This is a genomic window from Pseudanabaena sp. PCC 9330 (assembly GCF_055795045.1).
In genome coordinates this window covers 1-57,671 of record NZ_JAYFES010000074.1, presented here as the reverse complement: position 1 = coordinate 57,671, position 57,671 = coordinate 1, and the positions used below count along the sequence as shown (strand labels likewise).

Below are 57,671 nucleotides of genomic sequence, written 5' to 3'. Positions count from 1 at the left end.
TTAGCGCCATTCAAGTGCAGGGGCAGCGGCTCTATGATCTGGCCCGGCGGGGTAAGCCAGTCACCGTGCCCTCTCGCACTGTGGTCATTCATCAGCTCACGGTGCAGCATTGGCAGCCGGGCGATCGCCCCGAGCTTACCCTCGACATAGACTGCGGCCCAGGTACCTACATTCGCTCGATCGCTAGGGATCTGGGCGATCGCCTTGGCCCAGGTGCCACCCTGGCCCACCTCACCCGCACAGGCAGCGGCGGCTTTAGCCTGGCAGACAGCCTCTCCTTAGAGGCGATGACAGTTCAGGTAGAACAACAATCCCTGACTCTAGTCGACCCTGAAACAGCGCTATATCACTTGCCTACCCTCACTCTGCCCGCCGATCTCGCCTACCGCTGGCGGATGGGGCAAAAGTTTCCGCCGCCGCTAGCGATACCCGCCGAGACACCGTACCGACTGCTGGCAGCACCCGAGGGCGATTTCTTAGGCATTGGCCAGCTCGAAGAACGGGAAGATGGCCCGATTTTGAAGGCTAAAGTAGTGCTCCGACCCGTGTGAGCAAAGCCCCCCGGCCTAGGCCGAGTTTGTCAGCCAGTCTACAATGCGGCGATTGAAGATCTCGTCAGTTTCGTCGTAGAGGCAGTGACCCACACCGGGGCACACTTCGAGGGTGAGGTGGGGGCTGAGATTGAGCAGACTCTGGGCCATGGCTAGCGGCACGACGCGATCGCGATCGCCCCACAGCAGCAGCGTGGGCACGGCCAGCTCAGCCACCATATCTTTGACTGAGGGGCTAAAGCTGGGGTCAGTGCGCGATCGCACCAGATAGCATAGGGCTCGAGCCGCACCGCGATCGCAGGGCGGCAGGGCAAACAGATTTACCAGGTCGTCATCGACGCGATCGGCCACGGTGTAGATGCCTGCTAGGGCGCGGCGCAGAAGGCTGGGGCGGCGGATGAGCGCAAACAGCGATCGCATCAGCAGGGGATTGGCCACTAGGCTCTCCACTTTGAGCGCCAGGGCTGCAACCCATCCCGCTACCAGGTCTTCGCGGTTGGCCTCCAGCGGTAGGGTGATCAACGCCAGCTGTTTTACCCGGTCAGGGTGATGGTGGGTAGCCGTCAGAGCCACTAAGGCCCCGAGAGAATGCCCCACCAGCGCCACCGGCTGGCCAATCACCTGCTGCATAAAATCTGCCACCTGGGCCGCCCATAGCTCGGCTCCGTAGAGAGTAGCGGCCTTCTCAGTATCGCCAAAGCCGAGCAGGTCGAGGGCGTACACCGGGGCGATTTGGCTGAGCGCTGGCAGATTGTGCCGCCACTGGTTGAGGTTGGCTCCAAACCCGTGAATCAGCAGTAGGGGAGGCCCGTCAGCATTCTCTGGACCCGCATGAAACCAGTAGCGCACCCGCCAGCCTCGCCAGTACCAAAAGCGCTGGTGCCCCGTGTGGCTGAGGACAGTCGGTAGGCTGCTGAGGAGGGTTGGGGCAGGAGGCATGGAAAAAGTGGCGCTAGGAGTGCTGGCGTGGCTACATTTTATTTAACTGACCTCAGGCGGGCTTTTGAAAAATCAGCAGGTGTTGCTCGGGGAGGCTGTCATCGGTTTTAACCCACTCCAGCCCTACGGCGGTCATTTCGCGGCGCACCTGGGCAACGCTCATCTTGTGCAGCCGCTTGATCATGATCATCGGGTTTTCTGCTTTGTACTCCAGTAGGGCCACCCGTCCACCGGGCTTGAGAGCCTTTACCACGCCCTCCATCACTTCGCGGGGGTAGGCAAACTCGTGATAGGCATCGACCATCAGCGCCAGGTCGATGGCGTTAGGGGGCAGGTTGGGATTGTCGATCTGGCCCAAGATCGGCTCTACATTTTCAATGCTCTGAGCGGCTAGCTCGGTTTGCAGCAGGGCTAGCATTTCAGGCTGAATGTCTACCGCCAGCACTTTGCCCTGGGGCAGCAGGGGAGCCATGCGGCGGGCAAAGTAGCCGGTACCGGTGCCCAGGTCGGCGACAATATCGGTGGATTTGAGGTCGAGGGCGGCGATCGCGGCCTGGGGGCGTTCTTGCAGTACTCGACTGGGGCGTTCGAGCCAACCAGCCCCTTGGTGGCCCATGGTCTGGGCGATTTCGCGACCCAGGTAGACTCGGCCAATGCCGTCGGGACTGGGGGCAACGGTTTGGTAGTCGGTGCTGACCTGAAGTGCTGCCGTATTGCAGGCGGTCAGACTCCAAACCAGGGCGACCAGGGCGAGGCAGCGGATCAGACCCGTCACCAGTCCAGGTGGCTGGCGTTCAGATGTAGAGGGGAAGGGCATAGGGGTTTAGGTGCGATCGCGATCAGCTTCTAGAAGAGCCATAAGTCTGTGGAGCCATCATAAGATTTCCTCCCATGGAGAACTTTCTCGAATCAGAGCCTGCATTCTGGTGAATCAGGCCTCTACGGCTGCTGCTGGGGCCGGTTCGAGGAGGGTAATCAGGGCCAGGCTCACCTGGTCTTCGCCGGGCTGACTGAGTTCGGCCCGTACGCCAGGGCCAAAGAAGGCTTCAATTTTGCTTTTCTTTTCTACCCATGTGGTGAAAGGCAGCGTAGAAGAATCGAACTCTAGCACCAGGGCATAGCTGCCGTCGATCTCGGTCTCGTGCAGGCCGCTGAGTTCGGGGCATTCTTGGCCGGAGGGGCTGAGGCCGAGTTTTTGCAGCGCGACATCCAGGTGAGCTTCTTGGCCGTAGCGGTAGCGGGTAACGTCTTGGCGCACCTGGTTTTGGGTAGGGGTGGCCTGCTCTTCGCGCAGCTTCACCACCTCGGGAGGAGTGGGCTGGGTGTAGGGGGCGGGCTCTAGCTCAGCGGCTCGCAGGGCCAGGCCCCCCAGCAATACCGGAATGCCGTAGAAAAAACCAACCAGATTGAGGGTGGAATTGTCTTGAAAATAAGCAATGAAGCCAATGATGGTGAGCACTCCGCCCACCGCCAGCAGCACCAGACTCAGGTTGATTCGCCCCAATTTGATTCGCCCTAGCATACGGCCCTCGGTGGAAAGATTATGTTCTCTACTCATCATGCCGTTTTGTGGGTGAGAAAGGTAGAGAAATATGAAGGAGTGACGGGTAGGGAGCCCTCACTCCCAGGCTGGGTGGGGCAGGTAAAGCCGCCATGAGAGCAAATGCATCTTCAGGTCCGTAGGGCAAATGCTCTCGGCAGAGTCTCGATAGAGGGACATCTGCCTCGTTGCCAATTGGGATGAATCAGTGATTTTACTAACAAATGATAAAATCTTTATTATAGGTAGCTTCTACATTCGCTAAATTTGATCTGACTGGCTAGAAAAAAGTCTTGAGACTTGAGCGGTAGGTCAGTCGCAGCGGTCGCATCACCATTTTCCAAGGCCTGAATATCGCTTCACAGCCTGTGCAGCTTTAGAGGAAAGTAGATTGACTCAGGGTACTTGTGCATTGAGTGTTGATTCGCTCAGTGAGCTTTTCTGCCAAAGTTTAAAGGTGAGTACCGGTGCCTCTGACTATGGGTGTCGGATGCTTGCCCAGCGCCTAGCAACGGAGGTGCATCGCATCTGCAATGAGAGCGATCGCATTCAGTCTTCGGGTGATGTTGAAGCCTGGGCCAAATCTCTGGGTAAGCACCGCCTCGATCAATGTCTCAAGTACTACAGTTTAGGGTCGCGCCAGGGGCGCATTGAGCTGCACAGCAGCCTCAGTGCTATTGTCTACCGCTACATCACCCCGCCCCAGGTGCAGACCAGCTACCAGGCGCGGCTGGGGCTGATCGAAGACTTCTTGCAGGGGTTCTATGTTGAGGCCCTGAATGCCTTTCGGCGCGAAAACCACTTGGGCGATCGCTATCAGCCGCGCACCCTGCTAGAGCTAGCCGAATTTATGGCCTTTGCGGAGCGCTACGGCAAGCGGCGCATTCCCCTGCCGGGGCGACGCAGCCAACAGCTCATTATTCTCAGGGCTCAGACCTTCTCTAGGCAGCAGCCCCCCGAGATCGCCATCGATATCGAGCAAGCTACCGACTACGGCGGCGAGGGTGATGACCTGCGCCCGATCGCCTCCCACCAGCGGGTGCGCGAAGAGATGATTGCCCAAGTTGACGACCTGCCCGAAAATTCGCTGCGCAGTCGAGTCATTGAGGCTCTGCTGGCCTATCTCAAAGAGCGCAACCAGGATGAGTGTGCCGATTACTTTACCCTGCGGCTGCTCGACCTGCCCACCCAAGAAATTGAAGTGCTGCTTGGCCTCACCCCCCGCCAGCGCGACTATCTCCAGCAGCGGTTTAAATATCATCTACTGCGCTTTGCCCTGTCTCACCACTGGGAACTGGTACACGAGTGGCTTGAAGCTAGCTTAGAGACTAATCTAGGGCTCACTACCCAGCAGTGGCAGCGGCTGCAAGACGACCTCAGCGCCAAGCAAGCCCAACTCTTGGCCCTCAAACAGCAGGGTATGACCGATGGTGAAGCCGCTAAAATTTTGGCTATGACCCCCACTCAGTTTCAAAAACAATGGACTAAGCTGCTGGAGCAGGCGTGGGTTATTCGTAACGTTTAGTCATCTCTCAAACATCCATCCGGACAGAACTCGCCAGACCATGAATAGAGACTCAGACATCACCGAAGACAGTCTGCTAAAGCTCCTTCTGGAGACGATTTTGGTGAACGACGAACCATCAGGAATCCGCCCTTCCCTGGCAGCTGACGCTGTTCTAGACCCTGCACCTGTTGACCCGATCTACCCAGAGTCTGGGCCATTGGCTCCAGTCAGGCCCGGTGACAGCGACCTAGATGCCAACCCTACCCCTGTTTTTGACGCTGGAGATCTATTCACTGTGCAATCTCATTTTGAAGCCTTGCTCAAGCGCCGTCTGCAGCAAGAAATATCCCATCGACCGCCTCTTTTTCCCTGGGAAAAGAATTTACAAGACTACCCTGACAATGTTGCCCCTGGCGTTGCTTCAATCTGGCTAGATCACCTGAGAAATCTGGCCATTCCGGGAACTGTGCCCGAAGACGTGTTGGTTGACCTGTTTAACGAGTGTCAGCGCATTGTCCACGATATCCAGCAACCGGGGCGTCGCCTGGTCGCCGCCGTGGCAGGCCTCTTCGCAGACCAACCTCAAACCCTCGAATATGTTGCTGGGTTAGTGGCCCGGCCCGCCTATCGATCGGCCCAGGCCCAAACCCTAGAGCAGGTCGACTATCTGACCGCATCGCCTCCCCAGCAGGTAGCCCTAGCCATGCTGGCGGCCCAGGGTATTTTTGAGGCTCTATCGCTGACGGTGTCTGCTGACGCTCCGACCCAAGAGCAAACCTGGCTGACCAGTGCCGGTTCCTTGATCCTACGGGCGACCTACGAGCCTGAGAATGCCCAGCTAGAGGTCAGGGCACTATTGCCTGCTGGCGGCAGCCTGGTATTGACCGCTTCTGATGAGACCCTTGGGTCTGAGCGATCTACCCTGGGTGAGCTGGTGCTGCGGTTAGCCACTCAGCCCGGTAAGCACCATCGGCTCGATGTCAGGCTGGATCAGAGTCAGGTAGCTCCGATGAGTTTTCAGGTCAAGATCGACAGCTAGGGATTGCGCCTAGAGGTTTGCGCCTAGGCAGAGGCTGACCCGCCGGTTAGCATGGAGTCAACCTTCATCGCCTCTTGTCACTATGGTTGCTTCGCGCTGGCTGGCCTCTACGCCCTTGGGCAAACCCGCTGCTCCCCAAGAGGTCGAAGACTCCGTATTGCTGAGGCTGCTGGTGCAGTTGCTGGTTACCCTGGGCATTTGCTCTATGGTGGTGGCCGCCACTGGGGTTACCGATGCTTCGCTGTGGAATCTGCTGGCTATTCCTGCCAGTGCTGTAGGGGCAGCCTTTAGCTGGTATCGGCGACGCAACCGCAACGTGGCGGTGAAGTTTTTTATCGCCATTGGCATGCTGATGGCCCTGGCTGCTTTTTTTTCTCGCTTGGTCGAGCAGCCGGGCGATACTCGTATTGTGCTGGCTGAGCTGTTGGTGCAGTTGCAAGTGCTCCACAGCTTCGACCTGCCCCGCCGCAAAGATCTGGGCTACTCCACGATGATTGGCCTAATTTTGCTGGGGGTAGCGGCTACGATTAGCCAAACTCTGGCCTTTGCCCCGCTGCTGCTGCTGTTTGTGTCGGTGGCTATTCCTGTCTTGGTGCTTGACTACCAGTCGCGGCTGGGGCTGAAAGCGCCCGTGTGGGGCCAGGTCAAGCTGCGCCCAGTTTTGGGCCGCTTCCTGGCGTTGCTGACCCTTGTTGTTGGCCTGGGATTGCTGATTTTCCTGTTCCTACCCCGTCTGCCTGGCTATCAAATTCAGAGCTTTCCGGTGAGTTCTGTGATCGAGTCGCCAGATGATTTTTCGGGTGAGTCGATTGTGAACCCAGCCTACCGTGGCGATGGCGATGAGCAGGGGTTTGGAGAAGGCGAAGGGCCAGGGGATATCCAGGGGCGGGGTAAGCTGAGTGGGCCAGGGGTGGTCGATACGACCTCTTACTACGGCTTTAACCGCCAGATGAACCAAAACCTGCGGGGGGATATGACGCCCCAGGTGGTGATGCGCGTGCGATCGCAGGCTCCTGGTTTCTGGCGAGTGCTGGCCTTTGACACCTACACCGGCCAGGGTTGGGATATCTCTCGCAACGACAACACCCAAAAGCTGAGGCGATCGCGGTTTTCGGCCCGGATGTTTTTGCCCATCGACCCGACCCTGGCCCGCACCCGTGACGTGGTACAGACTTATACCTTGGTCAGCGAACTGCCCAACCTGATCCCCGCGATGTACCAGCCCAAGGAGCTGTACTTTCCCACCCGCGAGATTGCGATCGATGCCGAGGGCAGCCTTAGAGCGCCAGTCATTCTCCAAGAGGGCATGACCTATACGGCCATATCGCGGGTGCCTTACCGCGATCGTACCCAGCTGAGAGAATCCGGCACCCAATACCCACCCGGCATCTTATCCAACTACCTGCAAGTGCCGGAGGAAATTCTAGAGCCGGTGCGAGCCAAAACCGAGGAGCTGTTGGCCACCTCCCCTATTCCCCTGACAGACCCCTACGAAAAAGCCCTCTACCTGGCCCAGACGCTCAAGCAGCGCTACACCATTCAACCTGAACTGCCCTTCTTCAACTCCGATCAAGATCTGGTCGAAACCTTTCTGTTTACCACCGAGGGGGGCTACCCCGACCACTTTTCCACTGTACTCACCATCATGCTGCGGTCGATCGATATTCCGGCCCGTCTGGTGGCTGGGTTTGGTGAAGGAGAGTTTAATCCGTTTACTGGGTTTTACATTGTTCGCAATACCGATGCCTATGCTCTCACCGAAGTGTATTTTCCCCGATACGGCTGGTTTGGCTTTGACCCAATTCCCGGCCACGAGTTAATTCCTCCCAGCCTCAAGGAGTCTGAAGCCTTTAGCCTGATCAGACGACTGTGGAGCTGGTTTGCGGGCTGGCTCCCCTCCCCCTTAGTCGGCCTCATAGATGGCCTGATTGCCCTGCTGAGCGATGGGCTAGCCTACGTGGTTCGGGCTCTCACCAGCCTTCTCAACCTGGGCTGGATCGGCATTATCGTCAGCATCGCCGTTGCCACAGGGCTGGGCTTTTTGAGCTGGCTTGGGTTCCTCGGGCTGCGGCGCGCCTGGTACTATCGTCAGCTGCGTCAGTTGGAGCCCACCGAGAGACTATATCAACAAATGCTGACCTGGTTTGATCGACAGGGCTCTGGTAAAGCCCCGGCTGAGACCCCGCTGGAATACAGCCAGCGCCTCTATCAGCTCACCAAGGCCCAGAGCGCCCAGGCGGCCAGCGAAATCGCCCATGCCTACGTGCGCTGGCGCTACGGCGGCGAACCCCAAAATCTTGCCTACTTGAGCGAAAAGCTAAAACTCATTCAGCGCAGCCCCCGCTCTCAGCACCGACAAATTCAGCAGTAATCTGTGCTGAAATATCCTTGATTTTCCTTGGGTTTTCGCTATGCTCGATGGAAGCTATTGAGGCTTAGCGGCTAGCAATCACGTTCGGCAGGGGTATTCCAGCTACCAAGGTATTTTTTCCGAGGACGCGAACTTGGCCCTATAGACGGTCGCGATGAGACTCTGACTAAGTCTTTAAGTGACTCCTGGCAGGACGTTTTCTCTGTGGTGGGCAGTGCCCACCCTGCGATTCGCAGTTCCACCTCGTCTCTCATTCCCCGCCCCTCTACTTTTCTTTTCCACTGTGAGCCTTACTGTGAGCCTTAAAACCCTCGTTCAAAATTCCCTCAAATCGTTTAGCGTCGTGGCCAATGGCGGTAGCGCCTTCTCTCCCGCTCAGTTTGACGCTGACGTCATGACTACCTACGGGCGGTTTCCCCTCGCTTTGGTCAAAGGCCGGGGTAGTTTTGTTTGGGATGATCAGGGTCGCCGCTATCTCGATTTTGTGGCGGGTATTGCCACCTGCACCCTAGGTCACGCTCACCCGGCCATGGTTGAAGCGGTGACGAAGCAAATTCAAACGCTGCACCATGTCTCTAACCTGTACTATGTGCCGGAGCAGGGGGCGTTAGCCCACTGGCTGGTTGAGCACTCTTGCGCCGATCGCGTCTTTTTTTGTAACTCCGGTGCCGAAGCCAACGAGGGGGCCATCAAGCTAGCTCGTAAGTATGCCCACACCCGACGGGGCATAGCCAACCCGCTCATTATCACCGCCCAGGCTAGCTTTCACGGGCGCACTCTGGCCACGGTCACTGCCACCGGCCAGCCCAAATACCAAAAGAATTTTGACCCCCTGATGCCGGGTTTTGCCTACGTACCCTACAACGATATTGCGGCGCTAGAGGCGCTGGTGGCCGAGCTAGATGCCGAGACGCCCCAGGTGGCCGCGATCATGCTAGAAGCTCTCCAGGGCGAAGGGGGTGTATGCCCAGGGGATGCCGCTTACTTTCAGCGGGTGCGCCAGCTCTGTGACGACAAGGGTATTCTGCTCATTCTCGACGAAGTGCAGGTGGGTATGGGCCGCACCGGCACCCTGTGGGGGTTTGAGAATCTGGGTATTGAGCCCGATATCTTCACTTCGGCTAAGGGACTAGGGGGCGGTATCCCCATTGGGGCACTGTTGTGTAAGGCCTCCTGCGCCGTGTTTGAGCCGGGTGACCATGCGAGTACCTTTGGCGGCAACCCCTTTGCCTGTCGGGTGGGCCTCACCGTGTGCGAAACCCTAGAGGCTGAGAACTTACTAGATAATGTCAAACTGCGCGGCGAACAGCTGCGGTTTGGCCTACAGCGGCTGGTGCAGCAGTACCCGGCGGTGCTGGAGCAGGTGCGGGGCTGGGGCCTGATCAATGGTCTCGTCATTCAACCCGAAGCCACTGTGAAATCGGTGGACATTGTCAAGGCGGCGATGGGTGAGGGGCTGCTGCTGGTGCCCGCTGGCCCTCAGGTGGTACGCTTTGTGCCGCCCCTGACCGTCAGTGCTGACGAGGTGCAGCAGGCGCTGATGGCCGTAGAAAAGGCGATCGCAATGGTAGTCAAGCGCACCAGCCCATAGGCCAGAGGATCCAATTTACAGCTAGCTTCTGTAACGACCTACGGGTCTAACCATCGACAAGGGGAAGGGCTATATTGATAGCCTAGTCAAAACTCCTAGCAATGTAGTCTCTGTGAGCCCTGCAAAACCTGCTAAGTACGACCTGGACGCCATTATTCGTGGTTATTCCCAGGGGTATTTTTTGATGGCCGATGGCGACGGTGATGACCTCGGCTGGTACTCCAGTCGGCAGCGGACGCTGATTCCGCTGGACGATCGCTTTCGTTACCCTCGGTCATTGCGGCGATCGCTCAATCAAAATCGTTTCCGTGTCGCCATCAACCAGGCCTTTGATGAGGTGGTAAATGGCTGCGCCGATCGAGACACCACCTGGATTTCAAGCGAGCTTAAACAGGTTTACAGTGAGCTCTATCGGGCGGGTTGGGCTTACAGCTTTGAAACCTGGCAGGGTGACGAGCTAGCGGGCGGTATTTTAGGCCTAGGAATTGGCGGGGCATTCATTGGCGAATCGATGTTTTTTTGCATCTCTGAGGGCTCTAAGGTGGCGATGGTCAAATTGGTAGAGCACCTGCGCCAGCGCCACTTCATTCTCTTTGACGCCCAGATGATGAACCCCCATCTGGAGCGGTTTGGGGCCTACGTGATCGGCGATCGCGAGTACAAAAGCCAGCTCAAAATCGCTCTCAAGCAAAACTGTAGCTTTAACTAAAACTGGCGGCGGGAAAAAATGGCGATCGCCACAGTGAGCAGCAGCGCTGTGTACAGCACCCCGTAGAGACCATGGCTCCATAGCTCCAGCGGGCTGGGCAACAGTTCCATGCCGTAGACGGCTTCGTTACGCAGGTTGAGGCGCTCGAGATCGGGCAGTAGCAGGTAGAGGCCGTTGGTCAGTCGCTGCACGGCGGGGTTGTCGCTGAGTTTGCCAAAAGCGACAATGTCTTGGCTGAGGTGTCCCATCAGATACACGGCAAAGGTGAGCAGCGTCGCCAATAGCGAACTGGTAAACACCCCAAACACCATGGCCGCCGCCACCAGCAGGGCCACCTCTAGCAGCATAAACAGCAGCGACAGCAGCACACTGACGAAGGGAAAGTCGACCCCGCTAGCCACCAACACCACCATAAAAATGACCCCTAGGGCGGCGATCAGTACCGCCAGCACGGCGGTGAGGCCCAGATGCTTGCCGACAATAAACTCGGCTCGGCTGACAGGCTTGGCGATCAGCACCAGCACTGTGCGTTTCTCGATCTCTTTGTTGATCAGCCCGGTGCCCACAAAGACAGCCACGATCACGCTGAGCAGGTGAATGCCCGCCAGCCCCAGGTCAAGCAAAATTTTATTCTCGGCCCCGGCAGCCACCTCCGGCAGCAGCACGGCGGCAATCACTAGCAGCAGGGCAAACAGGCCCACCAGGTACAAAATGCGATCGCGAATCACCTCTAAAAACACCGTGCGGGCAATCACGCCGACGCGAGAAAGCCCGATTGCCTGAGAAATTGCCATTGGTAGTCTCTCCCTAGATCGCATCATCATTGGTTTGCTGGCCTAACTTCGGCCCTGTCTCTGGCCCTGTCTCCGGTGCTAACTCTGGGACTGCATCGCCCTAGGATGCCCAGCCTGCCTAGGCGTGGCTAAATCGCAGGTGAGGCTGGCCCACTGGGTGGTACCGTATTCGGGCTGGCTGGTGTCACCCTGGGCGAGGGTGGCACGGTTGGAGGGCATCAGCAGGCAAGATTTTTCTAGATAGTAGCCGCTCTGGGTGGCGGCAGGCCCCGACCAGATCGCCCACAGCTTGAGCAGATAGCCTTCGCCACTGGAGAGAGGCTGAAAGTCAAGCCGCCACAGCGAATCCTCCAGGGAAGGATTACTTCCCATCTGGCTCTGTACCTGTCGTTGCAGGTTTTGGCGTTGACCGTCGAGGTTGAGTAGCCAGCGCTCCACCGAGGGCCAGGGCTTGTTGTCGACCTCCCGACGCAGCAGATCTTCGGCGATGGTTAGGTGGTTGACCCCGGCCGGAAGGGCGATCGCCTGCCCCGGTAGGCGATAGACAAAGGCGCTATTCTCGACGCTGTCGGCCACCAGACTGGGGTAGTCGCGCACCCAGCTCTGAATGCGGAAATAAAACTGAAACCAGCTGCTAAACAACAGGCTGAGGCAAAACAGTAGGGCTAGCTGCTGGCGTACTGCCGGCGGGGGATTTTTGATCTCAAAATTCCAGCTCACCAGGGCGGGCAGGGCCACTACCGCAAACGACACCAGCGGCCAGGATACCAGGGCCGGTTGCAGCCACCGCCCCCCCCACGAGCCAAACAGAAACATACACACAATCGCCCCCGACACCCAGGGGGCAATGGGAAGGCCGAAGGGCCGCACCTTGGCCGCCTCCAGTGCCCAGCCAATGCCGATCGCCAAAAAGACCCAGCTGCAGGTAGCCAGCAGGCCAATGGTAAAGGGCAGGGCCTCTACAGCGCGGGCCAGCAGTGACATCAGCCAGGAAAACAGGCTTAGGTAGATCACTGTCAGCCACGAAAAGTAGTGGGGCGGCAGCAGCAGTGTCTTGAGCTCGGCAAAGGTGCGCTTCAGCCAGTTAAAAATCAGGACGACTATCATGCTAGCCCTCGGGTGCGGTCGATCAGCAGCAGCACAATCAAAATGGCGGTAAAGCTGAGGGCATTGGCCTCCAGCACCGCTAGGGCGCGGGGAGATGTGCCGCTCTGGCCCGACGTCTGCTGACGGCGAGCGCGTTGGTAGCGCTGGCGGCGGTTGGCTTCTAAAATATCGGCGTCTTCTACCACCGGGGTCTGGCCCAGCAGCTGTAAAAGCCAGGTTAGCCCCTGGAGCTTGATCCAGTAGGTGCTAAAGAAGGCGGCGATCGCGACCAGTACTACAATCAAGGGCAGCACCTCACGCCAGGTGTTGACGTAGAACCGGTTAAACAGCACGTAGCTGATCACCTGGCTGCGCAGCGATAGGGGCAGCACCGCTTCGAGGGCCAAAAAGGCAATCCACCCCAGGCTGGTGGCCAGCAGGTTGAGGGTGGCGGCATACTGCATGCTGGTGCGGTAGCCTAGACGTAGCTGCTGGCGCAGCACCATGGCCTCAAGCACGATCGCCACCATTAGCAACATCGTCTGAAAGACGATAGCTCGCAGTGGCATCATGCCCAGTTCTGACAGCAGGTTAGCAATTGGCATGGAGGGCTGAAAATAGGTCGTGGACGCTGACCCGTGAGGCGAGTGACGAAAGCATTACTAAGGGTATAACCTCGGCTCGGCTTTCGCTAAGATCTTTGACCGGGTCGCCCTAGAAAAAACAGCCTTTGCTGGGGTGCTTTGGATCTCCCAGGGGCAGACCCTAACTGGCGCACTGCCCCTGGGGGCGAGGGCTAACCCATCTCTAACGCAACCTCTACAGTACTCAATTTTCATGGTCAGAACTGGCATTGGCATTCGCACCGCCCAGCAGGGCAACGAACGACTCACGGGACAGATCCACGTCTACGACGGCGAGGGCAAGGGCAAGTCTCAGGTGGCGCTGGGGGTGGTGCTGCGATCCATTGGGCTGGGCATTCACCACTTTCTAGAAAGCCGGGTGCTGCTGCTGCGGTTTCTCAAGGGGCCGGGCCGCACCTACGACGAAGATGCCGCCATTGAGGCGCTCCAGCGGGGCTTTCCCCACCTGATCGACCAGGTGCGTACCGGGCGGGCCGAGTTTTTTGGCCCCGGTGACATCACCAAATTTGACCAGCAGGAGGCTCAGCGAGGCTGGGATGTGGCCAAGGGGGCGATCGCCTCGGGCCTCTACTCGGTGGTGGTGCTCGATGAGATCAACCCGGTGCTCGACCTAGGCCTGCTGGATGTGGACGAAGTGGCCCGCACCCTGCGCCATAAGCCCGACCACCTGGAGATTATCGCCACCGGGCGCGGCGCTCCCCAGCCCCTGCTGGATGTGGCCGACCTGCACTCAGAGATGAAGCCCCAGCCCAAGGCCGAGGGTATCGAAGGCATCGAGGGCATTGAGATCTATACCGGCTCGGGTAAAGGCAAATCGACCAGCGCCCTGGGCAAGGCGCTCCAGGCCATTGGTCGGGGCATTAGCCAAGATCTCTCCCATCGGGTGCTGATTATTCAATGGCTGAAGGGGGGCAACGGCTATACCGAAGATGCGGCGATCGCCGCCCTGCGCAAGATCTACCCCAATTTGGTCGACCACCAGCGCTGCGGTCGCGACGCCATCGTCTGGCGCGGCCAGCAGCAAGAAATTGACTACGTCGAGGCCGAGCGCGGCTGGGAGATTGCCCGCACGGCGATCGCCTCGGGCCTCTACAAAACCATCATTCTCGACGAGCTCAACCCCACAGTAGACCTAGAGCTTTTGCCTGAGGAACCCATTGTCCAGGCGCTGCTGCGCAAGCCCAGGGGTACTGAGGTGATTATCACTGGCCGCTGCAAAAATCGCCCCGCCTACTTTGAGCTGGCCAGCACCCACTCTGAGGTGTTTAACCACAAGCACTACGCTGAGAAGGGCATTGATCTAAAGCGCGGCGTCGACTTTTAGGGCGATCGCATGGGGCAACCAGCGCCAGCCTTAAGTAAGGCATGGGGCATCCCGAATTGAGACATTGTGTTTATAGGCCTTAGAGCCTAGGATAGGAAACGTTACCTGGGGGGCAGCTGATTTGGGCGAGTACCCCTATTGCTGTTTAGATTTTTCTGGGTATGGCTGACGAAAAAACGGCAGACGAGCAGACGACTCCGGTAGAAGGTGCTTCGGAGACCTCTGTAGATACCAGCACCATGGCTTCTAAGGCCCCCAATGCGACTCCTAGTGCAGAGGCCGCCGTCCCTAAGGCTCCGCCTAAAAAGGAGAAGCCTCCGGCGGTAGAAGACAAACCCTTTGCCGAATTTATTCAGCAGCACTTTTTGCCTGCCCTAGAGACAGCACTGAAGAAAAACGGCCTCGAAGACATGCAGCTCAGCCTCGACCAGCGCCCCTTGGGGGTATTTGGCATCAGCGATGGGGAGCCCTACTGGCAGGTTAAGGGGCAGTGGCAAGGGGGCGATCGCCAGTTCAACATAGCCTTTACCAAAGACAGCATCACCAGCCCCAAAGTGTTTTACTTTGCGGATAAAGGATCTCAGCCCAGCACCATTGAGCAGTTTATGGGGGACGAGCGCAAGATCACCCTCGATCTGATGGTCTTGTATACCCTGCGGCGACTCAACGGCCAGAAGTGGCTGGCACGCAACTAAGGCGACCGCTGAGTTTGGGTTAGATAGACCTCGATCTAGACCCGCAAAAAAAGTCGTGCCAGATTTAGGATCTGGGCTAAGCTAATTGGCGATGTCAGCGTCTTCCACATCACAGTTTTACCCATGACTTGGCAACTAAAACTTCGTCGACTGCTTCGCCCCAGGGCTGTCGTTGGTCTAGGGCTGGTCATGGCGGTGGCCCTGGTGGTAGCCTTGCCCCACTGGGTACAGGGGGCGAGCGCTCAAGAGCTCACCGCCGCTCTGTGGACTCGGGCCTCGTTCCCGGTCGAAAACTTTCAAACCTACACCTCTCCCTTTGGCTACCGCAGTGATCCTTACAGCGGTAGCTCGCGTTTTCACTATGGGCTCGATCTGGCTGCTCCCAATGGCAGCTACATTCGCAACTGGTGGGCTGGAGAAGTACTCTGGGTGGAAGATGACGGCGCTTGCGGTACCTCCGTGGCGATTAAATCGGGTGACTGGACTCATATCTACTGTCATATGCAGGGGCATGTGGAGGGCAGTGGTCAAAATAAGGCTCTGGTCGACCGAACCGGAGGTATTCAGCTGCGGCCTGGGCAGGGACTCGCTGCTGGGGTGCGCATTGGCCGCGTCGGCATGACGGGGCGCACCACTGGCCCTCACCTGCACTGGGGGCTAAAATATCAAGACAACTGGGTTGATCCGGCTTTGGTGCTCAGAGAAATGTATGCCAACCAGCGGGCGGCCCTCTAGGGTTGTCGGCGCTCTGGGCGAGACGCGGCAGCTGCGGGATGCAGTGATAGGATGCCGCCGAGCCGAGCTAGGGCGACACTTGAGCCTGGTTGTTTGGCGCTGCTGGTTGGGGCTAGTTTTAGCTCTGGTTTTGGCGATCGCCTCTCCCACCCCTGCCCTGGCTGCTGACATTCACCCCATTCTCACCGTTGATCTGCTGCGGCAGCGATTGGCTAGTCCGGTACAGCGGGAGGGGCGGCCAGGCATTGACCTGCGCAATTACACAATTGATCTACGGCCAGATAGCCCGCTGACCGAGAGCTTTTACCGACTCTTGAGCAATGTGCTGCAAAAGCCAGCCACAGCACCTAGCCTCGACATCAGCTATGCCATCGTACAGGGCGACCTCGACTTGCAGCGGCTGGGCCAGCGGGAACCCCTTTACGGCGACAACCTTGCCCTCCTGCTGAGCAAGGGGGCACAGGCCCAGCTGAGGCGCGATCGCCAGCGCCTGCTTCAGCTCAATCGCCTCTCTCAGTCGCTGTTGATTCAGGGCCAGGGGGGCAGTCAACAAATCTATCTCTTCAAAGCTCCGCTAGTGGCGGTACAGACTCGGTTTACGGGCCAGGTGCTCGGGGGGGATACCTTTTTTCTGGGCCGGGTGCTGACCTCAGGGGCAATATTTGAACAGGGGCTATCGGTCGGTGGGGCGCGGTTTAACCGAGCGGTGAATGTCTCGGGGGCTGACTTTCGCCAGGGGGTGCAGGCCAAAAATAGTCTGTTCTTTGAGGCGACCCGCTTTGACCAGAGCCAGTTTCGCAGCGGGGCCAATTTCCAGGGGGCCGAGTTTAAAGCCGACGCCAACTTCAGTCGGGCGGTGCTGGCAGGAGATCTCAACTTTAGCCGGGTGCAGTGGCAGGGCACCGCCGACTTTGCCCGCACGGTGTGGCAGGGTAGCGCTTTTTTTGTACGCAGCTACTTTGCCAAGGCGCTGTTTTTCACCGAGGCCCGCTTTGATGCGCCCTTAGTGCTGCGCCAGGCTCGCTTTGGTGAACCGGTGAACCTGCGCAACGCGGTGTTGGGCAGCGAGGTCGATCTGGGGGATGCCCTGTTTCCGCCCCAGGCCTACCTGAATGTAGCGGGCCTGGAGTTTAGCCTGGAGCAAACCCAGATTTTGGGCACCCCTGGCAAAATTGGCCGGGTATTTTCGGTGCCCCAGCTGGCGGGTAACGAAACGCTGCTGCGCAATCTAGAGCGCAACTTTCGTCGTCTAGAGCAGATCAGCGATGCCAACTACATTGCCTACACCGCCGAACGGCTGCGGCTCAAGGTCTGGCAGCAGCGGCTACTGGGCATTAACATTAACACCGCCTCGGTGCCTGCCCTGGTGCGGGCAGGCTTTAATGAAGCCCAGGCGGCGGCAGTGGTGAAGCAGCGCCAGGAGCAGTTGTTTATTGGTACTGAGGGGGTGCTGAGCGTGCCAGGGATAGATCTGGCGACCTATCTAAAGGTGCGCGATCGCATCTTTGCCCTCAATGCTTTTTCTGTGACCAAGCGGCTCACTCTGGGGCTGCGCTGGCTGTGGCTGGGGGGGCTGGTGGTGCTGAGCCGCTACGGCACCAGCTTTGGTCTCACCTTTGGCCTGGGGTTGGTGGCGATTCCCACGTTTGCGCTGATGTTTTGGTTTATCGATCGCTACCGCCGCCGCCGAGCCACACCGATTCTGCCGCCCCTGGCGGAGGGGCTGTGGTTAGGGGGGGCCAGCAGTCTGCTGCTGGGGCTGGGGCTCAATAGCCTATGGCGATCTGCCGACTATCCGCTGCTGGCTGGGTTGTTTTTGTTTGTGCTGCTGGTGCCAGTGCCAGCGGTGTTGATCGGGTTGGTGGTCAAACAGGGGCGCTATCACGATCTGATGCAGGAGAGCTACTTTGTCGAAGATGGCAGTTTGCGGCAGCTACGACTGCTGATTGCTAGGCTACCGGTGATTCCCAAATTTCCCTTCTTTCGCGATCGCTACACCTACCTGCTGCTCGATCGCCGCTGGAACTGGCTCAACTACCTCGACTTTAGCCTCAACAACTGGCTTAAGTTTGGCTTTAATGACATTCGGTTAAGGGATGAGCAGGTGCCTGGGCTGATTACGGCCCTTGTGTGGTATCAATGGGGATTGGGTCTGCTCTACACAGCGCTGCTCCTGTGGACGCTATCGCGCACCATTCCGGGGCTCAACCTGCTGATTTATTTCTAGCACCTGCATCAGAGTGTTCTAGCTCAATACCTATCTATAAATCTCATTGCAACTGACCCAGGAGCCTGAGTTCGCCCTCTTGCCCGGAATGTTGTTTATGTGGGGATGCTCTTAGCGCTGTTCCTGGGTACTTTTCCATCAGACTGTGCATTTTTTGTGACTCAACCCTCTGCCTCAGACCTCAACCACCAGGCCAAATCCGATCTGCGCCGCCGCCTACTCAGCGCCCGCCAGAGCATTCCCCCCCAGCTGTGGCGACAAAAGAGCGATCGCATCTGCGCCCACCTGCTCAATTGGGACTACTTTCGCCGCTGCCGGGTGATCTTGGCCTACACCAGCTTTCGCCAAGAGCCCGACATTAGCCCGTTGACCGCCCACCACACCCACTGGGGGCTTTCCCGCTGCGTGGGTCGGACGCTCCAGTGGCACTACTGGTCATCCCAAAGCCCCTACCCACTTCAAAAAGGTGCCTACGACATCATCGAACCGCCCGCCCGCGCCCCCCGCATTGACCTGTCGCTGGTTGATCTAATGCTGGTGCCCGCTGTGGCCTGTGACGTGCGCGGCTATCGACTCGGTTACGGCGGCGGCTACTACGATCGCCTGTTGAGCAAGGCTGAATGGCAGACCATACCCACTGTGGGCATCGTGTTTGAGTATGCCCGCTTGCCCAGTTTGCCCCGCGACCCGTGGGATCGGCCCCTGGCTGGAGTGTGCTCAGAGAGCGGTCTGTTTTTGGGTAAGAGCTAGGTCACGAGGCCAGCCCTGGCGATCGCCCGTTCCTGAAGAAAATTCCACGGGTATTTCTGTGTCAGAGTTGTCCTCAGGCCAGCCCCTACCGGTTGGGTCGGGAGGTGAGCACTAGGGCTGCGATCGCCACCAAAAAGCCTACATATCCCAGCACAAATAGCCATTCCTGCCAGCTACTCTCCATTTTGGACAACCTCGATGGCAGCATCGCCCCAGCGATCGATCCATTGCTCCACCTCTGGAGGCAGCGGGCAGCGGCGACGGTCAAGCGCTGCGATACAGACATGGCGGGTCACGGCCTGGGCCGCCAAAGCCTCTGCCACCACAACCCGATACTGAATCTCAAAGGTGCTGTCGTCTAGGCGGGTAGGCACGAGATGGATGGTGGCGCGATCGCCGCAGTGCAGGGGCCGACGATAATCGATGCTGGCATGCACGATTGGATAAGCCACGACATCGGCCCGAAAGAAAGCGCGCAGATCGACACCCGCTGCCGCCAAGGAATCTTCGTAGGCCGTGTGGCAGAGCGTCAGCTCATTGGCAAAGTAAACAACCCCAGCGCCGTCAGTTTCATGAAACCGCACCTGGTGGGTAAAAACGTAGGGCACAGCTACTAACTCCGCCACGCCATAGTTTGACACCTAAGGAGATTCTTGAAAAAGAAGATACCCCCATATAGAGGCTCAGAGCCTGCACCCTCAGAAAGAAACCTCGGTATTTTGGTTGCCAGAACCGGCCTAAGAGGCTGGAAGATTTTTAGTAAAAAAGAGATCAGCAGCCCAGCGACTGTCGCCCTAGCTGGCATTGGGTTGAGCCGGGCGGAAGGGCAGGTCACTGGGCCATTCGTCGGAGGTTTCAGCGGCGGCATCGCGCCCCAGGGCCAGCAGAGGGTTGTCGATCAGCTCTAGCAGGTTGGCGATGCCATACTCCAACACTTCAATGGGGTCGACGGCCACCCAGCCTTCGCCCGTGAGCTGTCGCAGCTCAAAGTGCAGGTGGGGGCCAGTGGAGTTGCCGGTGCTGCCGACCAGACCAATCACCTCGCCCTGCTCCACCCATTCTCCAGCTTGCACCGCTAGCTGAGACAGGTGAGCGTAGCGAGACTCGAGCTGGCCATCGTTGTGGCGCAAAATCACTGTCAAACCGTAGCCGCCTAGAAAGTCAGACACTGAGACTCGGCCCGCTTGGGTGGCCAGTACTGGAGTGCCCATAGGTGCCGCCAGGTCAGTACCCGAGTGAAACCGCCAGCTCTGCTGAATCGGGTGCATACGCCAGCCAAACAGCGACGAAATCGACGTTGGAATTGACAGCGGAAAGACATACTCCTCGTTGCCACGACGCAGCACATTGAGGGGGCGGAGCTTCTCGTTGAGAGCCTCGCGGCTCACAATTGTAGTGCTGCCTAGGCGCACTCCGTTGGCGCTCACAGCAATGGGGCCAATTTGAATCTCGCTACTGCCAGAGGTACTGTTCTGAGCGGTAGTCGAGTCTTGGGCGCAGGTGCTGTCGGGGCTACTCTGACCGGCAGACACAGAAAGCTGGCAGCCAGTAGAGCGATCGGCAAACACCACGTTGGGGGTGCCGCCGGGCTGGGTGACGGGTGCCTGGGTGGCACCCAGATTGTAGTCAGTGGGGTCGATAAAGACGCTGTTGTAGCCTGCGGGCACCGACTCATCGGCAGCAACTGCATCAGGGACAACTACCCTAGGGGTGGGCAATGCCTCTTCTTCGGGTACTACTGCCGGGGCAGAGGTCTCGGCTTCGGCCGAGGCACTAGAGGCAACCGACGGTTGAAGCAAGCTCTCAGCCATCGTCGGGGCAGCTGTCTGGGCCGGAAGAGTGATGGTAAGGGCCGCTGGGGGCGGTGGTGGAACCGGGGAAAACATCGGCGAGCTCGCTGGAGGGGGAGATGTCACGACAACCGACGTGGCCGGAGACCGAGGGGTAAACTCAGGCCGAGCCACGGGCGATAAAGGCAGGTTAAGGGTCGTTGGGGAGCTGGAGCGATGGGTGCTGTCACCCCCTGGAGCCAAATAGTCAGCTGTCGTTTTAACCGCTGACTCAGCTCTAGACGGGTCGGTTGCCATAGAAGTTTCAGCAACTGCTCGACTGCTAGGGGAAACCCCTAAGCCACCGACCAGCGTCAGCACCTGAAGCCAGGCTGCTGAAGCAAAAATCCTAGACTGCTTAACCCCTTGCCTCGACCCTAAATTACCTTTTTTCACCATAATTCTGTCGCTACGCATTGTAGCCCAAAGTTACTTTACCGGGTTCTATCTCCAGCGTCTTGACCGCTGGTGTAGTCATATACATCTGCTTGAGCTGTACCCGCAGGTTGCCCGACGGAGCTACCCCAATGACTTTTGCGATTTGGCCGTCAATGGCCACCGCTTGACCTAGATTGGCCATGCGGGCCTGGTAGACCTCAAGAAAGGCCTCATCTCCCAGGTTTTGCCAGTGGAGATAGCCCTGCATGAGGCCGTAGAGGGCGATCGCGGCCAGTCCCTCCAAGGTATTCAGCAGGCCAGGGGGACTTTCCGGCTGAATTAGCTGCCGAATGGAGGTCCCGGTTGAGGGCACGGGGTTAACCCCATTGAGCCCCAGGCCAATCACTACATCCTGCACCTGCTCGCCCACGATGCGGGTCTCGGCCAGTACGCCACCCAGCTTTTTGCCCCCAGCCACCAGATCGTTGGGCCACTTGACCTGCACGGGCAGACCCAGATTGGCCAGGCTGGTAGCGACTCCCCAGGCGCTGGCCAGGGTGAGGTAAGGGCTGCGGCGGGCCGCGAGATCAGGCTTGAGCCCTAGGGACAGGTACAGCCCGCCGAGGGGCGACTGCCACTGCCGCCCCCACTGCCCCCGCCCCGATCGCTGGGTATCGGCTACCAAAACCGTGCCCGCTGGAGCCCCAGCGGCCATCATCTCGGCGACAGCGCGATTGGTAGAGTCGATCTGGTCGACCCCATGAAGGTAAAATCGAGGGCGCAATGCCCTGTAGTTGGACATTATCCCCAACTGCTGGGGGGATAGAAGGACAAATTGCCGCAGCTGGTCTAAATTCACCCGTTATCAATCCTGGGGATATTTATAGGAAGTCAGCATATAAAGTTAGATACGGGTTCCACGCTATCACCTTGTCTGGCTCAGCCAGAGCCCAAGCCTAGACCCAAAACAGAACTTGATAAAACTGCGACTTCTCTTAATCGCTTCTCTACATAGGCCGCCGTAACTGCTGAGAACCGCTGTAAACCGTCGGAATAGGCCGAAAAGGGGGTAGCATCGTACCGAGAAAACCACGCCATCGATATAGCAATGACAGACTGGCACTGGCACCCCTGGCAGGGGCAAGACATTCTTACTTGTAGCCTGCTAGCCCCCTGGCCCCACGGCTTCTTTACTCGCCTGGCCTGGCCAGAGACCCCAGCGTATTTGACCGCAGCCCTTGCCCCGACGGCGGCGGTGCATCGCATTCGTCAGGTGCATGGCAACCGTGTGCTGCGACCTGCAGAGCTGCCCGAACCGGTGACGCCAGAGGCCAAGGCAGAGGCCGATGGTCTGATTAGCGATCGCCCCCACCAGGCTCTCTGGGTCTGCTCGGCAGACTGTAACCCAGTACTGATAGGCGATCGCGCTACGGGGCAGGTCGCCGCTGTGCATGCGGGCTGGCGAGGTACGGCCCAGTCGATCGTGCCGGTGGCGGTGAGCAAGCTGCTCGCCCAGGGCAGCCGTCTAGAAGATCTGGCCGTGGCCATTGGGCCTGCGATCGCAGGTACGGTCTACCAGGTGTCAATCGATGTGGCGGCGGCGGTGGGGCGCACGCTGCTAAAGGCACCTCCCGATGACGATGAGGCCGTGGTGAATATTCTGCTGGGCCAGCCCAACTCTCCGGTGCTGCGCGACGGCATGCCTGGCAAGGTACGCCTCGATGTGCGACGAGCCAACGCTTGGCAGCTAGAGCAGATCGGGGTAGATCCAGATCGGGTGGCGATCGCTCCCCACTGCACCTGCCAAGAGCCGGAGCGATTTTTCTCCTATCGCCGCACGGGGGAAAAGCAGGTGCAGTGGTCTGGCATTGTCAGCATCGAGGGCTAGGGCGCAGATCGCTGGCCTAGCCACGCGCTAGACTGACCTACCCCGATCACTCCAAGGAGGAGACAGTGGAGCTGCTTTGTAGAGAACTTGTCTTACTCAAACTCAAGCTAGGGAAGCTTTTGCAGATCTTGCTGGAGTTTCTCGGTCTCTTGGCGCATGGTTTCAGAGGCTTCGTTGGCCTTGTCAATGGCCTCGGTGGGTAGAGAGTTCCCGCTTTGGGGTGAGGGTTGGAGCTGGTTAACCATCAGCACGCCGACAATGCCCAGCCCCGCCAGCAACCCAACTAAAGCCAGTCCGCGCATGGTTGTCACCTCTTTAGAGTTTAGGCCGGTGGCCGCTTGATAGGCTCAATATACCCACCTGGTGAGATTTTCTTGCCGGGTTGGCCCTTCCCGCCCGTGAGGCTAGCCCAGGGCCGCGCGAATCTCTTCTACTCGCTTGCGGTTTACTCCTAGGTCAGACTCTCCTAGCCGCGAGGCCGATCGCACCTGAATGACCGACTCCGCCGGGTCGAGATAAAACTCTACATCGTCCACAAAGCCCATCAGCTTGCTGGCGAACTCGGCGTAGAGGTAGGTGTCTGTAGACTCGACAATGGTCGTGCGGGGCATGGCTTTGACCACTGATACCAGCTGGGCCATGGCCTGGGTCGGGTCGCCGCTGTAGGCCAGGGGAGCAATGCTGTGCTCGGCATCGCCCTCGCCCTGGCTGACCACGCAGTTGGGGGAGTTGGGGCAGGGGGCCAGCTTGCCCTCTTTAACGCCTAGATTGGTGGGGCGATCGCCCGCAAAATTAAAAATTCCCATTGAACTAGCCTCTAATGAAACGGCAGCACTGGGCTCAGCAGAACCCAGCAGAGTCAGCATAACGAGAGCAACCCCAACTATGAGGCGAAAAACTGGTGTCAGCATAGTGAAATGTCCAAATCTCTGGGGCCTCTTGTAGGATAGGACAGATGAGATGGTTGTTTGCGCTGGGCTCGTCGAGTCATAAAGTGCCGTCCCCCTTTTTCTAGGCGGCGATCTGCAACCGCACTGCCCTGTGATGCTTCAGCATGAATTTAGGATAGGATTCTCCACGGCGACTGCCCTGCCATAGATCGCCCAAGTAAGTGTGTCGAAAAGATGGGTCGCGATCGCCCCTGAGCCCCCTCGGTCGGTCTCAGGGTCACCGGGATACGCGGGAGAGTTTTAACCGCAAAAGAGCAATGCACCCACTAAGCCACAAAAAACCAATGCCATAGCCTGCCAGCACATCTGTCGGCCAGTGTACCCCCAGGTAGAGACGGCTCAAGCCAATGCCACCGATCAGCAAGACCGCTAGGCCATAAATCAACATGTTGCGCTGGGGAAATTGCTGCACCAGCAGATAAGCGGCAAAGCCGTAGAGCACCATCGCCCCCAGGGCGTGGCCGCTAGGAAAGCTGTAGGTGGTCTCGGTAATGGTCTGGGGCCATAGGGCTGGCCGAGGCTTGCCAAAAAACAACTTTAGTCCAGTACTTAAGACCGCGCCACCTACACAGTTGATGGCAAAGACCGCGGCAATCGACCACTGTCGTCGGCAACACAACCAGATAAATCCCATGCAGGCCAAGGGGGTGACCACACCGGGGTTGCCTAGGCTCGTGACCATCACCATCACCCGGTCTAAGGTAGGGCTAGCAAATTGGTGTATCCAGAGCAAAATCGCCTCGTCAAAGAAAAAGGCCTCTTGCTCCAACACCTCATCGGCCAGGTGGGCGAGGCCCACTAACACAAATAGGCAAGCCCCCAGCCAAAATAGACCCAAGGCCGCCACAAAGGACATCAGGCGTGGATGAATGGACTGCATCCACGCTCTGGCCAGTTGTTTGAGATGTTGTTGCATCGCGCTGCCACCTTTTCCCATAAAACTCACATCACAATGACACGTGGCTCCCTGACCTTGGCTGCACCTGCTGACAGATGACAACGCGCCAACCTGGCCAACACCCCTCGCAAATCTTTGCTGCCCTGGGGCTACAGGCTGTGAGCAGCGGCGCTTATGAGACCTGGCCTCCCTGTCTCACCCCTAAGGAGGTTGTAACTATGCCCCGTAAGCTCACGGTGCGCCCATGCTTGAGTGAGGCCAGCCAATTGGGGATACTAAATCCTTCTTGGCTACCCCTGATTCAGCAGGGTAAACAACCGTTTGCCCCTACGGTTCGGCCTTTTGGGAATCGGGGTTATGTGACTCGGATTGGCTATGAGATTTGAGCTATAGATACTCCTCTAACCGCAATCACAGAAGGGTTGGCGATATGCTTCTGCCTCTAGCCCAACCGCAGCCGATGGACATGTCACCCCTGCTCGATAACTACTGGCCGACCCATAGAAACTGGCTAAGGTTGAGTTGAGGCCAGGTAGTTGTGCTGGCTGAGCGACATTTTATGCCAACTAGACCATCGGTTAAACCTGGCATAGGTCTGGTTGGATCGGCATGAGGAAACCCTAAAACTGATTAAGCAGCCACTGGTTCGCACCCTGGCCGTGAGTGACGATCGCTGAGAAAGTGTGCGCCGCTATCTCAGCGATGATGATGCCCATAGGTGCCACCGCATTCAGAACCAGGCATCACTACTGCTGCTTGATTCATGCTCCAATTGTGCGACGCTGCAACCAGCCTCACCTGCAGGTGAGGCTGAGAACAAATCCAGCCAAATGCGGAGTAGCGCCCCTAGCACTCAACTCAAACCGAGGTAGATAGGTGAGATTATTCTTCCTCAGGCGAGGCTGCCTCAGCGGCTTCAGCGACGGCCTCGATCGCACCTTCTTCCCCAGCCTCCTCGCCATCGTCGAGACCTTCGACTTGCAGGGCAGGGGGCACGACGGCCACTGCGGCGATCGCATCTTCCGCATCAATTCGCTGTAAGCGCACCCCGGTCGCCGGTCGCGACTGAATCGAGATATCGTTCACCCGCTGACGAATGATGATGCCCCGGTTGGTGACCAGCATCAGCTCGTCGCCTTCACCTACCACTAGCAGCGAGGCCAGAGTATCGTCGCGCTTGCGGAACTTGATCGCCATCAGGCCCATACCGGCCCGGTTTTGCAGGCGGAATTTGGCCACCGGCACCCGTTTGCCCAGACCTGATGCCGTGATCACCAGCACCCAGGGGCCGCCCTCGTTGCCAGTGGTTTCGTCATCATCATCGCTGTCGCTGGCATTGGCCTGCAAAACCGCTTCCACCACCTGGCTGGGCAAAATATCCATGCTGATCAGCTCGTCGCCGTCGCGGAGAGACATGGCCCGCACGCCGCGAGTGGGTCGCCCCAGGGGCCGCAGCTGGTCGTCGTCGGCCTTAAAGTGAATAGTCATGCCCCGGCGTGAGCCGATCAGAATGCTGTCGGTGTTGCGGGCCAGGCGCACCCAGCGCAGGTGATCGCCCTCTTCGAGGGAAATGGCGATCAGGCCGTTGGTGCGAATGTTGCTGAAGGCCGACAGGGCGGTTTTCTTCACAAAGCCGCCCTGGGTGAGCATCACCAGGTAGTCTTCGTCGGTGAACTCACGCACCGCCAGCACCGAGGTGATCGCCTCTTCTTTAGGGATGGGCAGCATTTGCACGATGGGCATGCCCCGCGCCGCGCGGGAGCCCTCGGCGATTTGGTAGGCGCGCAGGGCATAGGTGACGCCGCGATCGCTAAAGAACAGCAGGTAGTCGTGGGTGTAGCAGGTGATGAAGTGCTGCACGCCGTCGTCTTCCTTCATTTTGGCCCCGGCTTTGCCCCGGGTGGCGCGGCTCTGGGCCTCAAAGGTGGCTACCGGCATGCGCTTGATATAGCCCTGGTCGGTGACCAAAATCACCACCTGCTCGTTGGCAATCAGGGAGATGTCGGTGAGTTCCCCATCATCCATCTCGATCACGGTGCGGCGAGGGCTGTCGTGCTTGGCCTTGAGCTCACCCAGCTCCGTGGTGATGATCTCGAGAATGCGCTCGCGGCGGGCCAGAATGTCTTGCAGGTCGGTGATCTTAGCGACCAGCTCTTCGTGCTCCTGCTGAATTTTGTCGGCCTCTAGGGCGGTGAGGCGGCGCAGCTGCATTTGCAGAATGGCGTCGGCCTGTAGCTCCGAGAGGCTGTAGGTATCCATCAGCTCTTGCTTGGCGGTCGGGGTGTCTGCCGCGCCGCGAATGAGGGCAATAATGGCATCCAAATTGTCTAGGGCGATCAGGTAGCCCTGGAGCAGGTGGTCGCGCTCCTCGGCTTTGCGCAGCTCGTAGCGAGTGCGGCGAATGATGGTTTCTTCGCGAAACTCCAGGAACACTTCCAGCATGCGCTTGAGGCCGAGCAGCTGGGGTTCGCCGTTGACCAGGGCCAGCATGTTGACGCCGAAGTTGTTTTGCAGGGGCGTCTGCTTGTAGAGGTTGTTGAGCACCACGCGGGGGTAGGCGTCGCGCTTCAGCTCAATCACGATGCGCATACCGTCGCGATCGCTCTCATCGCGAATATCCGAAATGCCCTCCAGACGGCGCTCGTTCACCATTTCGGCGATGCGCTCGATCATGCCGGCCTTGTTGGTCTGGTAGGGCAGCTCGGTAATGATGATGGCTTCGCGATCGGGGCGGCCCCGATGCTCGATGGTCTCCATGCTGGCCACGCCGCGCATGGTCACCGAGCCACGCCCGGTCATATAGGCGTCGCGAATACCGCTGCGACCCAGGATCTGCCCGCCTGTGGGGAAATCGGGGCCGGGGATGATCTCCATCAATTCGGCGGTGGAGATCTCGGGATTGTTGATCAGGGCGATCACGCCGTCGATCAGCTCACCAGGGTTGTGGGGGGGAATGTTGGTGGCCATGCCCACGGCGATGCCCGAGGAGCCATTGAGGAGTAGCTGGGGCAGCCGCGAGGGCATCACCACCGGCTCTTGCTGGGAGCCATCGAAGTTGTCGGCAAAATCGACCGTGTCAGACTCGATGTCTTGCAGCAGCGAGTCGCTGGTCAGCGATTGCAGGCGACACTCGGTGTATCGCATGGCCGCCGGGGGGTCGTTGTCGATAGAGCCAAAGTTGCCGTGGCCGTTGATCAGCGGCACCCGCATGGAGAAGTCTTGGGCCATGCGCACCAGGGCGTCGTACACCGCTGTGTCGCCGTGGGGGTGGTACTTACCCAGCACTTCACCGACCACACGGGCGCACTTGCGAAAGGGGCGATCGGCGGCTAAACCCAGCTCGTGCATGGCGTAGAGAATGCGGCGATGCACCGGCTTGAGCCCGTCCCTGGCGTCTGGCAGCGCTCGACCCACGATCACGCTCATGGCGTATTCCAGGTAAGAGCTTTGCATTTCAACGCGCAGATCGGTAGGGACGATGCGCTCTTCTGGGGTCGCCATAGGCTCGAAAACTCCGAATTTGCGAACAACAAAGCGCTAGTCAGACCCTCGCACCGAGCGGTGCTGAATAGCGCTTGATCAGTATGTTTTTTGCGGACTCATGTAGGCTACATTTTAGCACGAATTCCCCGCTTCAAATCATGAGGCGCTATGGTGTAACCAGGGGCGCGAAATCCTTGATGTAGCGTTGTTCCATTGCCCTGGGACAGTCCCCAATTCGGAATAGTTCACCACCTCTGAGTTTGCTGTGCACCACGCCTTCTCCATGGCCGATTTTGCCGTCATCTATTCGCCAGATTTTTTGACCCATGACACGGGTAGTTTTCATCCCGAAAATGCGGGGAGATTGACCGCGATTGTGGCGGCATTAAAGCAAGCTCCCTGGGCTGATCATCTCGACTGGCGCGAACCGACGCCAGTGGCTCAGCGGGAGGATGTGGATACCCTGATTGCCCAGATCCACAACCCTCGCTATGTCATGGCCCTGCGGGAGATCGCCCACACGGGCGGGGGGCACATTGATGGCGATACGGTGGTGTCTGAGGCTAGCTACGCGGTGGCACGACTGGCGGTGAGTGCCTGGCTGGATGGGGTAGATTATGTGCTTGAAACCGGGCATTCGGCGTTTGTGCTGGCGCGGCCACCGGGGCACCATGCGGTGCGCGATCGCGGCATGGGTTTCTGCCTATTCTCCAATGCGGCGATCGCTGCCCACTACGCCCTAGAAAAATCCAATATTAACCGCGTCGCCATTCTCGACTGGGATGTACACCACGGCAACGGCACCCAGTCGCTGGTGGAGGGGAACGCGGCGATCGCCTATTGTTCGCTCCACCAGATGCCTGCTTACCCCGGCACCGGCCAGGCTAGCGAAACCGGCCTGCACCACAATGTGCTCAACCTACCCATGGCCCCCGGCAGCAACCGCGCCAATTACACCGAGGCATTTGAGCAAAAGGTGATCCCTTTTCTCAAAGCTTTTGCCCCCGATCTACTCATTGTCAGTGCTGGGTACGACGCCAACGCCGCCGATCCCTTGGCCAACATCAACCTACACCCCCAGGACTACGGCAGTTTTACCCGCCAGTGCCTACCTGTCACCGACAAAATTCTCTTTGGCCTCGAGGGCGGCTACGATTACGAATCCCTCAGCCAGTCTGTGTTGGCCACTATCGCGGCGCGGCTGGGGGTTTAGGGGCGGGCGTCTAAATAAATTATTGGCAACGCGGATCGCTGCCGGGTGCCCCTGAGCCGGAGATGATCTGTATTTTGGCCATTAGCGACGAAATGGTCTCTGGCCCAGCGATCGCTGTTCTGTAGATCTGTTTGGATCTGTTAAGAAATACCTCAGTTTACCCCGCCATAGCCCTTGGCTAGATATTGCAACCTGGGGGCCGTGGCAAAATGCCTATGGCCCACCCTGAGGAGACTTGACTATGCTGCTTTATCTGTTGAGTATTTTGGCTACTGCCCTGTCGTTAATGCTGGTAGACGCCATCTTTGCGGGGGTAGTGCTGGCCAACTTTCCGGCGGCCATGGTCGCAGCGGTGGCGATCGGTGTGGTCAACGGCATCATCAAACCGGTGCTGTTTATTTTGTCATTGCCGATCACTATTTTGACCCTGGGGCTGTTTTCGCTGGTGGTTAACGGCATGTGTTTCTGGCTGGCCTCGCTGGTGACGCCAGGCTTTCAGGTGCACGGCTTTTGGGCTTTTATCGTCGCCCCCATTGTGCTGTCGATCGCATCGACGACGCTAAACAATTTCTTTGTTAACCAGGCCGTCAAAACCAAAGCCCAAAGCCTCGAAGGCTAGAGCTAAGCCAGAGCTAAACCATTGCCCCCACCGACGACTGTGCCGAGGGCGGCAGCACGTAGATCGCCCGAAACTGGTTGCGCCCCTGGGTTTTGGCCTGGTAGAGCGCCTGGTCGGCGGTAAACACCAGATCAGAGGGCAGGTAGTCAATCTGGGGCATGACACAGGCCACGCCGCAGCTAATGGTGACGGTACTGCCGATTTTAGAGGCGGCGTGGGGTAGCGCCCGACGATTCATGGCCCGCAGCAGGCGATCGCACACCTCCGTAGCTCCAGCCATGGCGGTGTTCGGCAAAATGATGGTAAACTCCTCGCCGCCGTAGCGAGTGACCAGGTCAGCGGGGCGGTTGATGCACTGGCTGAGAATCTGGGCCACCTGCTGTAGGCAGCGATCGCCCGCCTGGTGGCCATAGTAGTCGTTGTAAGGTTTGAAGTAGTCGATATCGCAGATGATCAGTGACAGAGGCAGGTGCTCGCGCACGGCCCGTCCCCACTCCTGCAAAAGATATTCGTCAAAGCGGCGGCGGTTGGCCACCTGAGTGAGGCTGTCGAGCATGGTTAGCTGCTGGAGTTGCAGATTGGCGTCTCGCAGTTGTATCTCTAGCCGGTGTTGCTGAATCAGCCGCCGCACTCGCTGGCGTAGCACCGCCCAGTGAATGGGTTTGGTGACGTAGTCAACGACACCTATGTCAAAGGCCTGATCGACCGATTTTTCATCCTCTAGCCCGGTGATCATCAGCACTGGTGCTAGCTGGCCCTCGGTCATGACCTGGAGCCGTCGGCACACCTCAAACCCGTCCATGGTGGGCATCAAAGCATCGAGCAGCACCAGGTCGGGCTGGTGAGCGAAGTATAGCTCTAGAGCCTCTTCGCCGTTGGCCGACTCCATCACCTGATAGCCCTCGCGCTCCAGATAGCGGGTCAGCATGTGGCGAATGAAGGCATCGTCATCGGCCACCAAAATAAGCGCTGACTCAGGATGGGTTAGCATGGCGAGTCTCCTTCTCGGTGACTGGGCGCAGACTGGAGGACCGTTTTGACCTGCAAGGCTGCCTGCTGAATGGCTTCGACTTGATCGGCAATGGCCTGGGCGGCCACTGACCTAGGGGTAGGATTTTGACCCAGAGTAGCTTCGAGCTGCTGACAGAGGGTGGCTAAGGCCATAGCGCTGACGGCGGCACTGCTCGACTTGAGGGTGTGGGCCGCACGCAGTAGGGTAGGCCAGTCGCCCTGGCGGTGGGCAATGACCATATTGGCCAAAATCTGGTCGGTACTCTCCAGGTAGCTGTCCACCAAGTCGGCGAGAAAGGTGGGGTCGTCGCCCCCCAGAGTAGTGGCCAAGGTTTCTAGGGCCGACAGATCGACGGCGGGGACGGTCTCTGTCGGGCGATACTGCAATACCCGGGTCAGCTCTTCTAGGCGAATGGGCTTGCTGATGTAGTCATCCATGCTCGCTTGCAGGCACAGGTCGCGATCGCCCTGCATGGCATTGGCGGTCATCGCCACAATGCGGGGGCGGTGGCTGGGCCAGCGCTGGGCGATCGCCCGGGCTGCCTCCAGCCCGTCCATCTCTGGCATTTGCACATCCATTAGCACCAGGTCGTAGGGCTGCTGATTGAGCATTGTCAGCACCTCCAGCCCGTTGGCCGCCACGTCGGCCCGGTAGCCCAGGCGATGCAAAATTTGCAGCGCCACCTTCTGGTTCACAATATTGTCTTCGGCCAGCAAAATCCGTAGGGGGTAGCGCTGGCCCAGGGTGGCGTCGTAGCCACCGGGCACCGGCCTTGGAATCACCCGCACTGGCTGCGATCGACCCACCAGGGCCGTGGCCAAGGCCGCCATCAGCTGGGCCTGTTTGACCGGCTTGGTGAGGTAGGCCGCAAAGAGTTGGGAGTCAGTGGTGCCCTGGGGCCAGCCCAGGGAGGTGAGCATCACCAGGGGCAGTGGCCGCTGGGGAAACTGCTGCCGAATGGCTTGGGCCAGGGTGAACCCATCCATCTCGGGCATTTGCATATCGAGAATGGCCAGGTCAAAGCGCTGCCCAGCCAGGGTGTCGAGGGCGACGGCCCCAGAGTCTACCGCCACGGTGGTCATGCCCCAAGACTTAAGCTGTAGCTCTAAAATTTGCCGATTGGTGGCGTTGTCGTCAACCACCAGCAGATGGCAGCCCTGGAGTACGGATATTGGCGTCGTAGTGGTGGGCTGGGGGGGCTGGGGGTCAATCTGGGCCCGCAGGGTAAAGTAAAAGGTCGATCCCTGGCCCTCGGTACTCTCAACCCAGAGGCTACCGCCCATGAGCTCGCACAGGCGCTTGCTAATGGCTAAACCTAAACCGGTGCCGCCAAACTGTCGGGTGGTGGAGGCATCCACCTGAGTGAAGGGCTGAAACAGCCGGTGCAGGCGATCGGCCGGAATGCCAATGCCGGTATCTTTCACCGCTACCTGAATCTCGACCTCGGCCTCGGCGTTGGGCGGCTGGGCCGTCACGGTAATAATCACCTCCCCCTGGGCGGTGAACTTGATGGCGTTGTTCACCAGGTTGACCACCACCTGGCGCAGGCGGCTGACATCCCCCAGCAGGTGCAGAGGCACTTCGGTGGGCAGCAGGTAGGCCAGCTCTAGCCCCTTTTCGGCGGCCTTAGCAGCCAGCAGATCGAGGGCTTCTTCTAGGCAGGTGCGCAGGTTGAAGGGCTGGGTCTCTAGCTCCAGCTTGCCCGACTCAATTTTTGAAAAGTCGAGAATGTCGTTGATGATGGTCAACAGCGTATCGCCAGCGTTGCGGGTGGTTTCGACAAAGTTGCGCTGCTGGGGGCTGAGGTCGGTGTCGAGCAGCAGCCCAGTCATGCCGATGACTGCATTCATCGGGGTGCGAATTTCGTGACTCATCATCGCCAAAAACTCGCTCTTGGCCTGGTTGGCGGCCTCGGCGGCGCGGCGGGCCTGCTCCAGATCGTGCAGGTGCTGGTGTAGCTGGCTCTCTGCCTGTTTGCGATCGCTGATGTCGGTCTGAATACCGACAAAGTGGGTGAGCTGACCCTCACTGTCGTAGATCGGTGAAATACTCAGGTGGTTCCAAAACGGTTCGCCATTCTTGCGATAGTTGATCACCTCTACGGTGCAGTTTGTGCCTGCGGCAATGGCCTGACGCAGGTGAGCCAGGGCTGATGGATCCGACTGCGGCCCCTGCAAAAAGCGGCAGTTACGCCCCAAAACTTCGGCGACTGTATAGCCAGTAATACTCTCAAAGGCCGGGTTGACGTAGATGATTGAATTGTTGGATAGCCGGGCGTCGGTGATGACAATGCCGTTGCTGCTAGCGGCGATCGCCCGTTCCCGCAGGCGCAAGGTCTCCTCTAGCTGCTGGCGCTCGACTGCGGCCTCGCGAATCTGGTCGATCTGATGGTGCAGTTCGAGCTGGTCGACCACCTGGGCGGCTAAAATCTCTAGACTCTGCCGCTGAATCAGGGTGAGGGTGCGAGGTTTGCGGTCAATCACGCAGAGGGTGCCCAGGGCCTGCCCCTCACCATTGATCAGGGGCATACCGGCATAGAAACGAATGTGGGGTATGTCGGTAACCAGGGGGCTGTCGGCAAAGCGCAGGTCAACCAGAGTGTCGGGCACCTCCAACAGCTGGGGCTGAAGAATGGCGTGGGCGCAAAAGGCCAGATCTCGGTGAGTTTCGTCGGCTTCTAGGCCAACCCGAGCCTTAAACCACTGGCGATCGCGATCGACCAGACTGATCATGGCCATGGGCACGTCACACACCATCGCCGCTAGCCGAGTGAGGTTGTCAAAGCGCGGGTCAGCCGGTGTGTCGAGAATGTGATACCGATGGAGAGCTTTTAGGCGGCAGGCTTCATCGATGGGTAGAGGCGCAGGTATCATAACGGGCCATCCTCCCTGGGGGCTCGCAGATCGGTGGCAAGAGCCTCCTTCCCCAAGGCTATATATGCTTGAGAGTACCCAGGGAACGGGCCATCTGCTTGAGCAAAACACTACGTTTTGTCTCAGCCCTAGGGGCGGTCATCAATGAGTCGCCTATGACCCAAGGATCAAAGCCAAGTTATCGCCCCTAGCTTGTGGTTTGGGACGGGCGTGGCAGGGCTTGTTCGCCAAGGGTTTTGGTTGCAATTGATGACGAGCCCTAAAGCTTAGAGACGGCTTTGGAGTGGGTAACGTACCAGCGCCAGGGTAGGTCAGCCCCCTGGGTGAGGCCGATGCGGGTGGTTTGGGTGATGGCAGCGGGCAGCACCTGAGAGGCCTTAGGGGCGAGCCAGAGGCCGGTGGTGGGGGTGAGGGGTTGGTCGGTGAGGGTGCGATCGATATCGAGCAGGCGGCAGAGTTTGCCAGGGCCGGCTCCCCAGCGCCCAGGCTTTTCGGCCCGATAGCCCTCTAGCCAGGGGGGAACGTGGTCTAGCTCTACGGCCCGGATCAGTACGGCGCTGGGGGTGCGATCGCGATCGGTGACCACGTTAAAGCAGTGGTACATGCCGTAGATCAGGTACACGTAGCTGTAACCAGGGGGGCCAAACATCACCCGATTGCGGGGTGTCTCGCGGCGGTAGGCGTGACAGGCGGGGTCACCCTCGGTGTAGGCCTCGGTCTCAACAATGGTGACGCTCAACTGGCGACCGTCGGGCCAGCGTCGCACCAGGCCGCAGCCCAGCAGATCGGGGGCCACCTCCAGCGCCGATCGCCCCAGCCAATCGGGGGCGATCGCCTGGGTCTGACCAGGGCAATCATGAGGCTGATCTGAGGGCTGATCACAAAGCTTTATAGTGTCCTCCGGAGCAGGCTTGCTAAGATGACTCACAATTAAGGCTAAAAAATCGCGAAAGCTGATAACACTGTTCCTTTTATCATTCCCTGTGTCCCTATGGATATCAAACTCGTACTGGCCGTGCTGACTGGGCTGTTTGTGGTTGCCACCCTATTTTTTGGTACCAAAAACGGCTTCTATGACACCGACGATTACCACGGCAATGGGTCAGCCCACTAGTCTATCGACTGGGTTGCCCCCTAGGTCGATCAACCTGGCTCCCCTGCTTGGTTTTGTTCATCGGCTGCGGTGGCCCCGGTTGGTTGCCCCTAGTCGCTGCCGTTAGTTCAGCCTGCTGTGAGTAATCTGGTCTGCTTTCCGTTTGGTGCGGGTCACGGCCAAGAGGGGCTGTGCCTGGAGCTGCGCATGGGCCCCCGGCGGATTTTGCTCGACTGCGGCCTACGCAATTTGGCCGCTTTAGAGGTGGCCCGAGACAGTATTGCCACCGCCGATCTGTTGTTTTGCAGCCACGCCCACAGCGACCATGCCCGGAGTATATGGGCCTTTAGCCAAGCCTTTCCCCAGGTGCCGATTTACGGTAGCGAGGTCACCGCTCAACTGCTGCCGCTCAACTGGCTGGGGGAAGAGGTGCCCCCGCACCTGTGCCAAGCTCTGCCTTGGCAGACCCCCATCCGCCTGGCCGATGACCTGACGGTGCAGATCTGGCCCGCCGGACATCTGCCGGGGGCGGCCTGCGCCCTGTTTACTTACCATGGCCCGCAGCGCGCCTATACCGTGTTCTACACGGGCGATTTTTTTATGTCGAACTCGCGCCTGGTGGATGGGCTGCCCCTAGAGGCGCTGCGCGGCCTTAAGCCCGACGTGCTGATTGTCGAAGGCAGTGCCGGTACTGCCCGCCACCCCCACCGCCGCCAGCAGGAAAATTTGCTGGCCAGCGCCCTCCACCGTCTGGGGCAGCAGGGGCGATCGGTGCTGCTGCCGGTGCCCACCCTGGGGCTGGGCCAAGAGCTGGTGATGTTGTTGCGCAGCCACCACCAGTTCACCGGTCAGGATGTGACTATCTGGGTCGATGAAACCGTGGCGGCGGGCTGCGACCTGTACCTGGAGCTAATCGCTGAGTTTCCCAGCAGTGTGCGCAACTTTGCCCGCCACCAGCCGCTGTTTTGGGACGATCGCATCTTGCCCAGGGTGCGGCGGTTAGGGGTTGATCATCTGCCCGAGGGCAATGCCCCCCAGGGCACCCTAGGCGAACGACCCTGCATTTTGATCGCCCACCGGGAGGCTGACCTGAGCGATTACTGTCGGCGCTCGCCTCTGCCCTGGACGGTGCTGCTGCCCGATGCCTTTGCCGGTCACCTGGCCGACGCGGTGCTCGATCGCCCCGAGGCCGAGGCCAGCCCCACCCTATGCTGGCTGCAAAGCCTGGGGGCAGAGCTAGAGTCGGGTCAGGTGCAGATCGACACTTACCAGCTCACCACCCACAGCGATCGCGTCGGCACCACCCAGCTGATTCACAATCTCAGGCCTCAGCACGTCGCCTTTGTGCATGGTAAACCCGCCGACCTGGCCGATCTGGCCGGGCTAGAAGAGCTGCAAACCCGGTACCAACTGCACCTGCCCTCGGTGGGTAATGAGGTGGAGTTTCCGATTGGCGATCGCTTTCTTCAGCCCGCCGCCCCCGAGCCCGTCTTTGAAGGCGAAATCACCGCCGTTGATGACAGCGTGCTGCTGCTGCTGCCCGAAGACCTCACCGCCGACCCCCGCTGGGCTGCCCTGGCCGACACCGGCCTGGTACAAGCCCGGTGGCAGGGCGGCGACCTGGTGATCAAGGGGCTCAACCCCCGCGACCTACTCCGCACCGTTGCTTCTATCGACGACCCTTGGCAGTCGCCCCGGTGCCAAACCTGCCGCCATCAGCGCGAAGGACACTGTCGCGGTGTCGATTCTCCCCTGTACGGGCTGCGAGTGAGCCCCGATGGGGTCTGTTCCGCTTTTGAGCCCCGCGCAACCGGTGGCCGATCGCGGGGAGATGAGGCCTCAGCCTAGGTAAAATAGATCGAGTTAACGAGATCGAGCTAACGCGTCCACCAGCGTTCTCTCCCCATGCAAACCCACTGCCTTCGCCTGGTTCCTGGCCAAGATCTAAAGCCAGCCCTCCAGACCTTTGCCCAGACCCAAGCCCTAGAAGCGGGCATTATTCTCACGGCGCTGGGCAGCTTGAGCCAGGCCTCTCTGCGCTTTGCAGCGGCCCCAGCGGCCACCATAATCGAAGGGCCGCTAGAGTTGATCGCTCTCAGTGGCACGCTGTCGCGCCATGGTATGCACTTGCATGGTTCGATCGCCGATGCCCAGGGTCGGGTTTACGGCGGTCATATTATGCCGGGGTGCATCATTCGCACGACGGCGGAGATTGCGATTGCGCCCTTGCCCCACCTGCGCTTTAGCCGCCAGCCTGACCCCCAAACCGGCTACCTAGAGCTGGTGGTAGAGTCGCTGAGCGTTGAACCTTAAACCTTTCCTTGCCTACTCCCGCTGATCACCGAGTCTCCTTTACAGTGGCAGACATTGGACATTGCACCCTAGACCCCGCGCATACGCTGCCCCTGATCAGGAGACGCCAATGACTGCCTTCATCAATTGCCCCACTGTAGATGTCGAAGACGATCGCACTGGTCTGAGCGTAGAGACCCTGCGCCGGGCCCTGGCCGACAATCTGTTTTACATTCAAGGCAAGTGGCCCGAGGTGGCCAGTCAGAACGACTTTTACCTGGCTCTGGCCTATACGGTGCGCGATCGCATGATGCAGCGCTGGCTCAACTCCACCCGCAACTACCTGCGCTCTGAGGTGCGGCTGGTCACCTACCTGTCGGCAGAATTTCTCCTAGGGCCGCACCTGGGCCGCAACCTGATCAACCTCGGCATCGAAGCCCAGGTAAAGCAGGCGGTGCAAGAGTCGGGCCTCGACTTTGAGGGTCTGATTGCCCAGGAAGAAGAACCTGGCCTGGGCAACGGTGGCCTGGGCCGCCTGGCCGCCTGCTATATGGAATCCCTCTCTAGCATGCAAATTCCGGCGATCGGCTACGGCATTCGCTACGAGTTCGGCATTTTCGACCAAGACATTCGTGACGGCTGGCAGGTCGAAATTACCGACAAATGGCTGCAACACGGCTACCCCTGGGAAATTGCCCATCCCGAATCCGCCGTTACTGTGGGTTTTGGCGGCCACATCGAAGATTACACCGACTCCGATGGCCGCTTTCGCAAGCGCTGGATTCCTGCTAAGCAGGTAAAGGGCATTCCCTACGACACGCCGATTCCCGGCTATCGGGTCAACACCGTCAACACCCTGCGCCTGTGGAAGGCCGAGGCGGTGGAGTCCTTCGATTTTCAATCGTTCAACGTTGGCAACTATTACGGCGCGGTCAACAGCAAAGTCACCTCCGAGAATATCTCTAAGGTGCTCTACCCCAACGACGAGCAAATCGAGGGCAAGCAGCTGCGCTTAGAGCAGCAGTTTTTCTTTGTCTCCTGCGCCCTGCAGGATATGATTCGCATTCACATGCTTTCGGGGCGCACCCTCGACAGTTTCCACGAGAAATTTGCGGCTCAGCTCAACGACACCCACCCCGCCGTCGGCGTCGCTGAGCTGATGCGCCTGCTGATCGACGCCCACGGCATCGAGTGGGAGGCGGCCTGGCAGATCACCCAAAACACCTTTGCCTACACCAACCACACCCTGCTGCCCGAGGCCCTGGAGCGATGGTCCCTGTCTCTCTTTGGTGGCATGCTGCCTCGGCACCTGGAGATTATTTTTGAAATCAACCACCGGTTTATGGATCAGGTGCGGGTGCAGTACCTCAACGACTCGGCCAAACTTTCTAGCCTGTCGCTGATTGATGAGTCGGGCGATCGCTATGTGCGCATGGCCAACCTGGCCAGCCTGGGCAGCCATGCCATCAATGGCGTAGCGGCGTTACACAGCGAACTGGTCAAGCAGACCATCCTCAAAGACTTTCATGAAATGTTTCCGGGCAAAATTCGCAATGTTACTAACGGCGTTACCCCCCGCCGCTGGATTGCCCTGGCCAACCCTCGCCTAGCGGCCCTTTACACCGAGAAAGTAGGCGACGGCTGGTTGCAGGATATGGAAAAGTTGCGATCGCTGGAAGGCTGCGCCGACGACCCTGGCTTTCGTCAGTACTGGCGGCAGATCAAGCGCGACATCAAGCAAGATCTCGCCACCTACATCCAGACCCGCACCGGCATCGTGGTCAGCCCCGACTCGCTGTTTGATGTGCAGGTGAAGCGCATTCACGAGTACAAGCGCCAGCACCTCAACGTGCTGCACATCATCACCCTCTACGAACGGCTGAAGCAAAACCCCAGCCTCGATATCACCCCCCGCACGTTTATTTTTGGCGGTAAGGCGGCCCCCGGCTACCACATGGCCAAGCTGATGATTAAATTCATCACCGCTGTGGGCGATGTGGTGAACAATGACGCGGCGATCGGCGATCGCCTCAAGGTCGTCTTTTTACCCGACTACAACGTCACCCTGGGCCAGCGAGTGTATCCAGCGGCAGATTTGTCGGAGCAAATTTCCACCGCTGGCAAAGAAGCTTCCGGCACCGGCAACATGAAATTTTCGATGAACGGTGCGCTGACGATTGGCACTCTAGACGGGGCCAACGTCGAAATCCGGGAGCTTGTAGGCGACGAAAACTTCTTTCTGTTTGGTCTGGTCTCCGACGAGGTGATGGCCCTCAAAGCTAGTGGCTACAATCCCTGGGATTACTACAACAGCAACCCCCAGCTCAAAGAAGTGATTGACCTGGTCAACGCTGGCTTCTTCGCTAAAGGCGACGGCGGCCTATTCAAAGCGCTCACCGACAACCTGGTCTACCACGACCCCTACATGCTGCTGGCCGATTACCAGGCCTACATCGACGCCCAAGACCGCGTTGGTGCCGCGTACCAAGACCAGGAAAACTGGTCGCGCATGTCGATTGTCAACGCCGTGCGCATGGGCAAGTTCTCTAGCGATCGCTCCATCCGCGAATACTGTGAACAGATTTGGCAGGTCAACCCCGTGCATATTGAACTGAAGGACTATGTTCAAGCCCAGGCGGGGCTGTCGGTATAGGTGAAAATGGTGGGTGGCGAGGTAAGAGGGCGGGGAGAGTCGCTCACGGACTAACGACCGCCATAGCTAGAATATTTAGATGTCGTTCTCTTTGTCAGTCTTCCTTAAGTCGATACTGCTAGATTTTTATGCGCGATACCACCCTGAACGCCGTTGCCGTCGTCATTTTTGGCGTCACCATGGCCAGTTTGCTAGGGCCAATCATTCATCTGTCGCCAGCGGTGGTGGCGGTGTTTGCGGCGGTGGGGCTAGGGGTGTTTAGCGTTGACCAACTGGGGCTGAGTGGCCGCATCGGCAGCATTTTGATGAATGCGGTGGCCTGGACTTCGCCAGAGCATCGTCAGCGAGTGCTGCACCACGAGGCGGGTCACTTTTTGGCGGCGGTGCTGCTCGGTTTTCCGATCGAAACCTACACGCTCAACGCCTGGGAGTCTTGGCGACAGGGCATTCCGGGAGAGGGGGGCGTGGTGTTTGCCTCCCAGGATGCGACAGCGGCGGCGACCGTCACCCCCCAGAGCATCGATCGCTACTGCCAGGTGTGGATGGCGGGCATTGCCGCCGAGCAAATGGTCTACGGCAATGTCGAAGGTGGCGACGATGACGTGCGAGGGCTGGGACTGTTTTGGGCGGTCTTGGGGCGATCGCCTGCCGAAGTGCCTCTCAAGCAGCGCTGGGCAACACTTCAGGCCAAAACTCTGTTAGAAAAGCACCGCGAGGCCTTTGATGCCCTGGTGGTGGCCATGGCCGAACGGGCCACCGTGGAGGACTGTCAGGCGGCGATCGAGGCCTATCGCCCTACGGTTAAAGCTCAATAGCCCGCTGCCCGTGGCCCAAGCTCGTCGCCAGAGAGTGACGCATCATTGGGTGGCGACCTACGGCGATCGCCCGTCTGGGCACCCAAGCGCTAGCCTCGATTAGAGACCAACAGCTTTCGCGCCATTTGCATCTGGGAGGGCGAGGCCATCAGCTGGCAATGACATGATTTTTCTCTGGGCTTTGCCTCCGAAAAATCATGAATTTTAAGTTTTCTCTGCAAAATTCTAGAGACAGAAAATATTCCACTACTATCGGTATAGAGAGAGTATAAAAACCTAGACCATGACGATGAGTCACCTAGGTTTTGCCCTATCAGACTCAGACACAAAAGAAACCAAAATGTTGCGAAAGGGAACGTACTAAAGCATCAACTATCCATCAGCAATCTTAATTTTCCTAAAGGTAGGGCATCGTCCTGCGCGTTACGCAGAACCTATCTAGATCATGCATGTGGCTGTCGCCGCAGCACGCTCCATAGCACGGGTTGATTGTCCTCTGGCCTTACTCCACAGCCATTCTGTCTGGCGAGAAGTTCTACCAACGGTTCGCACAGATTTAGGTACACAAGTCCAACAGTTTTCCTTAAATATTATTTAATAATTGACTGATTTTTTTGATGCCCTTACACTTTTTGCATTCTAGGACTCATTAATTTTTGAATTTTATATTTAGCCCAATCTTCTGCCCACTCCCCATCGCAGGACGTTGCACCGATGGCTACACCTACGCAAACCCCGTCTAAACCCCCAGCCAGTGCGTCACCCGCGGCCAAGGAGGCGGGCGATCGCCGCTACAAGACCCTGGAGATGACCCTCAAGCGCAACCAGTACAGCCAGGATGCGCTAATTGAAATCCTCCACAAGGCGCAGGAAACCTTTGGCTATTTAGAAGAAGACGTGCTGACCTACATTGCCAGGGGGCTAAAGCTGCCCCTGAGTCGGGTGTACGGGGTCGCCACCTTTTACCACCTGTTTTCGCTGAAGCCTGCTGGGGCGCACACCTGCATCGTCTGCTTGGGCACGGCCTGCTACGTCAAAGGCAGCGGTAAGGTCTTAGAAACCCTGGAGCAGGAGCTGGGCATCACCGTGGGCAACACCAGCGCCGACGGCCAGGTGTCGCTGATGGCGGCCCGCTGCGTTGGGGCCTGCGGCATTGCGCCAGTGGCAGTGTTTGACGGCACCGTGGCGGGCAAGGTAGAACCCGCCGCCGCCCTAGCCCACATTCAAGCCTGGGAAGCCGAGGACTAAACCATGGATGACTTAGCCAATCTGATTGACGTGGCCCAGACGGAGCGATCGCGGCAAAAGCGCCTGCGGGTGCACTGCTGCACCTCCACCGGCTGTCGGGCGGCCAGCTCTGAAGCAGTGCTGAAGTCGCTGCAAGACACCATTAAAACCGAAGGGTTAGAGGATGACGTTGAGGCGATCGGCGTCGGCTGCATGGGCTTCTGCGGACGCGGGCCTTTGGTCGAAATTGAACCCTCGGCCTGGCTCGATCCTGACTTTCAGGGGGCTAAACCTCTGGAGGAAGAACAGCTCTACGAAGAGGTCAAGCCCGAGCAGGCAGCCAGCATCATTACCGCCCTCAAGGGGGGCGAGGCCACAGCGGTGCAGGGCAACCCCCAGCACCCCTTCTTTGCCCGCCAGATGAAGGTGGTGCGCGAGTACAGTGGCCGCATCGACCCCGAACGCATTGAGGAATACATCGCCGTGGGGGGCTACCGCTCGCTGTACAAAGCGGTGTATGAAATGACCCCGGCGGAGGTCGTGGACGAAATCACCCGCAGCGGCCTGCGCGGGCGCGGCGGCGGCGGCTACCCCACGGGGCTGAAGTGGGCCACGGTGGCCAAAATGCCCGGCGATCAAAAGTACGTCATCTGCAACGGTGACGAGGGCGACCCCGGTGCCTTTATGGATCGCAGCGTGCTGGAGAGCGACCCGCACCTGGTGCTGGAGGGGATGGCGATCGCAGGCTACGCCGTCGGGGCCAGCCACGGCTTCATCTACGTGCGGGCCGAATATCCCCTGGCGATTCAGCGGTTGCAAAAGGCGATTCAGCAGGCCAAAAAGTACGGGCTGCTGGGGGCTCAGATCTTCGACTCGCTGTTTGACTTCAAGATCGACATTCGCATTGGGGCCGGGGCCTTTGTCTGCGGCGAAGAAACCGCGCTGATCCAATCCATTGAGGGGGGGCGCGGCAACCCGCAGCCCCGGCCTCCCTACCCCGCCGAGTCGGGCCTGTGGGACTGCCCGACGCTGACCAACAACGTCGAAACCTTCGGCAACATTGCCCCGATCCTGCACCGGGGGGCCGACTGGTATGCGGGCATCGGCACCGAAAAGAGCAAGGGCACCAAGATCTTTGCCCTGACGGGCAAAATCCGCAACAACGGGCTGATCGAGGTGCCCATGGGCATTACCCTGCGCGAGATCGTCGAAGCCATGGGCGGCGGCGTGCCCGAGGGCGACATCAAGGCGGTGCAGACCGGCGGCCCCTCCGGCGGCTGCATTCCCGTGTCGCTGCTCGATACCCCGGTGGATTATGACTCGCTGGTGGCGATCGGCTCCATGATGGGCTCGGGCGGCATGGTGGTGATGGATGACACCACCAATATGGTTGAGGTGGCCAAGTTTTACATGGAGTTTTGCAAGGAAGAAAGCTGCGGCAAGTGCATTCCCTGCCGGGCGGGTACGGTGCAGCTCTACGAGATGCTGGCCCACCTGCTCAGCGGCCAGGCAACGGCGGATGACCTGCGCAAGCTGGAGGAGCTGTGCCACATGGTGAAGGAGACCAGCCTCTGCGGCCTGGGTATGAGCGCGCCGAATCCGGTGTTGAGTACGCTGCGGTACTTCCACGAGGAGTACGAGGCGCTGTTGAAAACTCCGGCCTTGAGCAGTTCTTGACCCACCCCTGCCCCTCCGAGGAGGGGAAAGTCGCCCCCGTCCCCTCCTGGGAGGGGTGCCCAAAGGGCGGGGTGGGTCTCCGGGAACTGGGCTGACCCACCCCTGCCCCTCTCAGGAGGAGATGTTGCGAAGGGCAGGGTGTGGGTTTTGCAACTGGGCTGACCCACCCCTGCCCCTCCCAGGAGGGGATGTTGCGAAGACAGATTCCACAGATAAGGGCGATCGCGAGGTACAGAGAGGTAGATACATGTCGGTCAAGACACTCAACATAGATGGCAAAGACGTGGCCATTGAGGCGGGGGCCACGGTGCTGCAAGCCGCGCAGGAAAACGGCATTGCCATCCCCACCCTCTGCCACCTGGAGGGGGTGAAGGATGTGGGGGCCTGCCGCCTCTGCCTGGTGGAGGTGGCAGGCTCAAACAAGCTGCTGCCCGCCTGCGTTACCGAGGTGGCCGAGGGCATGGCGATTCAGACCAACACGCCCAAGCTGCAGCAGTACCGCAAGATGACGGTGGAGCTGCTGTTTTCCGAGGGCAACCACGTGTGCTCGGTGTGCGTCGCCAACGGCAACTGCGAACTGCAAGACATGGCGGTAACGGTGGGGATGGATCACTCCCGGTTTCCCTACCGGTTCCCCGATCGCCCGCTGGATGTCTCTCACCCGCAGTTTGGCATTGACCACAATCGCTGCATTCTCTGCACCCGCTGTGTGCGGGTCTGCGACGAGATCGAGGGAGCCCACGTGTGGGATGTGGCCCAGCGGGGCGAGCAATGCTTCATTGTGTCGGGGCTGAACCAGCCCTGGGGCGAGGTGGATGCCTGCACCTCCTGCGGCAAGTGTGTGGATGCCTGCCCGACCGGGTCGATCTTCCGCAAGGGCAGCACCACGGGCGAAAAAGAGGGCGATCGCGCCAAGCTCGAATTTTTAGTCACTGCGCGGGAGCAGCACCAATGGACAAGATAAGGTTTGCCACGGTTTGGCTGGCGGGGTGTTCGGGCTGTCACATGTCCTTTCTCGATCTGGACGAATGGCTGATCGACCTGGCTCAGCAGGTGGATGTGGTGTTTAGCCCGGTGGGCTCAGACATTAAGGCCTATCCCGAGAATGTGGATGTGTGCCTGGTGGAGGGCGGCGTCGCCAACGAAGACAACCTGGAGCTGATCTTGCAGGTGCGCCGCCAGACCAAGCTGCTGATTTCCTTTGGCGACTGTGCGGTGACCGCCAACGTGCCCGCCATGCGCAACATGCTAGACGGGGCCGAGTCGGTGCTCAAGCGCACCTACCTGGAGCTGGCCGACTATTCGCCCCAGCTGCCCCACGAGCCGGGCATTGTGCCAGAGCTGCTCGACCAGGTGGTGCCGGTGCACCAGGTCGTGCCGGTGGATATCTATATGCCCGGCTGCCCGCCCCCCGCCGATCGCATTCGGGCCACCCTGGAGCCGCTGCTGCGGGGAGAAATGCCCGTGATGGCCGGCCGCGACATGATCAAGTTTGGCTAGGAGTAACCCACCATGACCAGAACCGTTGTCATCGACCCGGTCACCCGCATTGAGGGGCACGCCAAAATCTCGATCTACCTCGACGAGGCGGGGGAGGTGTCGGACGCCCGCTTTCACGTGGTGGAGTATCGGGGGTTTGAGAAATTTTGCGAGGGCCGCCCCTTCACCGAGATGGCGGGCATTACCGCCCGCATCTGCGGCATCTGCCCGGTCAGCCACCTGCTGGCCGCCGCCAAAACCGGAGATAAAATCCTGGCGGTCAAAATTCCCCCCGCTGCCGACAAGCTGCGGCGAATGATGAACCTGGCCCAGATTACCCAGTCCCACGCGCTGTCGTTCTTTCACCTCAGCAGCCCCGACTTTTTGCTGGGCTGGGATAGCAACCCGGCGACGCGCAACGTGTTTGGTCTGATTGCCGCCAACCCCGACCTAGCGCGGGCGGGCATTCGGCTGCGCCAGTTTGGCCAGACGGTGATTGAGAAACTGGGGGCGCGCAAGATTCACGCCGCCTGGACGGTGCCCGGTGGGGTGCGATCGCCCCTCTCTGAAGAAGGCCGCCAGTGGATTGTCGATCGCCTGCCCGAATCCCTCGACACCATTCACCTGGCCCTGGGCCTGTTCAAGGGCATGCTCGACGACCAGCTCCAGGCCGAAATCGGCATCTTTGGCGAATTCCCCACGCTGTACATGGGCCTGGTTGGCCCCAACGGCGAGTGGGAGCACTACGACGGCAAGCTCCGGTTCACCGATAGCCAGGGCAACATCGTCGCCGACGGCCTCAGCGAAGACGACTACCACCAGTTTCTCGGCGAGGCGGTGGAGCCCTGGTCGTACCTAAAATTCCCCTATTACCAGCCCTTGGGCTACCCGGCGGGGATGTACCGGGTGGGGCCGCTGGCAAGGCTGAACGTGTGCAGCCACATTGGCACCGAGGGGGCCGATCGCGAATTGCAAGAACTGCGCGATCGCAGCGGCGGCGTGGTCACCTCCTCGTTCCTCTACCACTACGCCCGCCTGATCGAGATTCTCGCCTGTCTCGAAAAAATTCAAGAGCTGGTCGATGACCCCGATGTGTTGTCTGACCGCTGCCGCGCCCACGCCGGGGTCAACCAGCTCAATGCCGTGGGGGTCAGCGAAGCCCCGCGGGGCACCCTGTTTCACCACTACCAGGTGGATGAAAACGGCCTGCTCGAAAAGGTGAATTTGATCATCGCCACCGGGCAAAACAACCTGGCCATGAACAAAACCGTGGCCCAGATCGCCAAGCACTACATCCACGGGGCCGACATTCCCGAGGGCTTGCTCAACCGGGTGGAGGCGGGCATTCGCTGCTACGACCCCTGCCTGTCGTGCTCGACCCACGCGGCGGGGCAAATGCCCCTGCACTTAGAGCTAGTGGCGGCGAATGGGCAACTGCTGGATGAGGTGTACCGGTGAAAACCCTGGTGATTGGCTACGGCAACGGGCTGCGGGGCGACGACGGCGTCGGCCCCCTGGTCGCTGAGGCAGTGGAGGGGTGGAATCTGCCGGGGGTAGACTCCCTGGCGGTGCACCAGCTCACCCCGGAACTGGCCGCTGCGATCGCCGAAGTCGAGCAGGTCTGGTTCATCGATGCCTGCGTCGAAGGGCTGGGCCGAGTGGAAACGGTGGCTCCCACCGCACCCGACAGCCGCCTCGACCATCTGTGGAGCCCTGGCGTCATTCTCCAACTGGCTAAGGCGCTCTACGGAGCCGAGCCGCTCGCCCATCACCTGCTGATTCCGGCGGTGGCGTTTGACTATGGAATGGAGCTGTCTGCGATCGCCCAGGATGGCCTGGCCTGGGGTCTCACCACCCTGAAGGGCCATTTGCTAGAAACCCCAATACCACCCATAACCCCCGTAGGGGCGCAGCATGCTGCGCCCCTACACGCCGGAGGTGTTCCATGCATGAAGTAGGGCTGATGGAAAATGCACTGGCGATCGCCCTCGACTACGCCCACCGCGAACGGGCCAGCCGCATTCACCAGATGGCGCTGCGGGTGGGCGATCTGTCGGGGGTAGAGCCCGAGGCGCTGCGGTTTGCCTTTGATGTCGTTACCCAAGGCACGATCGCCGAACACGCCCAGCTCACCATTGAGCCCTGCCCCACCCTGTGCTTTTGCCACCCCTGCCAGGCCGAATTTAGGCCGCTAGACCTGGGCTATGAGTGCCCCCACTGCCACACCTGGAGCACCTCAATTCTCCAGGGCAAAGAACTCGAACTCGCATCCCTGGAGGTGTCGTAATGTGTACCAACTGCGGCTGTAGCGAGGTGGATGCTGTGATGTTGCATGGGGCCGATCACCACCGCCACGATCACGACCACCACCACCATGACCACCCCCATACCGTAGACGTCCGCGAACGCCTCCTATCGAAAAACGATCGCCTTGCCCACCAAAACCGCGACACCTTTCAATCCCTTGGCCTGCTCGTTCTCAACATTCTCTCGTCGCCCGGTTCGGGGAAGACCACGCTGATTGAGCGGACGGCGATCGCCCAGGGCAAGGACGCCCCTCGCATTGGGGTCATCGTCGGCGATCTGGCCACCGAAAACGATGCCCAGCGAATCCGAGCCGCCGGGGCCACGGCGCTGCAAATTACCACCGGCACCGCCTGCCACCTGGAGGCCGACATGGTCGCCCACGCGGCCTCTCACCTCGACCTGGCGAACTTGGATCTGCTGGTGATTGAGAACGTGGGCAATCTCGTCTGCCCCGCCGCCTACGACCTGGGGGAAACCCTGCGGGTGGTGCTGCTCTCCGTCACCGAGGGGGAAGACAAACCGCTGAAATACCCCACGGCGTTTCAGTCGGCGGATGTGGTGCTGTTGACCAAGGTCGATATCGCTGAGGCGGTGGGGTTTGACCGGGCAACGGCGATCGCCAATATCCGCCGCATGGCCCCCCAGGCCCAGGTGTTTGAGCTGTCTGCCCGCAGCGGCGTAGGCATGGCTGACTGGCTGGCCTATCTGCGATCGCAGCAGGCTCACACAAAACAGCCACCCCTAGCCCAACTCAGTTCGGGATAACGCCGTCCCCTCTCTTGGAGGGGTGCCCGCAGGGCGGGGTGGGTCAAAACTGCTCCAGCGAATAATCAGCTGCATAGAGTGATGTTCCGACATTAGCCCCGACTGACCCACCCCTACCCCTCCCAAGAGGGGACAGCCAGCCTGCTTTTGCAGAGAATTTTCTTATCCCGAACCCAGGTTAGCCCAGGTGTCCCAATGACCCGCCCCGCCCCATCGACTCTGTTAGCACCCGCCCCGCAGCGCCTACATCTGCGGGTGCAGGGCATGGTGCAAGGCGTTGGCTTTCGGCCCTTTGTCTATACCCTGGCGACGGATCTGGGCCTGGGCGGCTGGGTGCGAAACGACGACGGCGGCGTCGATATCGAAGTCGAAGGGAATGCTGCCGTGCTGGCGCTGTTTTTGGAGCGGCTAGAGCGCGATCGCCCCGCCCATGCCCTGCTCGCCCACCTCGAAACCCAGTGGCTGGCCCCCGCTGGATACACAGCCTTTGAAATCCACAGCTCTGCCCAGGATGTCGCCCCCAAATCCGCCTGGATTTTGCCCGATCTGGCCACCTGCCCTGCCTGCCTGGCGGAGCTGTTCGACCCCGAGAACCGCCGCTATCGGTACCCGTTTACCAACTGCACCCACTGCGGCCCCCGCTACAGCATTGTCACCGGGCTGCCCTACGATCGCCCCAACACCACCATGGCGGGCTTTTCGCTCTGCCCCGACTGCCAGCGGGAGTATGACAACCCCTGCGATCGGCGGTTCCACGCCCAGCCCAATGCCTGCGGGCGCTGTGGGCCTCAGTTGGAACTGTGGGATGACCAAGGGAAGGCGATCGCCCCCGGCGCAAATTCCCCTGAACTGATCGCCCTGGCGGCGGATTGGATTCGCCAGGGGAACATCCTGGCACTGAAGGGGCTGGGCGGCTTTCATCTGGTGGTGGATGCGCGGAATGAAAGGGCGGTGCAGCGGCTGCGCGATCGCAAACAACGACCTGCCAAACCCTTCGCGGTCATGTACCCCAGCCTGGAGGCGATTGAGCAGGATTGCCTCGTTTCGTCAACGGAGCGAGAGCTACTGACCTCGGCAGCGGCACCCATTGTTTTGCTAGAGCAAAAAGCCGAGGGACAATTGGCTCCAGCCATTGCCCCCCGGCAGCGCACCGTCGGAGCTATGCTGCCCTACACGCCTCTGCATCACTTGCTGTTGGCTGCACTCGGCTTCCCCGTAGTCGCCACCAGCGGCAACCGCTCCCACGCCCCCCTCTGTAGCGATGGGCAAGCCGCCCTTCGCGAGTTGGCCGCGATCGCTGACGGCTACCTCGTCCACGATCGCCCGATCGCGCGGCCCATCGACGACTCGGTGGTGCGCACCATCGCCGACCAGCCCATGCTGCTGAGGCGGGCGCGGGGCTATCCCCTGCGGGTGGCTGTGCCGGAGCCGACCATGCCCTGCATTCTGGCGGTGGGTGGCCATTTAAAGAACACCGTCGCCCTATCCCTGCCAGACCAGATCGTGGTCAGCCCCCACCTGGGGGATCTCGACCAGGTGCAAACCTGCGATCGCTTCCAAGACACCATCGCCCAACTGCTAGAGCTGTACGAGGCGCACCCTGTGGCGATCGCCTGCGATGCCCACCCCGACTACCGTTCCACCCAGTTTGCCCAAGCCCTGAGCCAGCAAATGAACGTCCCCCTGGTGCCAGTGCAGCACCACTACGCCCACGTGCTGGCAGGGATGGTGGATAACAGCCTAGAACCACCCGTCTTGGGCATTGCCTGGGATGGCACGGGCTACGGCCTAGACGGCAGCCTCTGGGGCGGCGAGTTTCTGGCCATCCCCGATCGCAGCGGGTGGCAGCGGGTGGCGCACCTGCGGACGTTTCCACTGCCGGGGGGCGATCGCGCCGCCCAAGAACCCCGCCGTGCCGCCCTGGGATTGCTCTACGAAGCCTTTGGCGAAGCAGCTTTCGACATGAACTGCCCTACCCTGCAAGCCTTTCAACCGCAGGAGTTAGCGGTGCTACGAACCATGCTGCAGAAGTGGGTCAATGCGCCCAGAACGTCAAGTATGGGGCGGTTGTTTGATGCGATCGCATCCCTGATCGGCCTCTGCGATCGCAACAGCTTCGAGGGCGAAGCAGCGATGCAGCTAGAGGCGATTTTGGAACCTACGAGCGATCGCTACCCCTACGGCCTAGACCACACCCTAGAAGGAACGCTGGTACTGGACTGGCAGCCAATGGTCGAGGCGATTCTCACGGGGCAGGACTTCCCTGGCAGGGTTGCGGCTAAATTCCACAACACCTTAGTGGAGATGATCGTTGCGATCGCCAACCACGTCGGCATCGAGAACGTCCTGCTGACCGGGGGCTGCTGGCAAAATCGCTACCTGCTCGACCGGGCAATTCAGCGGCTGCGGGCCAAGGGGTTTGTACCCCACTGGCACCACCAGATCCCAGCCAACGATGGTGGCCTTGCAGCGGGGCAACTGCTGGGTGCCCATTGGAAACATCAACAAACAGTAGGAAGTGCGCCATGTGTCTAGCGGTGCCCGGTCAAATCGTCAGCATCACCGATCCGCCCTCCGGCGACGGGAATGACTACCTGCGCACCGGCAAAGTCAGCTTTGGCGGCATTGTGCGCGAGGTCAGCCTCGCCTACGTGCCCGAGGCCACCGTCGGCCACTACGTCATTGTTCACGTCGGCTTTGCCCTCAGCATTCTCGATGAAGACGAGGCCCAGCAGACCCTACAAGATTTGACTCACCTGGGAGTATTGAACCCATGAAAACCCCGACCTTTGCAACCCTCGATGGCAACGAGGCCGTCGCCCGCATCGCCTACCGCCTCAGCGAAGTGATCGCCATCTACCCGATTACCCCCTCTTCGACCATGGCCGAGTGGGCCGATGCCTGGTCTGCGGCCCACCAGCCCAACCTGTGGGGGGCGGTGCCCAACATCGTGCAGCTCCAGAGCGAGGGCGGGGTGGCCGGGGCCGTCCACGGGGCGCTCCAGGCCGGGTCGTTGACCACGACCTTTACGGCCTCCCAGGGGCTGCTGTTGATGATCCCCAACCTCTACAAAATTGCTGGGGAGCTGACCCCGATCGCCATCCACATTGCCGCCCGCTCCCTGGCGGCCCAGGGGCTGTCTATCTTTGGCGACCACAGCGATGTGATGGCTGTTCGCGCCACCGGCTGCGCCCTGCTCAGCTCGGCCTCGGTGCAGGAGGCCCAGGATCTGGCGGCGATCGCCACCCGCGCCACCTTTGCCAGCCGCATTCCCTTCCTGCATTTCTTCGATGGGTTTCGCACCTCCCACGAAGTGCAGAAGGTGGAACTGCTGGATGACGACGATCTGCGATCGCTGCTGCCCCAGGCCCCCATCCTGGCCCACCGCCAGCGCGCCCTTACCCCCGATCGCCCGGTAATTCGCGGCACCGCCCAAAACCCCGATGTCTACTTTCAGGCACGGGAAACGGTGAACTCCTTTTACAATGCCTGCCCCGGCCTGGTGCAGGCGGCCATGGATGACTTTGCCCAGCTCACCGGGCGCGCCTACCGACTGTTTGACTACCACGGCCACCCCACCCCCGAACGGGTGATCGTCCTCATGGGCTCCGCCTGCGAAACGGTGCACGAAACCGTCGACTACCTGCTGGCCCAGGGAGAAAAGATCGGCGTGCTGAAGGTGCGGCTCTACCGGCCCTGGAGCCTGGCGGACTTTGTAGCGGCGCTGCCCGAGTCGGTGGGCGCGATCGCCGTTCTTGACCGCACCAAAGAACCCGGCAGCCTGGGCGAACCCCTCTACCAGGATGTGGTCGGCAGTTTGGCGGAGGCGGGCCGCACCCAGGTGCGCGTCGTCGGGGGCCGCTACGGCCTGTCATCGAAGGAGTTTACCCCGGCCATGGTCAAGGCGGTGTTTGAGAATTTGGCGGCACCGCAGCCCAAAAACCACTTCACCGTGGGCATCAACGATGATGTCACCCACACCTCGCTCACCGTGGACCCCAGCTTCACCATCGAGCCCGACTCGGTAGTGCGGGCCATCTTCTACGGCCTGGGCTCCGACGGCACCGTGGGGGCCAACAAAAACTCGATCAAAATCATCGGCGAAGAAACCGACAACTACGCCCAGGGCTACTTCGTCTACGACTCCAAAAAGTCGGGCTCGGTGACGGTTTCGCACCTGCGCTTTGGCCCCAACCCGATTCGCTCCACCTACCTGGTCGAGAGCGCCAACTTCGTCGCCTGCCACCAGTGGGAGTTTGTCGAGAAGTACGAGGTGCTCAAAGAAGCCAAGGCCGGGGCGACCTTCCTGCTCAACAGCCCCTACAGCGCCGAGGAAACCTGGCAGCGGCTCCCCGAGGAACTGCGGCAGATTGTGCTCGACAAAGGGCTCAAGGTCTACGCCATTGACGCCAACCAGGTGGCCCTGGAGGCGGGCATGAAGGGGCGCATTAACACCGTCATGCAGGTGTGCTTCTTTGCCCTGGCCGGGGTGCTGCCCAGGGAAGATGCGATCGCCCAGATCAATCAGGCCATTCGCAAGACCTACGGCAAAAAGGGCGAAGACGTGGTGCAGATGAACCTGGCCGCCGTCGATCAAACCCTGGAAAACCTCCACGAGGTGGCGGTGCGAGAACCCGTGGCCGTGGGGGCTGCCGTCACAGTTCCCCATAACCCAGTACGCCACAACCCCGTGCCCGACCAGGCCCCCGCCTTTGTGCGCGACGTGCTGGGCATGATGATGGCCCGCCACGGCGACGATCTGCCGGTCAGCGCCCTGCCGGTGGATGGCACCTACCCCAGCGGCACCACCAAGTGGGAAAAGCGCAACATCGCCACCGAAATCCCCGCCTGGGACCCCGATGTGTGCGTGCAGTGCGGCAAGTGCGTCATGGTCTGCCCCCACAGCGTGATTCGCGCCAAGGTGTATGAACCCGACCAGCTGGCCAATGCGCCGGAGACCTTCAAATCCACTGCCGCCCGCGACCACGACTGGCACGACCTCAAATTCACCATTCAGGTAGCGGCGGAAGACTGCACCGGCTGCGGCATCTGCGTGGAGGTTTGCCCCGCCAAAAACAAGCTCGAACCCCGCTTTAAGGCGATCAACATGGTGCCGCAGCTACCCCTGCGCGACCAGGAGCGGGAGAATTGGGACTTTTTCTTAAACTTGCCCAACCCCGATCGCAGCCAGCTCAACCTGCACAAGATCGGCCAGCAGCAGCTGCAAGAGCCCCTATTTGAGTTTTCCGGGGCCTGCGGCGGCTGTGGCGAAACCCCCTACCTGAAGCTGGCGACGCAATTGTTTGGCGATCGCATGCTGGTGGCCAACGCCACCGGCTGCTCGTCAATCTATGGCGGCAACCTGCCCACCACCCCCTGGACGCACAACGCCGAGGGGCGCGGCCCCGCCTGGGCCAACTCCCTGTTTGAAGACAACGCCGAATTTGGCCTGGGCTTCCGTATTTCACTGGATCAGCACATCACCCAGGCGATCGCCCTGCTCCATGAATTAGCGGGGCAGTCCGGTTCGCCCCTGCCCGCCGACCTGGTGGCGGCCCTGACCGACACCGCCCAAACCGACGAAGCCGAGATCTACGAGCAGCGGGAGCGGGTCGCCCAGCTCAAGGGCCACCTGGCCGCCTGGGGGAATGCGCCCGGTTTAGAGACCGCCCTGGCGGAAAAAATCCAGAGTCTGCAATCGTTGGCCGACTACCTGGTGAAGAAAAGCGTCTGGCTGATCGGCGGCGACGGCTGGGCCTACGACATCGGCTACGGCGGCCTCGACCACGTCATGGCCAGCGGTCGCAATGTCAACATTCTGGTGCTGGATACCGAGGTCTATTCCAACACCGGGGGGCAGATGTCGAAATCGACCCCCAAGGGGGCGGTGGCCAAATTTGCCGCTGGAGGCAAACCCGCCCCCAAAAAAGACCTGGGCCTGATGGCCATGACCTACGGCAATGTCTACGTGGCCAGCGTGGCCATGGGGGCGCGGGATGAGCACACCCTCAAGGCGTTCCTGGAGGCCGAATCCTATGATGGGCCGTCGCTGATCATCGCCTACGCCCACTGCATCGCCCACGGCATCGACATGCAGCAGGGCATGCACCAGCAAAAGCTGGCGGTCGAGTCGGGCCGCTGGCTGCTCTACCGCTACGACCCGCGCCGCAGCGATCGCGGCGAAAACCCGCTGATGCTCGACTCGCGATCGCCCAAAACTCCCCTGGAGGCGGCCATGTACAGCGAAAATCGGTTCAAAATGCTGGCCCGCAGCAACCCCGAGGCGGCCAAACGCCTGCTGCAAGAAGCTCAGGCGGGCATCAACACCCGCTGGCAGATGTACCAATACCTCGCTGCCCGCCCCCCGTCAGCCAGTCAGCCTATGTCCCCCAATCCAGAGGTGACCCCATGAATTTAACCACGACCTACCTGGGTCTGACCCTGCGATCGCCCCTCGTCATTGGGGCCGCTGCCCCCCTGAGCGAAGACCTGGCGGTGCTCAAACGGCTGGAAGAGGCCGGGGCTGCGGCAATCGTCATGCATTCTGTGTTTGAAGAGCAAATTCGCCAGGATATGCTCGACCTGCACCACCATCTGGAATACGGCACCCACAGCTTTGCCGAAGCCCTCACCTACTTCCCCGAGCCCGAAATCTTCCACGTCGGGGCCGAGCACTACCTGGAGCACATCCAGCAGGCCAAGCGCGATCTGGGCATTCCCATCATCGGCAGCCTGAATGGCTCGTCCCTGGGTGGCTGGGTGGACTATGCCAAAAACATTCAGCAGGCCGGGGCCGATGCCCTGGAGCTAAATATTTACTGGATTCCCACCGACCCCGATCTCTCCGGGGCCGAGGTCGAGGCCCAGTACATCGACATTCTCAGCCAGGTGAAAGACCAGGTCACCATTCCGGTGGCGGTCAAGCTCAGCCCCTTCTTTAGTAACACCGCCAACATGGCTAAACGCCTCTGCGCCGCCGGGGCCGACGGCCTGGTGCTGTTCAACCGCTTCTATCAGCCCGACCTCGACATCGAAGCCCTGGAGGTGCGGCCCCAGCTCCTGCTCAGCACCCCCCAGGCCCTGCGCCTGCCCATGCACTGGATTGGCATTCTTTACGGACGCATCGACGCCGACCTGGCCGCCACCAGCGGCGTCCACAGCGCCCAGGATGTGGTGCGGCTGCTGATGGCCGGGGCCACCGTAACGCAGATCGTCGCGGCCCTGCTGCGCCACGGCGTCAACCACCTACGCACCATCGAGCAAGACCTGATCGCCTGGCTCGCCGAGCACGAGTACGACTCGGTCGCCCAACTGCGGGGCACCCTGAGCCAGCGCCACTGCCCTGACCCCAGCCAGTTTGAGCGGGTGCAGTACATGAAGACCATCCAGACCTACCACCCCCACTGGGATCTAGCGGAGGAGCGCCGATGAAGTACGTCGATGACTTTCGGGATCGGGCGGCGGTGCAGCACTACGCCGAGGCGATCGCCCAGCTCGACCCCCAGCCCTGGACGATTATGGAAATCTGCGGCGGGCAGACCCACACCATCGTCAAGTACGGCCTCGACGCCCTGCTGCCGCCCCAGATCACCCTGATTCACGGCCCCGGCTGCCCGGTGTGCGTTACCCCAGCGGAGATCATTGATACTGCGATCGCCCTGGCCGCCCAGCCTAACGTCATCCTCTGCTCCTTTGGCGATATGCTGCGCGTCCCCGGCAGCCCCGGTGGGGGCGACCTGCTCAGCGCCAGGGCCACGGGCGGCGATGTGCGCATGCTCTACTCGCCCCTCGATGCCCTCAAACTCGCCCAGCAAAACCCCGACAAAGAGGTGGTCTTCTTTGCCGTCGGCTTTGAGACCACCGCCCCCGCCACCGCCATGACGGTGTACCAGGCGGCCCAGCAGCAGCTGCCAAATTTCTCGGTGCTGGTCTCCCACGTGCGGGTGCCCCCCGCTATGGAGGCGATCTTGGGCTCCCCCGACTGCCAGGTGCAGGGCTTTTTGGCCGCTGGCCATGTGTGTACGGTGATGGGGTATCACGAATATGGGGCGATCGCCGCCCGCTACCATGTGCCCATTGTCGTCACCGGGTTCGAGCCGGTCGATATTTTGCAAGGGCTCTACCACTGCCTGCACCAGCTCGAAACCGGCCAGGCCACCGTCGAAAACCAGTACGCCCGCTCTGTGCGCCCCCAGGGCAACGAAACCGCCCAGGCCCTGCTGCACCAGGTCTTTGAAGTGGTGCCCCAGACCTGGCGCGGCATCGGCGAAATCCCCGCCAGCGGGCTGGGCCTCAGGGCCGAGTTTGCCGCCTTCGACGTGCGGCATAGGGGCTTGCTGCCCACTCTGGCTCCCAACCCCTCGGCCCCCAACGACTGCATCAGCGGCCAGATTCTCCAGGGCATTCGCAAGCCCCAGTCTTGCCCCGCCTTTGGCACAAGCTGCACCCCCGACCACCCCCTGGGCGCACCGATGGTGTCGTCGGAGGGGGCCTGCGCGGCCTACTACCGCTATCGCCAAATGCCCACCGTGGCGGTGACGTAGGGATAATGTGGTGTGGTTAACCTAATGTCGAGATCAGAAATTCCTTACAAAAGCAGGCCCGCTATCCCCTCCTGGGAGGGGCAGGGGTGGGTTCAACCTAAGCACCCAACAAACTTACTCGCGGTATGCAACGAGCCTATTGCCGAGACTGACCCACCCCGCCCTGCGGGCACCCCTCCCAAGGAGGGGAAGCCGTTCTCTCAAAGTGGGGTCATTTAGCTATTCCAGCCGTACGATCTTGGTCATAATCGCCATCCACTGGTTGGGCGTTTCGGTGGGTATGGGGTCGCGACCGTCGTTGGGGTCGGCGTAGCCGTAGGCGTGGAGAATTTTGATGGTGCGCTCTAGGGCGGCCAGGCTGCCGTAGAGCAGATGGCGCACTCGCTCGGGGTGCGGATGAGGTCTGCTAGAGGGCAACGGCGGAATGTTCGACGCACCGCTGGCGTCGGGTTCAAGATAGTCAAACATCGGTTCTGTGTTCCTTTTTTGTTTGCAGTTAGCAAGCCCTAGGTCGCAAGTCCCCTCCTGGGAGGGGTAGGGGTGGGTTCAACCCAAGCAACCAACCGACTTACTCGCGGTAAGCCGTAGGCTCGTTGCCGAGACTAACCCACCCCGCCCTGCGGGCACCCCTCCGAGGAGGGGAAGGGCGGAGGAAGACAGAACGCGAAAACCCTAGCCACCCGCTGAAGTGCAAATTGGGGTTGCTAAGGTACGATCCCCTTAGCCTCGCAATCTGACTGGTAGATTTGCGGGGTTAGCTGTTCGTAGGTGCTGCTAACACCTACGGACAGCGCCAAGATTTTCGAGTTCTGTATGGCCACCGTTCTAGTGAACGGCTTAGTGGATGAGTGTACTGGTGCGATCGCTCCCCGTCAACCGTAGGACAAGAGCAGATGGCAGAAGACTGCTAACCATCCAGCGGACTTCTTACCCCTCGCCCGCCTCGATTTAAAACATGGGTATAAATCATCGTTGTCTTTACATCTTTGTGCCCTAGCAGTTCTTGAATCGTGCGAATGTCATAGCCAGCTTCTAAAAGATGAGTAGCAAAGCTATGGCGAAACGTATGACAACCCACCCTGACTGCCTGACACAAGTGGGTGAAAGGCTTGAAACGTCGTGACGCGAGGGGAAAAGGTGAGGTGACATGAGACGCTGAAATTTGCGTCATCTCA

General features: G+C 60.0%; 50 protein-coding genes (1 of these 50 running past the window's edge). 32 read left to right on the top strand and 18 right to left on the bottom strand.

All coding sequences use genetic code 11. The features are described from left to right. Positions 1-551, top strand: partial view of a tRNA pseudouridine(55) synthase TruB gene (gene truB / locus AC0QKW_RS05990; RefSeq protein WP_473150150.1) — the 3' portion only. Its footprint begins 346 nt before the window's first position; only the last 551 of its 897 coding nucleotides appear in the window; its start codon lies off the left edge, out of view; the stop codon is at positions 549-551. 15 nt (positions 552-566) lie between these two features. Here the strand turns inward: truB and AC0QKW_RS05985 are convergent, their stop codons facing one another. The 3 genes from AC0QKW_RS05985 to AC0QKW_RS05975 form a co-directional block, all read right to left on the bottom strand. Next, positions 567-1,490, bottom strand: a complete 924-nt coding sequence (locus tag AC0QKW_RS05985) for an alpha/beta fold hydrolase (protein WP_473150149.1) — start codon at positions 1,488-1,490, stop codon at positions 567-569. Positions 1,491-1,542: 52 nt separating this feature from the next. Next, positions 1,543-2,307 (bottom strand): class I SAM-dependent methyltransferase, encoded by a 765-nt coding sequence (locus AC0QKW_RS05980; protein WP_473150148.1) that lies wholly within the window; start codon positions 2,305-2,307, stop codon positions 1,543-1,545. A gap of 114 nt (positions 2,308-2,421) precedes the next feature. Beyond that, positions 2,422-3,012 carry a DUF2854 domain-containing protein gene (locus AC0QKW_RS05975; RefSeq protein ID WP_473150147.1) on the bottom strand — a complete coding sequence of 197 codons (591 nt, stop codon included), beginning with the start codon at positions 3,010-3,012 and terminating at the stop codon, positions 2,422-2,424. A gap of 430 nt (positions 3,013-3,442) precedes the next feature. Between AC0QKW_RS05975 and hetZ the strand changes: the two genes are divergently transcribed. The 5 genes from hetZ to aat all read left to right on the top strand — a co-directional run bounded on the left by hetZ (position 3,443) and on the right by aat (position 10,247). Further along, positions 3,443-4,555: a heterocyst differentiation protein HetZ gene (hetZ, locus tag AC0QKW_RS05970; RefSeq protein ID WP_473150146.1), complete on the top strand. Its 1,113-nt coding sequence runs from the start codon at positions 3,443-3,445 to the stop codon at positions 4,553-4,555. A 40-nt stretch (positions 4,556-4,595) separates the two neighbouring features. Continuing rightward, positions 4,596-5,576, top strand: coding sequence for a hypothetical protein (locus AC0QKW_RS05965; RefSeq protein ID WP_473150145.1), 981 nt, complete (start codon positions 4,596-4,598; stop codon positions 5,574-5,576). 82 nt (positions 5,577-5,658) lie between these two features. Continuing rightward, positions 5,659-7,947, top strand: a complete 2,289-nt coding sequence (locus AC0QKW_RS05960) for a transglutaminase TgpA family protein (protein WP_473150144.1) — start codon at positions 5,659-5,661, stop codon at positions 7,945-7,947. Positions 7,948-8,242: 295 nt separating this feature from the next. Next, a complete protein-coding gene (locus AC0QKW_RS05955) occupies positions 8,243-9,538 on the top strand; it encodes an acetylornithine/succinylornithine family transaminase (protein WP_473150158.1) in 1,296 nt (431 codons plus the stop codon). Between the two features lie 112 nt (positions 9,539-9,650). Beyond that, the gene (gene aat, locus AC0QKW_RS05950; RefSeq protein WP_473150143.1) at positions 9,651-10,247 is read left to right on the top strand and encodes a leucyl/phenylalanyl-tRNA--protein transferase; all 597 of its coding nucleotides are present in this window, start codon (positions 9,651-9,653) and stop codon (positions 10,245-10,247) included. Here the strand turns inward: aat and AC0QKW_RS05945 are convergent. The 3 genes from AC0QKW_RS05945 to fraC all read right to left on the bottom strand — a co-directional run bounded on the left by AC0QKW_RS05945 (position 10,244) and on the right by fraC (position 12,732). Next, on the bottom strand, positions 10,244-11,023 hold the full coding sequence (locus tag AC0QKW_RS05945; protein WP_473150157.1) for an ABC transporter permease: 780 nt from the start codon (positions 11,021-11,023) through the stop codon (positions 10,244-10,246). The two genes, aat and AC0QKW_RS05945, sit on opposite strands and share 4 nt — an antisense overlap. A gap of 96 nt (positions 11,024-11,119) precedes the next feature. Beyond that, the gene (locus AC0QKW_RS05940; RefSeq protein ID WP_473150142.1) at positions 11,120-12,148 is read right to left on the bottom strand and encodes a DUF5357 family protein; all 1,029 of its coding nucleotides are present in this window, start codon (positions 12,146-12,148) and stop codon (positions 11,120-11,122) included. Further along, positions 12,145-12,732 (bottom strand): filament integrity protein FraC, encoded by a 588-nt coding sequence (fraC, locus tag AC0QKW_RS05935; RefSeq protein WP_473150141.1) that lies wholly within the window; start codon positions 12,730-12,732, stop codon positions 12,145-12,147. Before fraC ends, AC0QKW_RS05940 begins: the two co-directional genes overlap by 4 nt. A 232-nt stretch (positions 12,733-12,964) precedes the next feature. Between fraC and AC0QKW_RS05930 the strand changes: the two genes are divergently transcribed. The 5 genes from AC0QKW_RS05930 (at position 12,965) to AC0QKW_RS05910 (ending at position 18,502) form a co-directional block, all read left to right on the top strand. Then, entirely contained in the window at positions 12,965-14,095 is a 1,131-nt protein-coding gene (locus AC0QKW_RS05930; protein ID WP_473150140.1) for a cob(I)yrinic acid a,c-diamide adenosyltransferase, read from the top strand. A 161-nt stretch (positions 14,096-14,256) separates the two neighbouring features. Then, positions 14,257-14,790, top strand: a complete 534-nt coding sequence (locus AC0QKW_RS05925; RefSeq protein WP_473150139.1) for a DUF2996 domain-containing protein — start codon at positions 14,257-14,259, stop codon at positions 14,788-14,790. 123 nt (positions 14,791-14,913) lie between these two features. After that, a complete protein-coding gene (locus AC0QKW_RS05920) occupies positions 14,914-15,525 on the top strand; it encodes a M23 family metallopeptidase (protein ID WP_473150138.1) in 612 nt (203 codons plus the stop codon). Beyond that, positions 15,500-17,752, top strand: a complete 2,253-nt coding sequence (locus AC0QKW_RS05915; RefSeq protein ID WP_473150137.1) for a pentapeptide repeat-containing protein — start codon at positions 15,500-15,502, stop codon at positions 17,750-17,752. Before AC0QKW_RS05920 ends, AC0QKW_RS05915 begins: the two co-directional genes overlap by 26 nt. A gap of 156 nt (positions 17,753-17,908) precedes the next feature. Further along, complete coding sequence (locus tag AC0QKW_RS05910) at positions 17,909-18,502, top strand: 5-formyltetrahydrofolate cyclo-ligase (RefSeq protein ID WP_473150136.1); 594 nt, start codon at positions 17,909-17,911, stop codon at positions 18,500-18,502. A 173-nt stretch (positions 18,503-18,675) separates the two neighbouring features. Here AC0QKW_RS05910 and AC0QKW_RS05905 read toward each other — a convergent pair whose 3' ends face one another. From AC0QKW_RS05905 to AC0QKW_RS05895, 3 genes are all read right to left on the bottom strand, one after another. Next, on the bottom strand, positions 18,676-19,110 hold the full coding sequence (locus tag AC0QKW_RS05905; RefSeq protein ID WP_473150135.1) for an acyl-CoA thioesterase: 435 nt from the start codon (positions 19,108-19,110) through the stop codon (positions 18,676-18,678). Between the two features lie 186 nt (positions 19,111-19,296). After that, the gene (locus AC0QKW_RS05900; RefSeq protein ID WP_473150134.1) at positions 19,297-20,388 is read right to left on the bottom strand and encodes a M23 family metallopeptidase; all 1,092 of its coding nucleotides are present in this window, start codon (positions 20,386-20,388) and stop codon (positions 19,297-19,299) included. A gap of 352 nt (positions 20,389-20,740) precedes the next feature. Next, entirely contained in the window at positions 20,741-21,511 is a 771-nt protein-coding gene (locus AC0QKW_RS05895; protein WP_473150133.1) for a biotin--[acetyl-CoA-carboxylase] ligase, read from the bottom strand. 306 nt (positions 21,512-21,817) lie between these two features. Here AC0QKW_RS05895 and pgeF point away from each other — a divergent pair, with 306 nt between their 5' ends. Next, positions 21,818-22,597, top strand: coding sequence for a peptidoglycan editing factor PgeF (gene pgeF / locus AC0QKW_RS05890; protein ID WP_473150132.1), 780 nt, complete (start codon positions 21,818-21,820; stop codon positions 22,595-22,597). A gap of 107 nt (positions 22,598-22,704) precedes the next feature. Here the strand turns inward: pgeF and AC0QKW_RS05885 are convergent, their stop codons facing one another. From AC0QKW_RS05885 to gyrA, 4 genes are all read right to left on the bottom strand, one after another. Then, positions 22,705-22,899, bottom strand: a complete 195-nt coding sequence (locus tag AC0QKW_RS05885) for a hypothetical protein (protein ID WP_473150131.1) — start codon at positions 22,897-22,899, stop codon at positions 22,705-22,707. A 102-nt stretch (positions 22,900-23,001) separates the two neighbouring features. Then, positions 23,002-23,403, bottom strand: coding sequence for a DUF1499 domain-containing protein (locus AC0QKW_RS05880; RefSeq protein ID WP_473150130.1), 402 nt, complete (start codon positions 23,401-23,403; stop codon positions 23,002-23,004). Positions 23,404-23,764: 361 nt separating this feature from the next. Further along, the gene (locus AC0QKW_RS05875) at positions 23,765-24,463 is read right to left on the bottom strand and encodes a phosphatase PAP2 family protein (protein WP_473150129.1); all 699 of its coding nucleotides are present in this window, start codon (positions 24,461-24,463) and stop codon (positions 23,765-23,767) included. Between the two features lie 864 nt (positions 24,464-25,327). Then, a complete protein-coding gene (gyrA, locus tag AC0QKW_RS05870) occupies positions 25,328-27,946 on the bottom strand; it encodes a DNA gyrase subunit A (protein WP_473150128.1) in 2,619 nt (872 codons plus the stop codon). A gap of 265 nt (positions 27,947-28,211) precedes the next feature. Between gyrA and AC0QKW_RS05865 the strand changes: the two genes are divergently transcribed. Together AC0QKW_RS05865 and AC0QKW_RS05860 are read left to right on the top strand one after the other, a co-directional pair. After that, positions 28,212-29,141 carry a histone deacetylase family protein gene (locus tag AC0QKW_RS05865; RefSeq protein ID WP_473150127.1) on the top strand — a complete coding sequence of 310 codons (930 nt, stop codon included), beginning with the start codon at positions 28,212-28,214 and terminating at the stop codon, positions 29,139-29,141. Positions 29,142-29,382: 241 nt separating this feature from the next. Then, positions 29,383-29,760, top strand: coding sequence for a phage holin family protein (locus AC0QKW_RS05860; RefSeq protein WP_473150126.1), 378 nt, complete (start codon positions 29,383-29,385; stop codon positions 29,758-29,760). Between the two features lie 13 nt (positions 29,761-29,773). Here the strand turns inward: AC0QKW_RS05860 and AC0QKW_RS05855 are convergent, their stop codons facing one another. The 3 genes from AC0QKW_RS05855 to AC0QKW_RS05845 all read right to left on the bottom strand — a co-directional run bounded on the left by AC0QKW_RS05855 (position 29,774) and on the right by AC0QKW_RS05845 (position 34,477). Next, on the bottom strand, positions 29,774-30,751 hold the full coding sequence (locus AC0QKW_RS05855) for a diguanylate cyclase domain-containing protein (protein WP_473150125.1): 978 nt from the start codon (positions 30,749-30,751) through the stop codon (positions 29,774-29,776). Next, complete coding sequence (locus AC0QKW_RS05850) at positions 30,745-33,645, bottom strand: hybrid sensor histidine kinase/response regulator (RefSeq protein ID WP_473150124.1); 2,901 nt, start codon at positions 33,643-33,645, stop codon at positions 30,745-30,747. The genes AC0QKW_RS05855 and AC0QKW_RS05850 overlap by 7 nt, the downstream gene beginning before the upstream one ends. A 259-nt stretch (positions 33,646-33,904) precedes the next feature. After that, the gene (locus AC0QKW_RS05845; protein WP_473150156.1) at positions 33,905-34,477 is read right to left on the bottom strand and encodes a DNA-3-methyladenine glycosylase; all 573 of its coding nucleotides are present in this window, start codon (positions 34,475-34,477) and stop codon (positions 33,905-33,907) included. Between the two features lie 159 nt (positions 34,478-34,636). On the opposite strand from AC0QKW_RS05845, the gene AC0QKW_RS05840 reads away from it, so the two are divergent. The 18 genes from AC0QKW_RS05840 to hypD all read left to right on the top strand — a co-directional run bounded on the left by AC0QKW_RS05840 (position 34,637) and on the right by hypD (position 56,496). After that, on the top strand, positions 34,637-34,759 hold the full coding sequence (locus AC0QKW_RS05840; protein WP_017297736.1) for a hypothetical protein: 123 nt from the start codon (positions 34,637-34,639) through the stop codon (positions 34,757-34,759). 117 nt (positions 34,760-34,876) lie between these two features. Next, positions 34,877-36,586, top strand: a complete 1,710-nt coding sequence (locus AC0QKW_RS05835; RefSeq protein WP_473150123.1) for an MBL fold metallo-hydrolase — start codon at positions 34,877-34,879, stop codon at positions 36,584-36,586. A 57-nt stretch (positions 36,587-36,643) separates the two neighbouring features. Beyond that, the gene (locus AC0QKW_RS05830) at positions 36,644-37,051 is read left to right on the top strand and encodes a PPC domain-containing DNA-binding protein (protein ID WP_473150122.1); all 408 of its coding nucleotides are present in this window, start codon (positions 36,644-36,646) and stop codon (positions 37,049-37,051) included. A gap of 109 nt (positions 37,052-37,160) precedes the next feature. Continuing rightward, entirely contained in the window at positions 37,161-39,683 is a 2,523-nt protein-coding gene (locus tag AC0QKW_RS05825; protein ID WP_473150121.1) for a glycogen/starch/alpha-glucan phosphorylase, read from the top strand. 128 nt (positions 39,684-39,811) lie between these two features. After that, positions 39,812-40,498: an ATP-dependent Zn protease gene (locus tag AC0QKW_RS05820; RefSeq protein ID WP_473150120.1), complete on the top strand. Its 687-nt coding sequence runs from the start codon at positions 39,812-39,814 to the stop codon at positions 40,496-40,498. Between the two features lie 714 nt (positions 40,499-41,212). After that, positions 41,213-41,746 carry a bidirectional hydrogenase complex protein HoxE gene (gene hoxE / locus AC0QKW_RS05815; protein ID WP_473150119.1) on the top strand — a complete coding sequence of 178 codons (534 nt, stop codon included), beginning with the start codon at positions 41,213-41,215 and terminating at the stop codon, positions 41,744-41,746. Between the two features lie 3 nt (positions 41,747-41,749). Continuing rightward, entirely contained in the window at positions 41,750-43,402 is a 1,653-nt protein-coding gene (locus AC0QKW_RS05810; RefSeq protein ID WP_473150118.1) for an NADH-ubiquinone oxidoreductase-F iron-sulfur binding region domain-containing protein, read from the top strand. 247 nt (positions 43,403-43,649) lie between these two features. Next, positions 43,650-44,366: a bidirectional hydrogenase complex protein HoxU gene (gene hoxU / locus AC0QKW_RS05805; protein WP_473150117.1), complete on the top strand. Its 717-nt coding sequence runs from the start codon at positions 43,650-43,652 to the stop codon at positions 44,364-44,366. Further along, positions 44,354-44,902: an NADH-quinone oxidoreductase subunit B family protein gene (locus AC0QKW_RS05800; RefSeq protein WP_473150116.1), complete on the top strand. Its 549-nt coding sequence runs from the start codon at positions 44,354-44,356 to the stop codon at positions 44,900-44,902. Before hoxU ends, AC0QKW_RS05800 begins: the two co-directional genes overlap by 13 nt. Before the next feature lie 12 nt (positions 44,903-44,914). Then, a complete protein-coding gene (locus AC0QKW_RS05795; protein ID WP_473150115.1) occupies positions 44,915-46,339 on the top strand; it encodes a Ni/Fe hydrogenase subunit alpha in 1,425 nt (474 codons plus the stop codon). Beyond that, positions 46,336-46,839: a hydrogenase maturation protease gene (locus tag AC0QKW_RS05790; RefSeq protein ID WP_473150114.1), complete on the top strand. Its 504-nt coding sequence runs from the start codon at positions 46,336-46,338 to the stop codon at positions 46,837-46,839. Before AC0QKW_RS05795 ends, AC0QKW_RS05790 begins: the two co-directional genes overlap by 4 nt. Beyond that, the gene (hypA, locus tag AC0QKW_RS05785) at positions 46,827-47,168 is read left to right on the top strand and encodes a hydrogenase maturation nickel metallochaperone HypA (RefSeq protein ID WP_473150113.1); all 342 of its coding nucleotides are present in this window, start codon (positions 46,827-46,829) and stop codon (positions 47,166-47,168) included. The genes AC0QKW_RS05790 and hypA overlap by 13 nt, the downstream gene beginning before the upstream one ends. Next, on the top strand, positions 47,168-47,953 hold the full coding sequence (hypB, locus tag AC0QKW_RS05780) for a hydrogenase nickel incorporation protein HypB (RefSeq protein ID WP_473150112.1): 786 nt from the start codon (positions 47,168-47,170) through the stop codon (positions 47,951-47,953). The genes hypA and hypB overlap by 1 nt, the downstream gene beginning before the upstream one ends. Positions 47,954-48,148: 195 nt before the next feature. Then, a complete protein-coding gene (gene hypF, locus AC0QKW_RS05775) occupies positions 48,149-50,488 on the top strand; it encodes a carbamoyltransferase HypF (RefSeq protein ID WP_473150111.1) in 2,340 nt (779 codons plus the stop codon). Then, positions 50,479-50,730: a HypC/HybG/HupF family hydrogenase formation chaperone gene (locus tag AC0QKW_RS05770; RefSeq protein WP_473150110.1), complete on the top strand. Its 252-nt coding sequence runs from the start codon at positions 50,479-50,481 to the stop codon at positions 50,728-50,730. The genes hypF and AC0QKW_RS05770 overlap by 10 nt, the downstream gene beginning before the upstream one ends. Then, positions 50,727-54,365: a pyruvate:ferredoxin (flavodoxin) oxidoreductase gene (gene nifJ, locus AC0QKW_RS05765; protein WP_473150109.1), complete on the top strand. Its 3,639-nt coding sequence runs from the start codon at positions 50,727-50,729 to the stop codon at positions 54,363-54,365. Before AC0QKW_RS05770 ends, nifJ begins: the two co-directional genes overlap by 4 nt. Further along, positions 54,362-55,384: a dihydroorotate dehydrogenase-like protein gene (locus AC0QKW_RS05760; RefSeq protein WP_473150108.1), complete on the top strand. Its 1,023-nt coding sequence runs from the start codon at positions 54,362-54,364 to the stop codon at positions 55,382-55,384. Before nifJ ends, AC0QKW_RS05760 begins: the two co-directional genes overlap by 4 nt. Beyond that, the gene (hypD, locus tag AC0QKW_RS05755; RefSeq protein ID WP_473150107.1) at positions 55,381-56,496 is read left to right on the top strand and encodes a hydrogenase formation protein HypD; all 1,116 of its coding nucleotides are present in this window, start codon (positions 55,381-55,383) and stop codon (positions 56,494-56,496) included. The genes AC0QKW_RS05760 and hypD overlap by 4 nt, the downstream gene beginning before the upstream one ends. 219 nt (positions 56,497-56,715) lie before the next feature. Here the strand turns inward: hypD and AC0QKW_RS05750 are convergent, their stop codons facing one another. Together AC0QKW_RS05750 and AC0QKW_RS05745 are read right to left on the bottom strand one after the other, a co-directional pair. Beyond that, a complete protein-coding gene (locus tag AC0QKW_RS05750; RefSeq protein WP_473150106.1) occupies positions 56,716-56,964 on the bottom strand; it encodes a hypothetical protein in 249 nt (82 codons plus the stop codon). Between the two features lie 439 nt (positions 56,965-57,403). Continuing rightward, on the bottom strand, positions 57,404-57,671 hold a 268-nt coding region (locus tag AC0QKW_RS05745; protein WP_473150105.1), incomplete at its 5' end, for a tyrosine-type recombinase/integrase.

Coding starts and splice junctions, on each gene's coding strand:
- AC0QKW_RS05940 (WP_473150142.1), bottom strand. CDS start 12,148: ATGATAGTCGTCCTGATTTTTAACTGGCTGAAGCGCACCTTTGCCGAG.
- hoxU (WP_473150117.1), top strand. CDS start 43,650: ATGTCGGTCAAGACACTCAACATAGATGGCAAAGACGTGGCCATTGAG.
- AC0QKW_RS05795 (WP_473150115.1), top strand. CDS start 44,915: ATGACCAGAACCGTTGTCATCGACCCGGTCACCCGCATTGAGGGGCAC.
- AC0QKW_RS05760 (WP_473150108.1), top strand. CDS start 54,362: ATGAATTTAACCACGACCTACCTGGGTCTGACCCTGCGATCGCCCCTC.
- AC0QKW_RS05850 (WP_473150124.1), bottom strand. CDS start 33,645: ATGATACCTGCGCCTCTACCCATCGATGAAGCCTGCCGCCTAAAAGCT.
- AC0QKW_RS05865 (WP_473150127.1), top strand. CDS start 28,212: ATGGCCGATTTTGCCGTCATCTATTCGCCAGATTTTTTGACCCATGAC.
- hoxE (WP_473150119.1), top strand. CDS start 41,213: ATGGCTACACCTACGCAAACCCCGTCTAAACCCCCAGCCAGTGCGTCA.
- hypD (WP_473150107.1), top strand. CDS start 55,381: ATGAAGTACGTCGATGACTTTCGGGATCGGGCGGCGGTGCAGCACTAC.
- AC0QKW_RS05825 (WP_473150121.1), top strand. CDS start 37,161: ATGACTGCCTTCATCAATTGCCCCACTGTAGATGTCGAAGACGATCGC.
- AC0QKW_RS05925 (WP_473150139.1), top strand. CDS start 14,257: ATGGCTGACGAAAAAACGGCAGACGAGCAGACGACTCCGGTAGAAGGT.
- AC0QKW_RS05885 (WP_473150131.1), bottom strand. CDS start 22,899: ATGCGCGGACTGGCTTTAGTTGGGTTGCTGGCGGGGCTGGGCATTGTC.
- nifJ (WP_473150109.1), top strand. CDS start 50,727: ATGAAAACCCCGACCTTTGCAACCCTCGATGGCAACGAGGCCGTCGCC.
- AC0QKW_RS05900 (WP_473150134.1), bottom strand. CDS start 20,388: ATGTTTTCCCCGGTTCCACCACCGCCCCCAGCGGCCCTTACCATCACT.
- AC0QKW_RS05980 (WP_473150148.1), bottom strand. CDS start 2,307: ATGCCCTTCCCCTCTACATCTGAACGCCAGCCACCTGGACTGGTGACG.
- AC0QKW_RS05860 (WP_473150126.1), top strand. CDS start 29,383: ATGCTGCTTTATCTGTTGAGTATTTTGGCTACTGCCCTGTCGTTAATG.
- AC0QKW_RS05875 (WP_473150129.1), bottom strand. CDS start 24,463: ATGCAACAACATCTCAAACAACTGGCCAGAGCGTGGATGCAGTCCATT.
- AC0QKW_RS05985 (WP_473150149.1), bottom strand. CDS start 1,490: ATGCCTCCTGCCCCAACCCTCCTCAGCAGCCTACCGACTGTCCTCAGC.
- AC0QKW_RS05930 (WP_473150140.1), top strand. CDS start 12,965: ATGGTCAGAACTGGCATTGGCATTCGCACCGCCCAGCAGGGCAACGAA.
- AC0QKW_RS05820 (WP_473150120.1), top strand. CDS start 39,812: ATGCGCGATACCACCCTGAACGCCGTTGCCGTCGTCATTTTTGGCGTC.
- AC0QKW_RS05880 (WP_473150130.1), bottom strand. CDS start 23,403: ATGGGAATTTTTAATTTTGCGGGCGATCGCCCCACCAATCTAGGCGTT.
- hypB (WP_473150112.1), top strand. CDS start 47,168: ATGTGTACCAACTGCGGCTGTAGCGAGGTGGATGCTGTGATGTTGCAT.
- AC0QKW_RS05960 (WP_473150144.1), top strand. CDS start 5,659: ATGGTTGCTTCGCGCTGGCTGGCCTCTACGCCCTTGGGCAAACCCGCT.
- AC0QKW_RS05810 (WP_473150118.1), top strand. CDS start 41,750: ATGGATGACTTAGCCAATCTGATTGACGTGGCCCAGACGGAGCGATCG.
- pgeF (WP_473150132.1), top strand. CDS start 21,818: ATGACAGACTGGCACTGGCACCCCTGGCAGGGGCAAGACATTCTTACT.
- AC0QKW_RS05800 (WP_473150116.1), top strand. CDS start 44,354: ATGGACAAGATAAGGTTTGCCACGGTTTGGCTGGCGGGGTGTTCGGGC.
- AC0QKW_RS05840 (WP_017297736.1), top strand. CDS start 34,637: ATGGATATCAAACTCGTACTGGCCGTGCTGACTGGGCTGTTTGTGGTT.
- AC0QKW_RS05915 (WP_473150137.1), top strand. CDS start 15,500: ATGCCAACCAGCGGGCGGCCCTCTAGGGTTGTCGGCGCTCTGGGCGAG.
- AC0QKW_RS05895 (WP_473150133.1), bottom strand. CDS start 21,511: ATGTCCAACTACAGGGCATTGCGCCCTCGATTTTACCTTCATGGGGTC.
- hypF (WP_473150111.1), top strand. CDS start 48,149: ATGACCCGCCCCGCCCCATCGACTCTGTTAGCACCCGCCCCGCAGCGC.
- fraC (WP_473150141.1), bottom strand. CDS start 12,732: ATGCCAATTGCTAACCTGCTGTCAGAACTGGGCATGATGCCACTGCGA.
- AC0QKW_RS05750 (WP_473150106.1), bottom strand. CDS start 56,964: ATGTTTGACTATCTTGAACCCGACGCCAGCGGTGCGTCGAACATTCCG.
- gyrA (WP_473150128.1), bottom strand. CDS start 27,946: ATGGCGACCCCAGAAGAGCGCATCGTCCCTACCGATCTGCGCGTTGAA.
- AC0QKW_RS05830 (WP_473150122.1), top strand. CDS start 36,644: ATGCAAACCCACTGCCTTCGCCTGGTTCCTGGCCAAGATCTAAAGCCA.
- AC0QKW_RS05770 (WP_473150110.1), top strand. CDS start 50,479: ATGTGTCTAGCGGTGCCCGGTCAAATCGTCAGCATCACCGATCCGCCC.
- AC0QKW_RS05920 (WP_473150138.1), top strand. CDS start 14,914: ATGACTTGGCAACTAAAACTTCGTCGACTGCTTCGCCCCAGGGCTGTC.
- hypA (WP_473150113.1), top strand. CDS start 46,827: ATGCATGAAGTAGGGCTGATGGAAAATGCACTGGCGATCGCCCTCGAC.
- AC0QKW_RS05965 (WP_473150145.1), top strand. CDS start 4,596: ATGAATAGAGACTCAGACATCACCGAAGACAGTCTGCTAAAGCTCCTT.
- AC0QKW_RS05855 (WP_473150125.1), bottom strand. CDS start 30,751: ATGCTAACCCATCCTGAGTCAGCGCTTATTTTGGTGGCCGATGACGAT.
- AC0QKW_RS05975 (WP_473150147.1), bottom strand. CDS start 3,012: ATGCTAGGGCGAATCAAATTGGGGCGAATCAACCTGAGTCTGGTGCTG.